This window comes from Lacrimispora sp. 38-1 (assembly GCF_049890855.1).
Taxonomy (GTDB): domain Bacteria; phylum Bacillota; class Clostridia; order Lachnospirales; family Lachnospiraceae; genus Lacrimispora.
Genome location: NZ_JBANEW010000013.1, coordinates 1 through 57,671, shown reverse-complemented (window position 1 = coordinate 57,671; position 57,671 = coordinate 1). Strand labels below are relative to the sequence as shown.

Sequence of the window (57,671 nt, the reverse complement as noted above, 5' to 3'; positions counted from 1 at the left end):
TGGAGGGCCGTCCAGATACCGGGATAACTGGCTTTGCATAGTGATTATCAGATAATTGCACATACTGTATAGATAGGAAGGCGGGGGGAGAACGGGGGTCGTCAGCTTATCTAAGTAGAGTTTTAAGCGGATCTGTATTCCGTCTCTGTCATCCTTTAATACAGCCTCCAGAAGATCATCTCCGGGCATAATCACGGCAGGCTGTCCGATATCAAGAACAGAAGAATCAATAACCGGACCGGTTTCGGGATAGATATGCCAGGTAATAATCTGCCTTGCCTCCTGGAAAGAGGAGGAAATTGTGCATAGAGAAGAAACAGGTTTGCCGATGGCAGCTGTGATGCAGACAAGTCCGTCTTTATTGATTTTCTTTATATGATACTCCAGCATCTTATGGAGCGAGTTCCACTGGTCTGACTGGAATGGAAGATTTACGATCAGTACAAGCCCGGCAGGAGGATAATCGGAAATCAGCGCGGGTAATCCGTTTATTTCTTCTTCCAGAGCTTCCAAAAGAGGGACAAGTGTGTTTGCCAGTTCAGCAGTTTCTTCCGCATACGGATACGTGGAAAATGCCTGGATCAAAACCGAGCAGCTTTCCTTATCCCGTATGGGCAGGTCATACTCTTCAATTACCTTATTAAGCTCCGGGGCGGAAAGCTCTCCTCTAAGAAGCTGGGGGATTAAGTTCTGTTTTCGCAGGGAAACCTGCGCTTTTCGCAGCTTTCTCAGTGTGGAAAGCTGATCGCTGTGATAATCCCGCCTGCTTAGAATTTCTTCTTTTAAATTTTGGATCAGTTCTGTTAAATCCCTGATGGAAATGGGCTTCAGCAAATATTCCCGCACTCCGTACCGGATGGCATTTCTCGCATATTCAAATTCATCATAACCGCTTAATATAACAAAAGAACAGTCAAACTGTTCCTCTCTGGCGCGCCGTACAAGCTCAAGTCCGCTCATCCCCGGCATCTGAATATCAGTTATTACAATATCCGGTTCATAATAGCGGATTTTATCCAGGGCTTCCGCGCCATTGGCAGCAGTCCCGATCAGTGTGATCGAATAATCTTCCCATGGTATAATGGACCGGAGACCGGAACGGATCTCCGCCTCATCGTCTACAATCAGCAAAGTAATAATGGATATTGGGCTCATAGCGGCATCCTTTCCTCAGTTCGTATTGAGAAGCAAGGCAATTATAGCATTGTGCATAATGAAAATCAAGGCGAAAGGCTTTGGGTGAAATAATTCGTAAAAAATGTTACATGTATAGTAGAAAAAGTGGTGTTTTCAAACGATAAAATGATTTATTATAAAGACACATCACCAACAAGAAGGTAAAAGTTGACAAAAGGAAGGGAGCAGAAACTATGAGAAAAACAAAACGACTGGCAGCAATGGGGCTTGCCTGCATGATGGCAGCATCAGCATTATCCGCATGTGGGGCAAAAGGTACGGAGCAGACGACTCCGGCAGCAACAGGAGGCGGCGAGGAGAAGACAACAGCCGCAGGGGGAGAAACAAAAAAGGATTCCGCTTCGTCAGATAAGGTGAAAATCACCATCTGGACGGATAACCGGCATGATCTGGAGTACATGAACAAAGTAGTTGATGAATTTAATAAAACCAATGATCATATTGTCCTGGACTACGTTGTGCAGACAGAAAACTACGAAAACTTATTGTCCATGGCTGCTAATTCAGGACAGTCACCGGATATATTTTCTCAGATCAACGGAGATGATTTCAGGAACTTCGTGGATAATGGAATTATCCAGCCTTTAAATGATTACCTGACTGATGACTTTAAAAAAGTAAATGAGGTGGATCAGCACTTATATGAAGGCTGTAACGTAGTAGGAGATAAGATATACTGGGTTCCATGCGGCAAAAGAAGCGGCTCCAGAATAATTTACAACAAAGATATCTTTGATAAGCTGGGACTTGAGGTGCCGAAGAAGGTCAGTGACCTTCCGGAAATAGCAAAGAAGATCACAGAGGCAGGCGCAGGAGATTATTACGGAATCATTTTCCCGGGAGCCAGCGGTCCTTTTGAAAGATGGCTGGAGCACTCTGCAGAAATGAGCGGAGTTACCCTGTATAACTACAAAGAAGGAAAATTTGATTTTACCGGATTTAAGCCATACCTTGAAACAGTACGCCAGATGTTCCAGGACGAAAGTGTATTTCCTGGCTCAGCATCCATAAAAATAGACCCGGCACGTGTACAGTTTGCAGAAGGTCATGCAGCAATCCATGGCAATGCATCCCAGGAAGCAACCGTTTTAACCGAGCAGTTCCCGGCTAAGATCCAGTGGGGCGTTGCACAGCTTCCCACTCTGGACGGCGAGATCAAAGGTGCTGAAGCCTGCTCACCCAATACCGGCTGGATGATGAGTGCATTTACAGAGCATCCGAAGGAAGCATGGGAAGTTATTGAATACTTTGGATCCGAAAACGTATTAAAAGGTTACCTGGAAGGCGGCTATTCCCTGCCAATATCCAAGTATATGGAAGATAAGATTGATAAGAGCAAAACCGGAAGAATGGCAGATTTTGCAGGTGCTGATTATGAAGCAGTGTACCCGGTTGTTCCATCCGTAACTCCTGACGGCGAAAATTACAGAGACGCACTCTGGAATGCATGTCTTCCGGAAGGACCGTCTATCGACGAAACCATTGCTAAATTAAATCAGACCTATAATGATGCTCTGGAAAAAGAAGTAAAAATGGGCAAGACAAAACGTGTGGTTATTAAGGATTTTGATCCTCTTCATCCAAGCGCAGGCACAGTGGAATATCTGGATAAGTAAAATGGTATTACGGCTGCTGCAAACAGAACTTGCTGTCTTGCAGCAGCCTTTCTTTCACCGGTGGGCAGGAGCGGACAGGCGATTTTAGAATAAAAAAAGGAGTGAAGGAAATGAATTCAAACAAATCTTTGGGACAACGGTTAAAAAAGAGCTGGGATCATGGAGATATCCCCATGTGGCTGATGCTGATTCCCACCATCTTTTTTATCCTGGTAATGTCGGTATATCCATTTACATGGCTGATCCGGTATGTTTTTTATGATTACAATGGTTTTAAGGCATATTTTGTAGGATTCGAAAACTTTAAACGAATTACCGGAGATGGGATATACTGGAAAAGCGTTCTTCACACCTTTGAATATGCCCTGTGTAAGCTTCTCTTTCTGCTTCCTCTTTCTCTGGTGACAGCGGTGCTTTTACAGAGAAAACGGTTTGGAAGCGGACTGATGCAGGGAATTTATTTCCTTCCAACTGTCATCAGTTCGGCGGTATACAGCCTGATCTGGTATTTTATCTTTGCCACTTATAACGGAGTTTTAAATGCGTTCCTGCAGGGCATAGGAGTGATACAACAGCCTGTAGACTGGCTGGGAAGCGGCAAAACTGCAATGGCAGCAGTGGTCATAGTGGCAGTCTGGGGAGGTTTTGGAAATTATATGATTCTGCTGATTTCCGGACTGGCTGGAATTCCCTCTGATGTATATGAAAGTGCACAGATAGACGGTGCGAACGGAATTCAGACCTTTTTTAAGATCACCCTTCCCATGCTGGGACCTGTATTAAAAGTAGTCATTATGCTGGCGATTACCACCGCATTTAAAGATTATGAGTCCATACTGGTATTAACGGCGGGCGGTCCCAACAACCGGACCCATGTGATGTTTTCCTACATTTTCCAGATGGTATTTGGCACTTCAAGAGCAAAGACCCCGCTTCAGATCGGATATGGCTCCGTTCTCAGCATAGTTTCAGCGCTCATAGTGGGAATTATCACGATTGCATATCTGAAGGCCAGCAAAAAAATGGATGACATTTCATAGGAGGGAGAAAACAATGGCAAAAGAAAGAGCAGGGCATTCCGTAGAATCCCGTAAAACCAAAATAATTAACGTTGTTATTTTTCTTCTTCTTGCAACACTGGCATTTTTTACTGTTTATCCGGTTATTTATATCCTGTTTGGTTCCTTTAAAACCAATAACGAACTTGTCCGGGGAGGCGTAAATCTGCTTCCGCAAAAATTCATTCTGGATAATTACATACAGGCATGGGAAATGGCGAATTTCTCCAGATACACTCTTAACAGTCTGATAATCAGCTTTGGAGTAATGGCAGTTTCCCTAACTGTAAGCAGTATGGCAGGCTATGTATTTTCCAGAAAAGAATTTAAGCTTAAAAGTCTCATCTATAATTCCATGGTAATGTTCATGTTTATTAATGTGGGAAGTGTTGCACTTCGTCCCCTGTTTGAACTGGCTGTAAAATTGCACATGAACCGGTCTCTGATTTCCATCGTGCTGATATCTGCCGGAAGCGGTCAGGCGACGTATGTGTTTCTGATCCATGGTTTTATGAACAGCATCCCAAAAGAGATGGATGAAGCCGCAAAGATAGACGGCTGCAGTTTTTTCGGAATCTACTACAGAGTCATACTTCCTGTTTTAAAGCCCGCTTTGGCAAGCGTTGCCCTATTATCATTCCGCGGCGGCTGGAATGAATATATCCTTCCCTTAATCTTTACCATGACCAATGAAAAGCTTCGCCCACTGACCGTAGGAGTCGTTGCTCTTCAGAATGCAGGTGACGGAGCAGCAGCATGGAATATTCTGTTTGCAGGTTCTGCCATCGCCATTGTTCCCATTATCCTTGTATATATGGTGGCAAGCAAGCAGTTCATGGGCGGAATGACAGCAGGTGCGGTCAAGGGTTAAGATTCCTTCTGGTAATCAAAATAAGACTATGCTACAATGTTAGAAAAGAGTCTGGGAAACACTGCCAGTATGTAGGGGGTCTTATTATGAAGCGAACCATCAGTTTTGTTATAGCCGGGGCGATACTTTGTATGGCGGCTGTTTCGGTGCGGTCAGATCATCCGGGGATTATTTTAAATGAGCAGCCGGTACCTTATGCTGCTACGCCGGAACGCGGCCTGTCAATTGTTTCGCTGGAGGAAACCAAAAAGGAAAGCAGAATAGAAAGTTCTTCAGCTGGAAGTGATATGACGGGTGATAAGGCTTTGCTTTTAGATCCTGCCGGTTCTACGCTGGAGAGCCGTTTCCTGGTTCCTGCCGGTTACAGGAGACTGGAAAAACCGGCAGGAAGCCTGCAGGGATATTTAAGACAGTATTCCATGAAACCGGACAAGAGTCCCGTACTTTTATATGACGGTAAGGAGAAAAAACGCCAGGATGTCCACGCTGCAGTATTTGCCATGCCTTTGACAGAAGGAGATCTACAGCAATGTGCTGACAGCGTCATACGAATGTACGGAGAATATTTATGGTCAGTGGGAGCCTATGATGCCATTGCATTTCATTTAACCAGCGGATTTTTAATGGATTATCCGTCCTGGAGAGCCGGAAAGCGTCTGCTGGTGGATAAAAATAATGTATCCTGGGTACAGAAGGCTGCTTATGATGACAGCAGAGAAAGCTTCCTAAAATATTTACGTCAGGTCATGGTATATGCGGGAACGCTTTCTCTTGAAAAAGAGTGCACCAGGACCGATCTAAGCCAGGTGCTGGCAGGCGATTTATTGATTCGGGGAGGAAGCCCCGGACACTGTGTTATGGTTGTGGATGTGGCCGAAGATGAATCCGGGAACCGGTGTTTTTTACTGGCACAGGGATATATGCCGGCCCAGGAGTTTCATGTACTGAATAACCCTCTTCATGACACAGATCCGTGGTATTACAGCAATGAGATTAAGGATACAGTTGTAACACCTGAATATTCGTTTTCCATAGACAGCCTGAAGCGTTGGAGAGAATTTAACAGATGAAGAACAGACAAAAAAGGTCCTGCCCGCTTAATGGGTTGGACCTTTTTAGGGTTATTGTTTTACATTGCGCCTCTCATTACCATAATTACCATAATACAGGTAACAAAAACTACTGCAGCAGTGAGCGTCATGCCAAGATTATAACTGCGTTTCTCTGATGCAGTATCAGTAAAGTTTAAGAGATTGGATTTTCTTAGTGTAGTAACTAACGGTTTATAGATCAACAATGTCAGTGCCGTATTAATTCCGCCTTTCAGCAGGTTAAAAGGTACAAATGCAGGAAGCAGAAGCTCAGCCACCGCTTCTCTGGGGTAACCCATGAAAATCGGGGTGATTAAATAGTTCCAAAGTACCATAACCAGTGTCATAAGAAGTGTTCCGGCAACCATACCAAGAAAGGCTCCCTTCATGGAGTGGTGTTTCTTATAGAGGTAGGCAGCAGGACAGACAAAGGCCACGGTTGAAAGGATGTTCATAATAAGTCCGATGATTCCGGTGCTGCTGATTGTAAACATTTCGATAAAAGAGACAATAATTGAGATCAGAGCTGCGGACATAGGACCAAATAGAAATCCTCCGGTCAGAATAATCACATCTTTGGGTTCATATTCCAAAAATGGAACGATAGGGATTAACGGGATCCGGATTGCCACCACGGCGACAAATGCCAATGCACACAGCATCGCCATTACAGTTAGTTTGTTTGCTTTTCTGCTCATATTCATGATACAGACCTCCTGAAAAATAAGTAACACCTGAAAGAGTGTCTTTCAGGTGTTAAAAATAGACAGGTGTATTATCATCATTTAACACATCTTCTTTCATCCAGACTTTACTGTCGGTATTGGAATTTAACCAATTCTGCGCTCTGAGCGCTCGCGGACTTTACCGCCGGTCGGGAATTTCACCCTGCCCTGAAGACATCTGTATGCAGTTGTTCTGAATGTATTATAACATTTTTTTTGTTAAATGCAATATCTAGTTGCAATTTTTTTTACTCTTTGCTATAATAGCCGTCATGGGGGTATAGCTCAGCTGGGAGCGCGAGATGTCCGGTAAACGACCCCTCAAAGAAGAAGTAGATCTAAAGAAGTAAAATGCTGGAAACCCGCATAGATAAAGGGTTTTCGACCATATGGGGGTATAGCTCAGCTGGGAGAGCGCTTGAATGGCATTCAAGAGGTCATGGGTTCGAATCCCACTATCTCCACTTAAACAATAAGCCGCAGGCATGAAAGCTTGTGGCTTAAATTATAATTTATAGGGACGGGACACTTGATGAATCAAGGGTAAAAAGGTACTTTTTCATTTTGAAAATGTGCCTTTTTTAATAGTTTATTTTACAGATTGAAATTGAATTAATGATTATATTAAAAAGTGATAGATACGTTTTTCTATATGAGGCATATCGAGTGCGTAATTCTGATGCACCCAGCTTATTTCAAATTGGAAATCGTTGGCGACACCCTTGCTATTAGCAATGCTTCTACATCATTTGATCTCGTGTCAAGACCCTCTGCTGTGATACACTGTCTACCTTTCATGCCGAACCATTCTCACTATAGTGTTAAGCAATGCCGGTTACGCTGGTTGCTTAACATTTTTAAAAATATATAGCTAATAATCCAAAAGTACTAATGCAATCATCAAGTAAAGACAATTTCGAGGATCATCTAAATCCATATTTATAAAAGTAGAGATTTTATTTAATCGTTCTAAGAGAGTAGTACGGTGGATAAACATTTTTTTTGCAGCATGTGTTGCATTGAATTTTTGATCAATATATGTTTTTAGAGTGAGGACATATTGAGTATTATGATTCTTATCATATTCTCGCATCTTGATCAGTCCATCTGGACAAAGAGATTCTGGTGTAAGGTTCTGGCAGGGACTATTTAATATATACTCAAGGCAATAGTCGTCAAATTTATAGCAATGCAAATTCGGATTTAAATGTTTGCCAAGTTCCAGTGCAGAAGAAGCCTGAATATAATAATTTCTTACATTATTAATATCGCTAAATTCTTTACTTTTACCTAATCTAAGGTTACTACTCTGAAGAAGTGAGTGTAATTTTGTTTCAGTTTTAATATCGCTCAATAAGGACAAGTTGATTACTGCACAGAGATTGTTGTGATATTCGAATACGATGGCAGAGTTATTAAAGATTTTTTTAATTTGGGAACATTGGGATTTAATCATATTGTAGCGGATATCCATTTCAGATAATTCAATAAAGCAGAAATAAAAGTTATGGTTTGCCTTCCAACTATGGGTTGTGAGCGCTTTTTCAAGGGTCTGTTCTGTAACTTGCTGTTTATTTAAATACTGTTTTAGAATATAATCCAACGAAGTATAGTGGTTTTGCTCATGAACTTGATTTTGCTCATAATTGAGCAGGGCATAATGAGCCATGTGTCGCAGCAGAATCGGGTCGCTCTCTCGGAAAGGTGTGCGCGCTTCCATAATCGAGATAAAAAGTACAAATCTGCCCTGAGATCGAACTACGATGGAAAGGTGCCGGTAATCGTGATCGGATAATGTTGGTATCCCATTGTTCCACATTCGCTCATAGTTTTCACTTTGCTTCAAATCAGTCAAGCATTTTTCTGGTATATAATTGTATTTAATATTTAGTGGGTTATTTTTTGACTCTGCAAGTATACGATAATCGGCATCACTGAAGTAAATAGGATTGCGGAATATAATGTCGGACACATCAATAATATCTTGTAAGTCTGTATTGTAATTGACACATTGTTGCAGACGTTGATCCCAGGTGTCATATTGATCAAATAATACTTGTACTTCATTGAAAAGAGCAAGGATGTTGATTTCATCCTTGACACAGATAATAGAAAGCTCCTTATTAAAAAAATCTTCTGGTGGCTTTCCCACACTGATTAAACAAGCACCGAGCTCTGTCTTGAGAGAAGCCGGTAATGATTGCTGAGAAGCAATATATATATGGTCACATAATAGTGCCTCCTGATTAATATAATGTTCTGGTCGATTCAAATGTAATTCATCGGAGTAGTTATCATTTTTTGAACAAAGGATAATATCTGATAATTGTTCCAGAAGAATAGAAACATTGAGATGCATAATTATACCTCCTTTATAAACACTACAAATTGTAGCTTATTTTCTTGGAAAAAGCAATAGTTTACGGCTATCTATTTCTGATATGCAGGAGTAGAATATAATCATGCTCAAATTAAACTACAATGTGTCGGTATAAAGAGTATGCTGTGTAAAATTAATTTTCAAGATAGGAGAAAGATAAGATGAACGAGACAATCAAAATCATATTAAACAGAAGAAGCATCCGCAAGTACAAAAATGAACAGATTAAAGATGAGGAGCTGCAAATGATACTGGAAGCCGGAAAATACGCTCCTTGTGGCTTGAATCAACAATCTACCTACTTTACTGTAGTACAAAATGAAAAGATGCTAAAAAAAATTAATGATGTGTGCAAGCAAGTCTACCTCAGTTCAGGCATTAAAGTTTTTGAGGATCGAGCAAAGGCTGATAATTTTTGTGTATATCATGGTGCTCCGACGTTTGTTATAGCATGTGGTGAAAAGGAGGTAGCCGCTTATCTCAATAACGGCAGTGTGGCACTAGAAAACATGTTGATTGCTGCTGAATCTATGGGAATTGGTTCATGTTGGGTTCATGCATTGACCATGATTTTCCAGACAGAGGAAGGACAAACATTGAAAAACGAATTAGGAATCCCAGATAATCATGTCTTTGTTGGCGCAGCAGCTTTTGGATATAAAGACATGCCACAGCCATCTCCGGCTCCAAGAAAGGAAGGAACAGTAAATATTATTCGTTAAATAATCTTTAGTAGATAAAGTAAATATTTACTGCTGGTTATAAGGCATAGATTATTGGAGGTACCTATGATTGCGAGAATTGTAAAAATAAAATGTATTACAGGAATGGAAGATCAATTAATCAGGGTAGGTAAGAATAAGTTGGTTTCACTAAATGTCAAAGCTGGCTGTATCGAAGTACATTTCCTAGAGCCTAACCATGAGGATGATAACCCGCATTTTGGTGTTATCAGTTTATGGAAAGATCAACAATCGCTTAATTCCCTAAGAAATAATAAAGAATACCGTTCGTTACAAAGTGAATTAGCACCACTGATTGATTTGATAACAGAAGAAATATATACCGTATCTGATTAAGGATAAGCGGATTAATCAGTTATCTGACAATACAAAAGTAATAAAGGAGATTATAAAAATGACACAGATTTATCCAAATCTTTATCAGTTCACGGATGTTGTTGAGCCAATTAAACTTTCTATGCACCAATACCTGTTTTTAACGGATGAGCCCATCCTAATTCAAACAGGCTCTGTAACACAAGCTCAAGCCATGTTACCTAAGATTAAGGAGTTACTAGGTGACTGCTCACTCAAATATATTTTAATTTCTCATTTTGAAGCGGATGAGTGCGGAGGTCTGTCACTGATTATAAAGGAGTATCCAAATGCAATTGCTGTTTGTTCGGAAGTGACTGCAAGGCAAATATTAGGGTTTGGAATTGCAGCAAATGTTGAAATTAAAAAACCGGGAGACTTCTTCACCGGAAGTAACTTTGACTTTGAAATAATTAGTTATCCCTCTGAGGTGCATATGTGGGAGGGCCTTCTGTTTATGGAAAAGGAAAACAGAATTTTTTTCAGCAGCGATTTGATGTTTGGAATGGGAGAAAACCATGGACAAGTTCTAGAAACCAGTTGGAACGATGCGGTGGGTGTCAGTGGCGCAGAGTCTCTTCCCACCCTTGATATGCAAAAAAAAATGATTGCTGATTTGAAAACACTTAGTCCTGTGTTTGTAGCTTCTGGACATGGACCTTGTATCAAGATTATGTAAGCATCAGAATAGTATAAGAGTCTTTCATGAAATATAGAATGTTTTAAGTTCAATAGCCCTTCTGAATCAAAGACGGCAAGACTCTGGGCAAACTTCATGAACCTAAAACGATAAGTTTGAAGATTTGACTCAGGCTCAATAAGTAGATTGGCGCACACTGTCACAGTTTATCAAACCTCTTGGACTTTTCTGCTGAATTTTAGTGGCTTCCAGTCAATATTTTCTAGTCGACAGCATTAAAACATGGTACACTAAAAACAGCTTAAGCAATTAGATGGATATAGGCATGACTGGTAGTCAGGTACTATATCCATAAATATATTGTAGTAAATAGCAGATAAAATAGGGGAAGGAACATAGATGAGGAAAATAACTTGGGGAATAATAGGACTTGGTAATATTGCCAATAAATTTGCTCAAACACTAAGGGAAATGAATGATGTTGAACTTAAAGGCGTCGCTTCAAGAAACAAGCAAAAATCAGAGAATTTTGGTAAAGAGTATGGAATTAACCCAAATAAATGTTATGGAAATTATGAAGATTTAACGAAGGACGAGGATATAGATGCTATATACATTGCAGTTCCTCATGTCTTTCATAAAGAAATATCTATTTTATGCTTGAAAAACGGCAAGTCAGTATTGTGTGAAAAGCCTGTTGCAATGAATGAAAATGAAATAAAAGAAGTCATTAGTGTTGCAAATGAGTATAAAACATTTTTTATGGAAGCTATGAAAACCCGTTTCCTACCAGTTAATCAAAAAATAAAACAATGGATTGATGAAGGAAGAATAGGAAAAGTAAGCCTATTACAGGCAGATTTTGGATTTAGAGCACAATTTGATCTACAGAACAGACTATTTAAGAAAGAATTAGGTGGCGGCTCCTTATTAGATGTAGGTGTATATAATATTTCTTATAGTTCTTTTATTTTTGGTAAAACTCCTACAAATATCTGTAGTAATATATTTATCGGAGAAACTGGAGTAGATGAAAGCGTTTCAGTTATTTTATCTTATAAAGATGGAGAGCAGGCATTACTTTATAGCGCTATAAACCTTGATACCATAAGATCTGCCAATATTCTTGGAACGAAAGGGAGGATATGTGTCCCCAAATTTTCAAATGCAGATACTGCTTATATTCTTACTAATGGAGTTGAAGAAAAAATACACATGCCTTTTGAAATAAACGGTATGGAGTATCAGGTTAGAGAAGTAGTAAAGTGCATGAATGAGGGGAAAATTCAAAGTGAAATTATGAGTTGGAACGATTCAATTGAAATAATGAAAATAATGGATAGTGTAAGAAGCCAAAAGAGATTCTCATAATTGTGGTATACGTATTATCACTGAAGAGGGCTGTCATGTGTTGCAGCAGGGCAGGGGTGTTGCCTTGGAAACGAGTTATAGCTTCCTAAATCGATATAAGTCCTGAGGCCTAAATACATTGGAAAAAAGGTACGTTTTGAAAATGTGCCTTTTTTGTCCTGATTGTAAATGACAGGGAGCATTATTAAGGTTATGTAAAAATGGGTGATTTATTATGTGTGAAAAGTAGATAACGAATAATAAATTACCATAATTTAGTTGAATTATTTTACAATTTGACATAAAATAAATAAAGTACTCAAGTTATAAAATGTAAGTATGTATTATAAAAATTTAAATTTAAAAATATTATATAAATATTTGCATTTGAAAGGTTTACAATGGTTATCAATAAATTTTAAATTTGAAAAATTTGGATTAAGGAAAATAAATTAAGCATGTTATAGCAATAATGGGAATAATTCAGTTGGTCATTTAGTTTATATGGATAAATAGCAATGAGAGATTGAAAATATAAATTCCAGAAATAAGAAATAGAGAGGCTTACTATGCAAAAAAAGGGGACAAATCATGGAACGAAATTTATTAGTCGGAAATGGTATTAATATTCAATTTGGTGGAGTCAATGTTTATTCTAATTCTGCCATATTGAATCGAGTCATTGAAAATATCAGAGCAGGAAAATACATAGCTCTAACTGAAAATAGCTTGTCAATAGATGAGCAACTTGGATTGTTAAAGGGGTTGGTTAGAGTAATTGATCAAATAAAAGCAGGTAAATATAGAAGTCAGGTTGATGGTTTATTCATGCTTATGGAAATGGAAAGGATTTAGAAAAAGTATTAGGGAGCGCAGACAACGTATATCATCTGCATGGAGAGTTCGAAAAACTAGCACCTGAATATGATGTTACAAGTTTGTATTATAATGCTTATGAATTAGCATGTAAAGAATTGATATCAAAGAAGATCCCTAATATGAATCACATATATAGTGATACAATTATGAGCTGGTCCTGGTTAGATAAGTATGGGGAATTAATTAAACCAGATACAAAACATAAGGAAGAACTCTTTAAAACAATCAGCGGTCAGCTGGAGATAATAGGATTGGCTCCAGCAAATGATGAGCATCTGTTTTTGCTGATTAATAATAATCCCCGAATTAATTCAGTTGTGTATTATTACCTTAAGGATGAGGATAGGACTGAATTAAAGCATCATATTAAAAAACCTGTGACCTATAAAAAAGTTGTAAATCTTTGGGCTTCTATGCAAAAAGTATAATAAACCACACAGCCAATAGTAATTAACAAAAGGGGGTATCGCTACGAAGATACATTTTACAAGAGATAGTGTTTGTATGGGTGATGATTGTTTTGATAACGGAAGAGATTTCTATTTTAGTGATGAAGCAACTTGGGAAGAGATAATGACGATTATTAAAGAAAAACGGTTTTTGGCATCAGTATCGGGAAATGATGTTGTATGGGTACTTGAAAATTATAAGAAAGAAGAAGTCTTATCATACTTTACGCTAAAGGATATTGTTGTACATTGCACTACAAAGACTTTACTTTCAGAAATTTGTAATGGAGTGAATGAACTTCGTTTTCGATATGTTGCTTCGCCAAAAAAGCGTGGAGAATATATTGAACAGATTAATAGTAACAGCCAGTATAACATATGGCATGAAGGATGGATAGAAGAGTATAAATTATGCAAATAGTGTAGTATTGACTTACATTGTAAGCTATAAACAGAGAGGCATAATCATGAAAGAGAATATATTATTTCAGCTAGATATGTGCTGGCAACTTTATCTTTATCATATGAACAATCTTGAGGAAGCAGAGACGCTGTGGGTATTCAATTTCTATGGGCGGTTCTTATATAAAACGTGTGCAAAATAGCTTTCATATATGATTTTAAGTCAGATTATAAGTCGGAAGTCAAACTTGATTCACATTATTTATTATTGGGAGGTGATATTTTGAATGAGTATTTACAATTTGCTTTGCGGGATGAATTTAGAAACTGGTTGAAAGATAATTGCTTGTCGAGCGGCGGTATTTGGGTGTTATTCGGCAAGTCAGGTGGGCCCAAAACTATAAAAGCAAGCGAGGCGCTTGAAGAAGCCCTTTGTTTTGGCTGGATTGACGGTCAAATGCAAAGTATTGACGATAAATCCTACATAAAATATTTCTCTATGCGAGGGAAAAACAGTAAATGGTCAGAAAAAAACAAGACGTTAGTAGAAACGCTTGAAAAACAAGGAATAATGACCGATTACGGCAGAGCGAAAATAGAGGAAGCCAAGAAAAACGGCCAATGGGACACGCCTAAACCTCCCGTAATTACGGATGAACAAATAGAGGTTATATCGGATTTATTGAAAGAACATGAACCAGCCTACACTAATTTTCTCGCAATGTCTCCATCTGTAAAAAAGACTTATACACGAGCATATTTTGATGCAAAAACTGATGCTGGACGCAATAAACGTCTCTCGTGGATGATTGAACGGTTAAATAAAAATCTTAAACCAATGTAAAGATTTTTCTAAGCAACAATTTAAATAAATAGCTCACCTTTGTTTCCGAAGGTATAGAAAGAATGTGGTTAGCTTCCCCTTTTGAGCAAACTGCGCAATTTATGTGACTTCCCATTATATTTATAAAGTATTGAACTGTGTATAGTAACATAGAAATTTGAATTTAGAGAGGTACTAATATGGATGTAATAGTTAGATTGGCATATAGGGAAAAAGATGAAATACTTCAATTGTTTAATGAATATACAGATAGTATTTTAGCAGACGATGAAGATGTTGCTGAGTGTTTGAAATCACAGAATTATGGTGATGAGAAAAATAAGCTTGAAGAAAAATATGGTTTGCCAGAAGGAAGATTATATATTGCAAGCATTGACAATAAGTTTGTAGGGTGTGTTGCGTTAAAAAAAGATGACGATGAGTATTGCGAAGTGAAACGCTTATATGTCAGACCGGGTAATCGAGGAAAGCATATAGGAAAGAAACTTATGGAACAGGTTATTTCTGATGCAAAAGAAATTGGCTATCAACATATAAGACTTGATACGTTTCCTTTTATGGAAAAAGCAATTAAAATGTATAAGTATTATGGATTTTATGATATCGAAAGATATAATGACAATCCAGCATCTTCAGCAATATTTATGCAATTAGATATACAATGACAAATCCCAATTTGCATGGGATTCTGAACTTCCCATTATATTTATTAAGCAAATGGATAATGTGACTGCGCGTCTGATGACTTAAAACGAACTTTCAAAGGGTGAGATTATGGATAGAGAAGAGTTATTAATTAATAGGTATGGGGTTTATCCAAAAGAAGAATACAGGGATGAGATCAGAAAATTATTAATTGAAGAAATTGATAATGAATTATTTTCAGAAAGCCATGAGTGCCTTAGGATACTATGCTTTTTATTGTTTTCAATTGGAAATGTAAAAGATTGTGAACTTATTTGGAAAGCCAAAATGTTGAATATGGATACTGGATGTATGGTTGATACTGTGTATTTATGTGGGGCTGGATATAATAAAACGCTGCTTTATTTAAATAATAAAGAAGGTTTAGAAAAGATGAAACAATATATAGTAAAAAATATAGGTCAAGAGTTCAGAAAAGATGAAGTTATTGAAGAATTTAAGAACTATTATGGGCTTGATTAAATGCTTTTTACAACTTCCCATTATATTAATGATGAACAGACGAGGAGAAATAGTTGTGAAGAGAAAGGTAGTAACATTATGTGGATCAGTAAGGTTTTGGAATAAAATACAAGAGATGTCTGAAAGATTAGAATTAGAGAATGAATATGCTGTAATAGGAATTATACCTCACGTTATGGATAGAGATTTAACAGAATATGAAAAAGATACATTAGGTGAATTACATAGAATAAAAATCGATTTGTCAGATGCAATTTTTGTTGTAAATGTTGATGGTTATATTGGAGAAAGTGTAAAAAAAGAAATAGAATATGCTAAACAAAAAGGAAAAGAAATATTTTATTTAGAAAGTGCTGATTAAACAAATTCAAATCTGGCTATGCTGTTGCTTCCCATTGGTATTAATCAGAAAAGGAGGTCATGAGCTATGAAAGAAATAGTTTTATGTGATGGATCTAAACCTGAAGAAGTATCAATGCTATGTAAAAAATATGGTATATCAGTAAATATTGATGCTTTTTCCGAAACTGATGTTTATGATGATTATTGTGAAGAGGTTAATAAAACTTTAATAGTGTATCATGATATTAATATTGTCTCAATGCATGGACCATACAAAGACTTGTGTTTGGGCAGCAAAGATAAACTAATAAGATCAGCTACTATGGAGCGATTTGAAAATGCTTACAATATTTCAAAATTATTGAAATGCCCTAATATTATTCTTCATCATGGGTATATACCTGGAACAAGTATACCGTCTAATTGGATAAAAAGAGCTGCATTATTTTTTGACGAATTTCTAAGGGAAAAAGATGAAAGCATTACAATTCATCTAGAAAATCAGTTTGAACATTCACCAGATATAGTTTCTGAAGTTATTTCAACGGTAAATGATAAGAGGTTAGGTATTTGTTTGGATGTGGGTCATGCCAACTGTAATTCTAGTACTCCTGTATTAAAATGGATAGAACACTTAAATAAAAAAATAAGTTTCGTACATTTACACAATAATAATGGACTTTCTGACCAACACTTAGATTTTTCAAGTGGAACTATAGACTTTATGGAGATATGTATGGCGTTGGAAAAACATTCTCAAAATAGTACATGGTTAATTGAAACAAATAGTTTAGAAGACACTGAGAAATCTATACAATGGTTGAAGAATAATAATTTTTTTTAAGTTAGTTATTATCATAATCTTGATTTATGAGTGTAGATAGACGAACTAGGTTTAAGGAGGGCAGTATGCGAGAACTTTTTGAACAGTACATTGATCGTAGAATTGCTAACATGACGTTCTCTTTTATAGAACTGACATCAGGTGACATTCATAGAGATGTCGGAGGATATCCCGGAAGAAATCACAAAATGGTAATCTGCTGTGATGTTATGTATAAACGGATGGCTGGTGATGATGAAGTCATCAGCGCACCACCAAGCGGCAAAGGTGCTACGGTCACAGTAAGATATTATAAGAAGAACCATCAAGGTGGAGCACTGGTTTGTCCGGTGAGCGTGAAGAAAACTGCGCCAAAGAAAACAGCTAGTGATATGAAGATGCAACCTAATGAAGTTCATCTGATGGTATGTGGGCACCGATTTGATTTTGTGCAAGAACTGATACCGGAGAATGTCGGTGGTAAAGCGGTAGCATTTTATCCGCAGCAGGATTACAACAATAAAAAGAACCTGCCTTTGCACCAATATGGCAGCGGTGCCTTTTGCAAGTTTCAGATAAAAGCTTCCGGCATCGCTGGTGTATATCTGTGGGTAATACAGGATGAGATAGTTTACATTGGTGAGACAGCAGACTTTGCACAGAGGTTTAATACGGGATATGGGAACATTTCACCAAGGAACTGCTTTGTAGGTGGACAGTGTACAAATTGTAAAATGAACAAGGTTGTGATGAAAGCTTATGATGCTGGAAATTCAGTAAAGCTTTATTTCTACGTAACCGATAATTATAAACAGGTAGAGCTGGAGCTATTATCACAATACAACACGATGTATAATGTGAAAGATAATTGACGGGGTTCACGTAAACCTAAAAATTGGTGGATATGTTTCCTAGTACGAGATAGTGTAAGTCCATTTCGGAAAGTCAGGCTATAGATAACAGTCAGGTGACAAAAATGTTGGAAGAGCTCTCAAAAACCGGAAAAAAGTTAATTGAATACATGAATATGGGTTAAATGTCTGTACTATGCTGATTAGGGATCAGATCGAATAGCTATGACCATATTGATATAGAATATGTTGAACGGATGGGAATCAGAGTAGTTGGGAATTTAAATTATATCACTGTCTGAAACCTAATTTTCGTATAAGGAAAAGCGGCATGCAGTAAAATGCATTGTGCCGCTTTCTCTTTTCACATTTGGATTTATATTAGGAAGAATTAGTAAATAGCTTTATTATAAATCAACGGGTTCAAATAGATCACCCAGAGTCTCAAGTGCGGGAAGAAGTTTTGTTACCCCGCAGGTAAAGAATATAATTCGGATTACTTCAAATATTTCATCAATCGTAGCTCCGTTCTTTATGGCCAGGTCAGCATGAACCTTTGTGGTTGTCTGGGTCCCGGTGGCCATTCCGATGGCCATAACAATGAGTTCCCGGTATTTTTTCGGTATGTTCACATCGTTTTTATTGCAGTTTAAATACTGCTGCAGGAAAGCATTTATTAAATTCGGGTCGTTTCCCATAACCTGATGAGATTCTAACAGGGAACCTCCCCGTGCCTCCTTTAATTCTCCCAGGATGTCCTGGGAACGCTTTAATTTTTCAGCATTTTTTTGCTTCACTTATTTTAGTTCCTTTCTGGTTAGCAATTCAAAGACCGTATTTTACCTTAAAAAAATCAGGCGCGTAATTAGGGAAGAGTGCATGAGTTAAAATGTCTTCTTCCGTACGTGCTAAACAGCTGGACTCTGCTTTAGCTTTTTCAAAGCCGGGCTCAAGTAAATCTGCCGGTTTTTTTGTGGAGGGTATCTCTTCTCCCAGTGCTTTTTCTAAAAGAACCGGATCTACAGGGCCAGGGGGCATACCGTACATTCCACGGCAATAATCCTTAATTTCCTTACTGACCATGGAATAACGGTTCCCGGTAAGAACATTGGTGGTAGCCTGTGCACCGCACATCTGGCTGGACGGGGTTGCCAGCGGAGGATATCCCATGTCAGCTCGGACTCGGGTAACTTCCTCTAAAACCTCCGGAAGGCGGTCATACAATTTCATAGCGAAAAGCTGGCTTTCCAGGTTTGATAACATGCCTCCAGGGATCTGATGTTCAAGACACCCCACATCCACGCCTATGAGTTTCGTCTCAAAATTTGAATATTTCTTTCTAATATCAATAAAGTCCTTGTTTATCGACTTGAATTGACCTACGTCAATTTTGGGATCCCGGCTGGTCCCCTTTAATGCCGAAACAAAACTTTCAATAGGAGGATGGGCAGGACCCATTGACATGGAAGATACGCATACGTCAAGTCCATCGACACCTGCCCGGATGGCTTCCCAATAGGCCATTTCAGCCATTCCGCCGGTACAGTGGCAGTGAAGATGAACCGGGATTTTTAATGCTTTCTTAAGAGCAGAGATTAGCTCATATGCAGCATTAGGAGTCATGAGACCCGCCATATCTTCCACATGCATCAGTGAGGCTCCCATGTGTTCCTGTTCCAACGCATTCTGAACAAATACTTCTGTGGTATGGAAAGGACTTATATTATACTGAACAGAACCTTCAATTTTTTTTCCGGCTTTTTTAACTGCGCGAAAAGCAGATTCACAGTTCCTTAAATCCTGAAGAGCATCGAAAATAAGAAAAATATCTATTCCAGCTTCAGCAGCTTTTTCAATAAATTTTTCCACGATATCATCAGGATAGGCTTTATAACCAACAAGATTCTGAGCGCGCAGAACCATCTTTAATGGAGTCTTTTTTACATATTTCTTAAATGTACGAACTCTTTCCCATGGGTCCTCTTTTAAAAAACGGATAGCCACATCAAAGGTCGCACCGCCCCACATCTCCATACTGTCGTAGCCGACTGCATCCATGCGAGAGAGCAGAGGAATCATATCTTCAGTTGTCATTCTGGTCGCAATCAGGGATTGCTGTCCATCCCGAAATTCCACACTGTTAAATTTAAGGGGACTTCCGGCCCCAGCAAAATCTGCCGCACCGATTCCGGTGGGTATCTGGTTCTTCCTGTTCCAGAACAAAGTATCACATCCTTTTCGCATATTTTGATCCCTATTTAGGTATTCAGGATTCATAGATAGGAAATTGCTAAAACGATAAACTAAAACGATAATCCAATCTTACACGACAATATTACCTTTGTCAAGTGTAAGAAAAAACAGCGCATCATATTTGTACGCTGTTTTTTGTAAATTTATAAATTAAAACTTTCTCGTAGAATTACCTTGGGAGTCACGGAAACATGAACCGGTATAAAATTCGATCGTTCCATAGAATGAATCAGAATATCGACTGCTTTTTTGCAGATCTCTTCATTTGGCATCTGAATAACACTTAAGGACGGGATTGAATAGTGCGTATTTTCCTGATCAAGCATGGCAATTGTAAGCAGCTCAAGATCTTCGGGAATTCGTATGCATCTTTTATGAAAAGTATAAAGAGCGCCCAGTGCCATGGAGTCCGATTCAAAAAATATGATTTTAGGAGGATTTTCCAGATTGCAGTAAAGCTCTGCTGCTTCCATGCCTCCGGCAAGGGTGCTGTTTCCTCGAAGTATATGTTTGGATTGGACATTGATTCCCAGTTGTGAACAGGCATAAAGAAATGCCTGAGTACGGGTCCCGGTAGCTACATAAGTATGGTCTGATGCAATAACAGTGGCTTCTTTATAACCCTTTTGGCGTAAGAGTAAGGCAGCCTGGAACCCAACTTCTTTGGAGTCGATATATACGGTTGAAAATTTATCTGAGTTTCTGTTAATGAGCACTATAGGTATTTGAGGGGATAAATATTCAAGGTATTTTACATCTTGCGAGGAAGTGGCTCCGATAATGATTCCATTGTAATTGTTTTTACTGATTACAGAGCCGTTCTTTTGCAAATTGTCATTCTCATACGTCTGAACAACAAGTTCACAGTCAAAGTTCATTACCTTAAGCTCTTTTTGAATTGAATTTAAAAATGAAGCCAAAATGTTAATTCGGTAATCGATAGGCCAGTAAAACGCAATAGTAGGTTTTTTTTCATCGCTGTAACGCAATCTTCTTGCACTCAAATTAGGTTGATAACCTAGCTGGTTCATTGCAGACAGGACCCGCTCTTTTGTGGTTTCAGATATTCTTCGTTCCAAGGTTTTTCCGTTGATTATGATAGAAACAGTAGTGACTGATACTCCAGCTAACTCTGCCACATCTTTGATAGTAGCTATTAGAATCACTTCCAATCTTTTTTATTTAGTAACGCTTACTAATTATAATCATACGTTTCCATATTTGAAAAGTCAAGTGAAAATCTGGACACATATAAAAATGCACAAAAAAATAAAATAAATATATGAATAATATATAAAAATAAACAAATGACAGATAATCAGTTGACAATGATAAAACGATAAACTATTATTTGGTTATAGGAATAACGATAAACTAAAACGATAAACTTGTAATATATTAATAATGAACTTGCCTCTCTAACAGGGGAGACAGATATAAAAGAAAGGCAGGAGTAAAAATGGGTTCAGTGATGAGAACTATGGATGGGAATGAAGCAGCGGCCTATGCGTCTTATGCATTTACAGAGGTGGCAGCGATATATCCGATTACCCCATCCTCGCCGATGGCAGAGTTGGTTGACAAATGGTCTGCAAACGGTATGAAGAATATTTTCGGTCAACAGGTGAGACTGGTTGAGATGCAGTCAGAATGCGGGGCTGTATCTGCCATGCACGGAGCCTTGGATGGAGGAGTTCTGGCAACTTCCTATACGGCTTCCCAAGGACTTATGCTGATGATCCCTACCATGTACCGGATTGCAGGACAGCTAAAACCGGGAGTGATCCATGTGGCTTCCAGAAATGTGGCGGCACATGCCATTTCCATTTCTGCGGAGCAGTCCGATGTAATGGCATGCAGGCAGACCGGTTTTGCCCTGATGGCTTCTTCCAGCGTTCAGGAAGCCATGGATCTGGGTGTGATTTCCCATCTGGCTTCTATAAAGGGGCATGTACCATTCTTACATTTTTTTGATGGATTCCGCACTTCCCATGAGATTCAGAAGGTGGATTGTCTGGATTATGAGGAGCTTTCAAAACTGGTGGATTGGGAGGAACTGGAGAAATTCAGAAAGAATGCTTTAAATCCTGAGCATCCCGTACTACGTACTACCGGACAATATTCCGATACCTATTTCCAGAGCCGTGAGGCCTGCAACCAATATTACGATCAACTTCCGGATATTGTTGCGGAATATATGAATAATATCAATGAACTGACCGGACGTGACTACAGGCCATTCAATTATTATGGCGCAGAGGATGCAGAAGTTGTAATTGTAGGGATGGGCTCCGCCACAGGCTGTGTACAGGAAACTGTGGATTATTTAATTAAGAAGGGTGAAAAGGTCGGCTACATGGAGGTGCATTTATACCGTCCCTTCTCAGCAAAATATTTCTTAAGCCAGCTTCCGGAAACCGTTAAGGGAATTACGGTCGGTGACAGGACAAAAGAACCGGGGGCCGTAGGAGAGCCTTTATATGAAGATGTGTGCTCCGTTATTCTGGAATCCGGAAGAAACGTTTCTGTCTATGCCTGCCGTTATGGTCTTGCTGGAAAGGATTTCACCCCGGCTCAGGTGATTGCCATGTTTGAAAATATGAAGGTGGAAGAGCCGAAAAACCATTATACAATCGGTATCAACGATGATGTGACCAATCTTTCCCTGCCCTATGGAGAAGAAGTCAGTACAGTTCCGGAAGGAACCGTAAGCTGTAAGTTCTGGGGACTTGGCTCAGACGGAACCGTAGGCGCCAATAAAAATACCATTAAGATAATCGGTGACCATACGGACCTGAATGTTCAGGCATATTTTGAATACGACGGTAAGAAATCAGGCGGTGTTACAAGATCTCATCTACGTTTCGGAAAACAACCCATCCGTTCCACTTATCTGGTTAGGAATGCGGATTTTGTAGCCTGCCATAATAAATCCTATCTGGATAAGTACGATATCCTGACCGATGTAAGAGAGGGCGGAAACGTGCTTATTGCCTGTGACTGGAAGGAAGAGGAACTCGATTCCCATCTGACCACGTCGTTTAAGAAGACGGCGGCAAAGAAAAAGATCCGCCTTTATACCATTGACTCCACGGGCATTGCTCAGGAACTGGGACTGGGCAGCAGGACCAATACCATTTTACAGGCAGCATTCTTTAAGATCACTGGAATCATTCCCATTGAGGAAGCAGCGGATTATATGAAGAAGGCCATTTTAAAGTCCTATGGCAAAAAAGGCGAGAAGGTCATTAACATGAACTACGCCGCTGTTGATAAGGGAATAGAGATGGTAAAGGAGGTGACGGTTTCACCGGATTGGGCAAACCTTCCGGTTGAAAAAGAAACAGTGGATGAATCCCTTCCGAAATGGATCAAGAACATACAGATTCCGGTCAACAAAATGATCGGTGATTTTATTCCGGTCAGCGAGTTTAGAGATGCGGCGGATGGAACCATGCCTCAGGGAACTTCCAAATATGAAAAACGCGGGATTGCGGTAAACGTTCCCATCTGGGACAGCAGTAAATGCATCCAGTGCAACCAGTGTTCCTATGTGTGCCCACATGCCACGATCCGTCCTTTCCTTATGAATGAGGAAGAGGCTGCAAATGCTCCGGAAGGCTTCGGAATGATCAAGGCAAACGGGAAAGGCATGGATAGCTATCAGTTCCGTATTCAGACCGCAGTATTAGACTGTACCGGCTGCGGAAGCTGTGCAGATGTCTGTCCGGCTAAGGAAAAGGCCCTTAACATGCAGCCCCTTGATGAGCACAGGAACGAAGAGAAAAATTGGGAATACGCAGTTGCTTTATCAGATAAGGAAAATCCTCTGGGCGTGAATACGGTAAAAGGAAGCCAGTTTGAACAGCCTCTGCTGGAATTCCCAGGTGCGTGTCCAGGCTGCGGTGAAACACCATATGCCAAATTAATCACTCAGCTTTTTGGTGACAGAATGTATGTGGCAACAGCTACAGGCTGCTCCCAGGTTTGGGCAACCAGTTTCCCATCTTTCCCATATACGACCAACAAAAAAGGTCAGGGTCCTGCTGTAGGCGGTTCTCTTTTTGAGAATAATGCGGAATACGGTATGGGCATCTGGCTGTCCGTAGAGCAGCAGCGAGAAAAGCTTAAGATGCATGTAACGGAACTGGTGGAAAAGACCGGAGATGAAAGGCTTAAGGCGGCAGCCGGGAAATGGCTGGAAAACTTCGATAAGACCGCAGCTTCCAAAGAGTCTGGTGAAAACTTAAAGGCAGCCCTGGATTCTTATGCTCCGGCAGAGACAGAACGGGAGCTGATGGCTGAAATCAAAGCGAATACGGAGCATCTGACTAAGAAATCCGTCTGGATGTTCGGCGGTGACGGCTGGGCTTATGACATAGGTTACGGCGGACTGGATCATGTAATTGCTTCCGGGGCCAATGTGAACATCCTGGTGTTTGATACGGAAATTTACTCCAATACAGGAGGGCAGGCTTCCAAGGCGACTCCTACAGGTGCCGTGGCTCAGTTTGCGGCAGCAGGAAAGCAGAGAAAGAAAAAGGATTTAGGAATGATGGCCATGAGCTATGGTGATGTTTATGTGGCACAGGTAGCCATGGGAGCCAGCCAGTCCCAGTTCTTAAAGGCAGTTCTGGAAGCGGAAAGCTACGACGGTCCTTCCATTATTATTGCTTATGCTCCGTGCATCAGCCATGGACTGCGCTGCGGTATGAGTAAAGTGCAGAGCGAAATCAAAAAAGCCGTGGAGGTCGGATACTGGCAGCTTTACCGTTATAACCCGGTTCTTTTAGAAGAAGGAAAAAATCCGTTTATTCTGGATTCCAGGGAACCTGCAGGCGACTTTAGGGAGTTCCTCCGGGGAGAGGTACGGTTCTCTTCATTAGAGAGGACTTTTCCGGAAGAGGCAGAAAACCTGTTTGCAAGGACTGAAAGTGAGGCGAAGGCCAGATATGCCAAATATAAGGCACTGGCACAGTGAGGAGATTGGTATGAGTACGTTTGTTGAAAAAATCATGGGGAAACCGGCAGGAGCCGTCGTTACGGTTACACCGGATTATCTGGTAATCAATGACGGTGTTTCACATGCCGCAGTGGATCGGATATCCACTGTGGCAAATCAGGACAAGGTTTGGGTCATTTATGATCATGATGTTCCAACCGGCAGTCCGGAAGCAGCCGCCGTTTTAAGGAAAAATCTGAAGTTTGCGCTTAAGAACGGCTGCCACTATGTGCAGGCTGAGGGAGTTGGATACCAGTATATGTTTGATAAAGTTGTAAAACCCGGCCAGATTGTGTTGGGAGGCGGTTCCCATGAGGGCATATTTGGTGCGAAGGGCACGCTTGGTATCAGTGTAAGCATTCCGGAACTGGCCCGCGCGGTGGAAACCGGACGCTACAGCGTCATTGTTCCCGAGACTGTCTTTGTCTCTGTTACAGGAAAATTAAAGGATGGCGTAAGCATCCTGGATGGAGCGCTTGCTTTTCTGAAGGAGAATGCCGGGATTGCAGGAAAGGCCATTGAATTTTACTGCCCTTCTCTGGAGGACCATGAAAAAGCGGTTCTCTGCTCCGCGGCATGTATATCCGGTGCTTATACGGTATCTGTCACAGAGGAACAGCCGGAGAACAGCCGGATCCTTTGCCTTGACCAGGTGAATTCCATGGTAATGATGCCTTGTGAAAGCCGGGGCAAACAGGGGGAAGCAGAAATCAGAGAGAGAGCTTCCCTGGAAGGCATGGAGCTTCAAGCAGGACAGATCGGGGGATACACAGGCGGTACCATTGAGGAGTTAAGGAAAGCAGCAGCCCTGATTGAAGGCAGAAAGCTGACCCTGGGCTTCCGCCTGACTGTATGCCCGGCCACAAGCCAGGATTATTTAAAGGCTATGGAAGAAGGGATTATTACGAAGTTTATCGACTATGGCGCACAAATTAGTGCAGCCGGTGATCACAGCGTCGTACCTCAGGGAGCTGGTGCAATGGGTCATGGTGAAAAGCTGCTGACAACTGGTTTGTATACGTTTTCTGGTGCAATGGGCTGTGAAGATGCAGAGATTTATACCGCTTCTGTTGAATCTGTTATAGCAGCTTCCACCACAAAGAAGATTTAAGGAGGCTGTTACATGGATAAGAAATTCAGCGGGAAAATATGGAAGTTTGGGAATGATATTGATACCGATACCATTATTCCCGGAAAGCGCGGAACCATTCCGACCATAGAAGAGATGAAAAAATATGCGTTCGAGCTGTTAAAGCCAGAGTTCGGATCCACGGTCCGGGCTGGAGATATTCTCGTGGCAGGCACCAACTTCGGCTGCGGTTCCAGCAGGGAGCAGGCGGCTACGGTCTTGTCCCATAATGGAGTGCGATGCATCATAGCAAAGAGCTTTGCCAGAATCTTTTTCAGAAATGCTTTTAACAGCGGAATCCTACTCTTACAGTGTGACGGGATCCAGGAGGTGTGCGAAGGCGGAGATATCGTAACGGTGGATGTGGATGGCCGTACGGTAAGCGTTAACGGCCATACCTTTTCCGTAGGAGAAGTGCCGGAAAACCTATTCAACATCGTTTCCAACGGAGGCTTGATCGAAGATACCAAAAAGCGTTTGAAAGAAGGAGTTAAAAAGCTTAATATAACGCCTCTTTCCAGGGAACAGTGCAATAAAAGCGGATACACCATGGTGGAGAAGCTTTTAAAAAAGAATGCAGGGAAAGAGCATGTGAAACCTGGAGATATTGTGATCACGAAACCGGATATGTTCATGATCCACGATATTTACACGCCTTATCTGCTGGATACGCTTAATAAGATGGGAGCGGAATCCATCGACGATCCGGATAAGGTTACCATTGTATGGGACCACTGTATGCCGACTGCGGTAGCTAAAAATGATTCCGAACATTATGATGCAGGACTTTCACTGGCTGAAAAATATGGGATTAAAAAGCTCCATATCGGCGAAGGCATTTGCCATAGTATCATGCACGAAGAGCGTTATGCAAAGCCGGGGGAAATCGCTACGGCTACCGACAGCCATACAACTACCTACGGAGGAGCCGGGAATTTCTGCAGCGGAATCGGTACTGCAGAGATGGCAGCAGCACTGATCACCGGGGAGCTGTGGTTCAAGGTCCCAAGCGCCATCAAAATTGTACTGAATGGTCATTTGCCGGAAGGCGTGCTTTCCAAGGATGTTATTTTAAAAATTCTTGGAGACATCAAAGCAGACGGAGGTCAGTATAAGTCTCTTGAATTTACCGGACCGGCGGCTAGTGAAATGAGCATGATGTCCCGTTTTACCGTAGCTAACATGGCTCTTGAGGCAGGGGCGAAGTGTGGTCTGTTTGAAGCAGATGAAAAGACTGCAGAATATTACGACATGCCTCTTTCTAAAATCGACTGGATCCGGGTGGATGAAGATGCCATTTATGAAAAGGTCCTCACTTATGATGTTGAGGAACTGGAGCCGCAGCTGTCCTGCCCTCAGGGCGTGGATAATGTCCATCCGTTGCACGAAGTGCTGGGTACGAAAATTGATGAAGTGTATCTGGGAAGCTGTACCAACGGAAGCATAGAAGATATGGCCATTGCGGCGAAAATAATGGAAGGAAAGAAAGTTGCTCCAGGGCTCCGTTTTGTGGTAGTGCCTGCAACAAATAAGGTCTTTAAAGAAGCAATTGATCTGGGGTATATCAAGACTTTTATCGAAGCAGGAGCGGTAATTTCCCATCCCTGTTGCGGTCTGTGCTGCGGAATGCCTTATGGCCTGATGACCGATGATGAAAGAATACTTTCGACGGCAAACAGGAATTTCATCGGACGCCAGGGAACGAAAAAAACTTTGAGCTACTTGAGCAGCCCTACGGTGGCGGCAGCCACGGCAATTGCCGGAGTTATATCAGATCCTAGAAGTATTTTATAGGAAAGAGGAAAAAAATGATTAAGGATTTTGAACATTTAAAAGAGCAGCTTAAGGCAATGCCTGAAAAAAGAAGAGTTGCTATTACCCCTGCACAGGATTTACATACTCTGGAAGCAGTTGTTCATGCAGCTGGAGATGGTCTGATAACTCCGGTGTTAATTGGAAATGAGCCGGAAATCAGAGATATTCTGGAGGGGCTGGGAACGACAGGAGAAGGTATAGAAATTATCCATATGGAAGATGCCTCCGCCTGTGTCCAGAAAGCAGCAGATATGGCCAGAGCAGGAGACGTGGACTGTATCATGAAGGGAAAGATAGAAACAGGCGCACTCATGAAGGTTCTGGTCAATAAGGATCATGGGATCCGGTGTAACGATACCATGAGTCTGGTGGCATTTATGGAAAGTCCCAACTATCATAAAGTTTTTGCCATTACTGATGTAGGCCTGCTTACCTATCCTACAAAAGAGCAGAAAAAAGCCGCGATTCAGAATGCGGTTTCAGCATTTCATGCTCTGGGGGTGAAGGAGCCAAAGGTAGCTGTCCTGGCGGCGGTTGAAAAGGTGAATCCGAAGATGAAGGAAACCGTTGAAGCGGCTGAGATCAAGGCAGAGGGAGTAGAGGGCTGTCTGATTGAAGGCCCCATAAGCCTGGATCTGGCCATGGACCCGGAATCAGCACATATTAAGGGATATAACAGCCCTGTTGCCGGAGATGCGGATCTTTTAGTAGTACCTGATATTGTAAGCGGAAACATTGCGGCTAAGACCCTTACTGTTATCGGGGGAGGGCGGACTGGGGGAGTCGTGTTGGGAGCGAAGGTTCCTGTGCTTCTTGTGTCAAGAGCTGCAAAAGCAGATGATAAATATATGTCAATCGTATTAGCTGCGCTGATAGGAAAAAACAATTAGGGGGATACACTCATGGGAGAAAAATTAAAGTTTAATGTATGCGGCCTGCCCGCAAAGTATTTTATACCGTTTTTTGTTGTTGTAATGGCAAGCGTTTATTTTGGCTTTATGCCAACTGTTAAGATTTACTCCAATGATGCAGGAACTTATATGGCAACCAGCTTCATTATGACAATCGCTTTCTTAATGGCTATAGGCGGACTGTTCTTCTGGCTCGGAAACACCATTCCCATTGTAAATAATTATCTGGGAGGTGCATGCCTTCTGCCTCTGCTGGGAGCCTCTTTCATCAATTTTTTGGGACTGGTTCCTAAAGAGCTGGTAAATGGTACTAAGGTGCTGATGGGTGGCGGTTTCCAGGATGCCTATATCGCAATGCTGCTGGTAGGCTCCATTCTTGTAATGGACAGGAAAGTGCTTCTGGGGGCCACCGCAAGATATTTGCCTACTATTCTGGGAAGCCAGGTATTTGCGCTGGGATTCTGTATGTTAGGAGGATTAATAACAGGATATGGCGTATCGGATGCGCTCTTTTTCATCGGGGCTCCCTGTATGTCCGGCGGGTCCGGCGGAGCTATGACTACGCTTCCGGCTCTTTACAGCAGTTTATCAGGGACTGATATGACGCCTATGGCCGGTAAATTTCTGTGTTATGCTTCCATTGCAAATGTTCTGGCAGTCGTTCTGGCAGCGGTTGGCGGTGCTGTTACTTCTAAAATGAAAGGACTGAACGGCAACGGAGATATTTTGAGAAAGACAGGTGCTTCTGTTGTTACGGAAGGTGAAAAGCGTCCGGCCACATCTGCAGATTACGCGGCCCTGGGTTCCGGTATTTTCATGAGTTTCTGTCTCTATCTGTTAGGAAATATCCTAGGAAGCCTGCCAGGTTTAAGTGTAATTCCGGGTCTTGCATGGACGATCATATTGGGCATCATCATTAAATGTACCGGAATTCTTCCGGATAAAATTGCAGATAACTGCGTGTATTCCATGAATTTTGCATTAAGAGCACTGCTCCCGATGTTAATTGCCGGTATCGGTGTCAATTCCTTAAAGTTTGAGACATTGGCAGAGTTCTTCAGCATCGGTGCGTTTGTAGTCATCTTTTTGGGAGTGCTCGGTGCACTGATCGGAGCTATGATTTTTGGACGTCTGGCAGGCCTCTGGTCCTATGAGGCCGGCGTCACAGCAGGACTTTGCTGCTGCAACATCGGAGGTTCCGGCGACCTGGCTGTGTTATCAGCTGCAAACCGCATGAACCTTCTGGCTTTTGCATCCATTTCAACGCGTATCGGAGGCGCTTTGATGGTAATCTGGATCGGCCTTCTGTATCCGTTATTTCATTAAGATTTAATTATTATAATCAATTTCTTGCCAAAGAATATAAGAGGGCATGGCAGTCAAATTTTACTGCCATGCCTATTTTAAAAAGAAAGGAACGAAAAGATATGAATTTATATAAAGTATTTACCATCAATCCAGGTTCTACATCAACGAAAATCGCCATGTTTGAAGGAGAAAAGGCAGTGTTTTCTAAAAATGTATCCCATGATGCCGTGAAGCTTTCTGAGTTTAAAGAAATCAGCGACCAGTTTGATTACCGGAAGGAAATGATTTTAAAAGAACTTGAAGAGGCGGGACAGACGTTAGAAGGAGTAGCGGCCTTTTCTGCAAGAGGCGGTGGCCTGGTAAATATAGAAGGCGGTGTTTATGAAATAGGTGAAAAACTTCTTGAACACGCCAGAATCGGTTATACGGTAAAGCACCCGGCCACTCTGGGAGCTCAGCTTGCGGATGCTTTTGCCGGAGAATACGGAGGGAAGGCCTTTGTGGTAAATCCGCCGGATGTAGACGAATTCACAGATGTGGCCAGGGTAACCGGATTAAAGGGCATCTACCGGGAAAGCCGGATTCATGCCTTAAACCAGAAAGAAATCGGAATCCGTTTTGGTAAGAAGAGGGGGAAACGCTATGAGGATCTGAATCTGATCATTTGTCACATTGGAGGAGGTATTTCCGTGACGGCTCATGAAAAGGGCAGAATGGTGGACTCCAATGATATCGCAAACGGTGACGGCCCTATGGCTCCTACCCGCTGTGGGCAGCTTCCTGTAAAAGATGTAATCGGCATGTGCTTTTCTGGTAAGTATACAGAAAAAGAAATGCGGGACAAGGTTACGAAGACCGGAGGGCTTGTTGATCATTTACATACCTCGGATGCCAGAGCGGTGGAGGAGATGATGAAAAAAGGCGATCATTATGCTAAGCTGATTTATGATGCCATGATATACCAGATCGGTAAAACCGCAGGGGCCATGGCTGCGGTACTCCATGGAAAAGTGGATGCAGTCATCCTTACCGGCGGGATCTCCTATGATCCATACGTCGTAGGCTCTTTAAAGGAGATGCTGTCATTCCTGGCTCCCATAGAGGAGATGGCAGGGGAGTTTGAAATGGAAGCTCTGGCAGCGGGAGCCATCCGGGTACTGGAAGGAAAGGAGGCGGCAAAGACATATACCGGTGAGCCGGTATGGAATGGCTTTCCGCCAGCATGAGGGGAAAGATGCATAAGAAAAATTTAAAATCTATAAAAAGGGTGCTGATCTATGGAGCGGGGCTTATGAGCCTTGCTCTTGGTGTGGCGTTTTCTGTTAATTCCGGCCTTGGAGTGTCCCCTGTTAATTCTCTTCCCTTTGTGATCAGTCTGGTCACCGGAGCGGATATGGGAAACTGTGTAACCGCTGTCTTTTCAATGTACATTCTGGTGCAGATTCTTATTCTGCGAAAGGAGTTCCGCCTGATTAATCTGACGCAGCTTTTATTCACTGGCCTTTTTGGCTATTTTGTAGACATGGCTAAGTGGTTAGTAGGCGATTTTACTATACAAACCTATTTTGGAAAATTGCTTATGCTGGCGGTTAGCATTCTGTTCGTCTCTGCAGGAGTATGCCTGTATATGAATGCAAAGCTGGTGTACATGCCGATGGAGGGAATGACTCATGCCATAGCTGAAAAGATGTTTAAGGACAAGCCGTTTCATGATGTAAAAGTACTGATGGATTGTCTGGTCGTGTTTCTGGGTATTGTATTGTCTTTAATATTTCTTGACGGTGTGGAAGGTATACGGGAAGGGACGGTGATCTGTGCGGTTCTGGTGGGCAGGGTCATGAGGCCCATGCAGAAGATCCTGATTCCTTTGATTAACCGAAGCTGTTTTTAGAAGAAAGGGTTTTATATGATAGTCACGAAGATGTCGAGGGCTGTTATGCCCTCCATGGATAATGGAAACGGTATTTTGTTCGGAGGGAAGCTTTTTAGCTGGATGGACGAGATCGCAGGAATTGCTGCGGCCCGCTATGATGGAGGCAAGGTGGTTACGGTAGCCATGGAGGAGGCGGCATTCAGGACACCGATTCCAGTGGGAAAGTACATAGATATTGTGGGAGAGGTGATCTCTGTGGGGAATACCTCTCTGCGCGTCAGAATCAGGGTACTGATTGACAGACAGGAAGATATTGCGGCCGAAGCGGTCTTTGTCTTTGTTGCTGTGGACGAAGAAGGCAGACCGAGAAAGGTGAATGATGAGAAATGAATCTGGATGTTGCGGTAATTAAAGGTGATGGCGTGGGACCTGAAATGATGAAACCGGCCCTGGAAGCTTTAAAAGAGGTTTGCAGCCTTTATGGTCACAAACTGAATCTACAACAGGTTGTGGCCTCGGGAGAGGCAATAGAGGCATTCTATAACCCGTTGCCGGAGAATTCCCTGTCTGCCTGCCGGAAGGCATCTGCTGTTCTGTTCGGAAATACGGGACTCTCCAAATACCGTAATCTGCCTTTGGAAAAAAGGCCGGAATATGCACTCATGCGCCTTCGGAAAGAGCTTGATGTGACGACCAATATCAGGCCGGTACGTCTTTATAAAGATCTTTCTGAATTGTCCCCGTTAAAAGAGCGGATTACTAGCCGGGGGCTGGATTTCGTCTTTGTGCGGGACATTGCAGGCGGCGTATTATGTTCCGAAAAAGTCACGTCACTGGGATTACATGGGCGTGAAGCATATGAATATGAATACTATAACGAACTAATCGTAAGGAATACGGCAAAAATTGCCTTTGACCTGGCTCAAAAAAGGAAAAAAGCCGTAGTGAGCCTAGATAAATCCAATGTACTGGAAAGTTCCAGGCTCTGGAGAAAGACCATTCAGGATACCGGAAACAGGTATCAGCAGATTTCCCTAAGCCATTGCTATATCGATACTGCGGCCATGAAAATTATGGAATCACCGTGGAGCTTTGATGTGATCGTTACCTCGAACTTGTTTGGAGATATCATATCAGATGAAGGTACTCAGATGACAGGGACGCCCTGTCTTTACGCTTCGGCCGAGTTGGCAAAGGATGGCAGGGGAATTTACACCCCCAATCAGCTTCATCATCCAGATGAATCTATCATTGGAAAGCAGATTGTTAATCCGATCGGAATGATAGGAGCGGCAGCCCTGATGCTTCGTTTTACCTTTGGGCTTGAGGAGGAAGCCTGTACTCTGGAAAAAGCGGTAGAAAAGGCTCTTTCAGACGGATGCTCTACAAAAGACATCTGGCTTTCCGGTAGAATTCTGGTCAGTACGGACGAGATGGGAAAAGAAGTAGTGAAGAATATAAAGGAGGTTTCATAAAATGATTCAGATGTTTCGTTCAGGTATTTCATTGCGGTGGATCAACAATGCAGGATTTGAACTCATCCTGCCGGGAGGAGCTCATCTTTTAGTGGATCCATGGTTGGATAGCGCTCAAATTTATCCGTTAGAAGTTCAGTCTCTTGAACGGGTGGATTATGTATTATTGACCCATATACATTTTGACCATGGGCACAGCATTGGAGAGATACAAAGAAGGTTTCCGGATGCCCGGATTCTTGTGGGGGATCTGTCTGCGGAACCCCTCTGCCGGCTAAAGCATCTGAATGTGGAAAAACTTTACCGGGTGAGGGGCGGTGAGACCTATGAATTCGACGATGTGAAAATTGAGGCAATATCCGGCCGCCATACGGAATCTAAGCGAGGAAGCTATTATATGGAGGGCGGAAACCTGACCCATGACGGAGTACAGGATGATGCCATGTGGTATGGCTCCCTGGAAATGCTGAATTATAAAATCACCGCGTCCGATGGTACTACCGTTGCCGTATGGGGCGGTATGACCACGGATGAACAAGTGCACCGTATGGAACATTATAAAAATAATGATATTGCCATCATGCATGTAAGCCCGAAACAGAATCAGCAGTTGTTTGCAGCACTTGTAAAAGCCATAAATCCTAAAGTAGTAATTCCGCACCATTATGATTTATGGGATGTTATGTTTAAAAATAATCCGGAAATGTTAAAGGATGCCCCTTTGCCGCCAGAAAAAATGAATGAGTCTTATATATTGGGACAAATAAAAGAATCCCTGGAGAAAAATTGCCCGAACAGCTCTTTCTTGATTTTGCAGCACCAAAAATGGGTTCGGTTTGGTTTGGGAATGGCACTAATGTAGCTGGTACAGGTTTCAGACATCCTTCGCTCAGCATTTCCTTTTCTTTTTCCGGATTCCTTAGAAATGGGACATGTGAAACAGACAGTACTGTTTGCTGCTGAGTTATGTCGCAATCTGCCACATACCAAAGGTAAGATTTTATTGCTGCAAGCCTTTGATTAAAGGAACACTTTCCATAGTCTTCCTTTAATCAAAAGGTTTTCAAAAAAACTAAAATTTGTATTGACAATTACCTGCGATGTAATTATAATAGTTACAACTGGAGGCAATGGCTAATTAGTGCTAATTGTCGATCTGTAAGTAGCGTAGAAAGTGAATTTTTTTTACTTATTGATGTAACAATAAAGATTACAATTGCTATTAATAAAAATGGATTGAAGTCACAAAATTAATTCATCCGAATATTATTCTTTAAGAATATGCGTATGATACTTGATAAAGGGCTTTGTGTAATTACAATTGTTACAAATGTAATTAAGAGGGCAAAATGAGAATAAATACAAAATTTCCAGTTGCAATACATATTTTGGCAGTTGTTGGATTAGCGCCACTATTATATAATGAAAAGCCTACTTCTGCAGCAATTGCATTAAGCGTTAACACGAATCCTGTTGTAATTAGAAGAATAAACGCTCTGCTTAAAACAGCAGGACTGATAAACGTCCGTGCGGGTGTAGGTGGTGTTGAGTTGCTAAAATCACCGGAAGACATATCATTAAGAGTAATATTTGATGCTGTACAATCTGATGAAGCATTTTTTGATCTGCATCATAAGGTTAATCCGAAATGCAAAATCGGTTCGGTCATTAATCTTGCGTTGGTCGCCCCATTGCATTCAGTTCAACTTGAAATGGAGTTAGAGTTAGAGAAATATACACTATTTGATATAATGAAGGACATTGCAACTAGGAATGGGATGGAACTCTAATTGTTCATAGCTTTTGATACCAAAACTCAAGCAATTGATTTGATAATTTTTTTTACAATTAGATGTAACAATAATGGTTACAACGGATGATGATATTAATCTTTAAAAGTAGTAAAGGATATTTGAAAAGACTATTTTATTACCCATAGAAATGATCTAACGCTGACCTATACAGTACTTGGTTTGGCATGAATAAAGGCTGAGGGTGATTATTAATTGATTAACAAGATGCTATGATGTAAAAAAATCAAACTAATTGATAATTCATAAAAAAGGAGGAAGAAAAATGAAAGCATTTGAAGAAATGAAAGTATTTAAGGAAATAAAATTTAAAAATCTAACGATTAAAAACAGAATTGTAAGATCAGCGACACATAGCCATTTAGGGAACCTTGATGGTACGATTAGCGATGAAGAACTGGATATGTTTGAAGAACTGGCGAGTAATGATATTGGACTAATCATCGCGGGACAAATTTTTGTATCCAAAAAAGGGATTGTAAGACCCGGTTCTAATGAACTTGCTGAAGATTATCAAATCGAACGAGCAAGTAAAATCATTTCAAGAGTTCGACCATACGGTACTAAAGTGATTGCACAACTCAATCATGCAGGCGCCAAAGCCTATCCGGATGATAATAAAGTTGGACCATCAGTTATTGAACTTGAGGAAGGTAAACAAGCTCGAGAGATGAGTGTGAATGAAATTGAGTCTGTGATTGAGGATTTCATAGATGCTGCTTATCGTGCAAAATTATCAGGGATGGATGGTGTTGAAATTCATTGTGCTCACGACTACCTTCTATGTGAGTTTTTAACACCATCATTTAACAAGAGAACCGATAAATTTGGTGAAACCTATGAAGGCAGATTCTTAATTGTCAAAAAGATAATCCAAGGGATCAAAAACAAATGTGGAGCTGATTATCCGGTTTTTGTCAAGGTGAATTCAAATGCCGCTGAAGAAAATGAACAATATACGAGTGACTTGAAGAAAATGATGCCTGAGTTTAAGAGATTGGGTGTCGAAGCTGTTGAATTTAGCGGGTCTAATATCATACATATGAAATACTCGGATCACAATTATTTTGTTGAAAGCGCAATGAATATCAAAGGGAATACGGACATCCCTGTAATAGTAGTTGGTGGTATACGAAATTTCGAGGATATGGAGGCAGTGTTGGAAGCTGGTGTCGATATGATCTCTATGAGCAGACCACTTATATGCGAACCTGATTTGATTACCAGACTAAAAAAAGGTCAGGAAAAAGCAAGATGTGCAGGTTGCAATAAGTGCTTTATGGTTGGGAAAAAGAGATGTATTCTTAAATAAAATGAAACGATTAGTTTATGAATAATAGATTGGGGCTATTTCGTTCACGTACGAAATAAAATAGAGGTATAATACGAAAATAAGAAAATAAAAAGAAAGAACAATAAAGGTAATATGAAAGAAGAATTACAATAAAGTTCAAATAAAGGAAAAAGAACTACAAACTATAATTGAATTTAGATAGCATTATAAGAGTTTTCTATCCTAGATAAATTAAAGGTATTTTCTAACTTGAGCTAAGGAGAAACGGGGATAAATTTTATGTTCAAATCTATAAGAAAAAACTTGATTTTTAATTTTGTAGTGATGGCTACAATTGTTTTAATAATTAGTACTACTTTTTCAACTTATCAAATGGTAGTAGGATTGCAAAATCAAATGAAATATGATGGTGGTAATATAGCAAATATTATAAAGATAAGCATAGAGAATGCAGGAACTGATAATATGAGTAAAATACAATCTATAGTTGATAACACTTATGATAACTCAAATGGAAATTTATTTTATATAGGGGTACTTTCACCTGATAGAACGCTTTTAGCAGGGACTTCAAAGGATTCCATTGGACAAAAAATAGAGTTAAAAGAATTAGATGAGGTTTTGAAAGGAAAGACTCAAGCCTTTATGTCAGAGTGGAAAGGTACTCCTGCATATAATGTAACAGTACCTATAAAACAAGGAGAAAAGGTAGTGTTGACCGTTTCAGTAGGCATATCTGTGAATAATATGGAGAATGCGATAAGAAGTGGTATAGTAAAAGCTATTATTGTTAGTATTATTATTTTAATGCTGGTTATTGTTGCTGGAATAATAATAGGAAAAAGAATAGCTGAGCCAATAGAAAGCATAGAACGTACTATGGGAGAAGTAGGTAAAGGAGATTTAACTGCAGAATATACAGTTAAAGGGAAGGATGAAATTGGCAGGCTTGCTTATACAAGTAGTGAAACTACAAAAAGTATTAGAGAACTTATAAAGAAAATTAAATCTATTTCTTTAAGTTTAAATAATATATCACAAGACATTTCAAATGGTGGTGAAGAAGTAGCATCAGCCAGTAAAGAAATTGCAACAGCTGTTACACACGTATCACAGAAGGGGATAAAGCAAACTGAAGCTTTATCAGATGCACTTGAAATTTTAGAAAATTTTTCATCAGACTTAAACAATGTAAGCGGTAAATTAATTAAACTAGCTCAAAATGGAGAAGAAATAAAGGAGGAATCAACTAAAGGTGCAGAAAATATTAATAGTTTATCAAGTACTATAGAAGATATGCAAAAATCATTTCACATTGTAAGAAATAAAGTGGAAAATTTAGATGAAGCTATATCACAAATCAATTCTATAGTGGATTTTATAAACAGTGTGGCTAAGCAAACAAATCTTTTGGCATTAAATGCATCTATAGAAGCAGCAAGAGCTGGAGAATCAGGAAAAGGTTTTTCAGCAGTAGCTAAAGAAATAAAAAAACTAGCGGAAGAAGTTCTAAACTCAGCTAAAAATATAACAGGTTTAGTTAATAAGGTTATGGAAGAAACAAGGGATGTTTCAGAAACTACTGATTTTGTAACTAATATAGTAGAGAAAAGTAAAGAAAAAATAGAAGAGTCAGTAAGTGTGTTCAAGGAAGTTATTAATAAAGTGAATAGCATTCCAGTAAAAATAAATGAAGTTAATGAAGTACTTCAAAGAACTATGAAAGGCAAAGATAAAATTTTATCTACAGTGGAGAGTATAGCATCTAATTCAAAGAAAATCTCATCACTTTCAGTAGAAGTTACAGCATCAACAGAAGAACAAGCTGCTATAACTAATGGAATAGCTATTACAGCTAACAAATTACTTAATATGGCAAATGATTTAGAAAAGAATTCTTCAAGTTTTAAAGTATAATTCAAATGGTTTTATAATTGAATATTCTTGTGCGGTGGACCGCTGTTCCGGATGAACGGAAACCGGGTGTCCGGAACATGGAAACCACTTTACTCGTTTAAGCAAATGTCAAGTTCTGAAAAAGAAGGTGTGTTTGCTCAAAATGCAATGCAGGTTGCAGAGAATAGCTTATGCCGTCCTCTTATTAGTGAACCTGAATTGCCAAATATTTGGGGCTCAGGCAACAGAAGAAAATCAAAGTGTATATCTTGTAATAAATGTTATGATTTTAAAAGTGGATTTGGGTGTAAGGTTTTTAAATAATAATAAAATAAATTATGACTGATGTCTTTTGCTCACAGAGTGAATATTGGGTTGTAATTTTTTTTAAATATAGTTGTAACTAAAAAAGTTACAAAATAATAAGGAGGATTTTATAATGAAAACAATTTTTGAGAAAACGAATGTGGGAGCAATAACCTTAAAAAACCGTATCATTCGTAGTGCAACAGTGGAGGGAGCTGCTGATCAAGATGGGCATATTAACGAGAAGTTAATTTCTATCTACGAAAAGCTTGCGGCAGGAGGCGTAGGCGCAGCAATTACCGGATTGGTTGGGGTTGATGAAAACTCAAGGTTATTTCCCAATATTGTAAAGGCGTACGATGATGATTTTGTTCCCGGATTAAGTAAGATAGTTAATAAAGCTCATGCCCAGGATTGCAAAATTATTGTACAGATAGGACATTTTGGGTTAGAAGCAAATCCCGATAATGGAAATAAACCGCTTGCTCCATCTGATTTTATGAATTCTGAAGGTAAATCAGCCAAAAGTATGACTAAAGAAGAAATACAAAGTGTTATTCATAGTTTTGCTCTAGCTGCTGAGAGGTGCAAAGAAGCAGGTGCTGACGGCGTTCAGATACAAGGTTCACACGGTAAATTGCTCAGCCAATTTCTTAGCCCGTTTTTTAATAAACGAAATGATGAATATGGAGGAGATATTTCTAATCGTGCGAAAATCGTATTTGAAGTATATGCTGCCATTAGAGAAAAGGTTGGAGAGGATTATCCTATCTGGATTAAAATTAATGGAGAGGATTATGTAGACGGAGGATTTAGTCTTGAAGAATGTTTATGGGTATGTTGTGAGCTAGATAAGTTAGGCATAAATGGAATTGAATTAGGCGGTGGTATAGACATTCCTGGTTACTCAAGGAGAATGTCGAGTTCTGACAAAGAAGGTGTGTTTGCTCAAAATGCATTGCAGATAGCAGAGAAAGTGAATGCATCCGTAATAAGTGTCGGATGTTACCGCACGCCAGATATGATCGAAGAATGGTTAAATAAAGGGAAAATCGAAGCAATAAGCTTATGCCGTCCTCTTATTTGCGAACCTGAATTGCCAAGTATTTGGGAAGCAGGTAACAGAAGAAAATCAAAATGTATATCGTGTAATAAATGTTATGATTTAGGAAGTGGATTTGGGTGTAAGGTTTTTAAATAGAAGCCTTTTACTCACAGAGTGAATATTGAGATATAATTACGGATACATCCGTATTATAAAGCCTAGCCACCTCGAACTTTGACATATTCTGTTCTGTAATCATATGAACAACTTTGATTCGTTCTTCGTCTGAAAATTTTCTTTTACCAGACATAAAAATGCACCTCCAAGCATTATTGATATGTACCCCCTTTACTGGTGTCCAGTAAAGGGGGTACATATCACATTCTTCCAATGTTTGGGGTGCATTTCATTATACCGGCGGTACTGATTTGGGGGCATTTAGGAATTACGATACAGTCATATTCTTGTAGTCCTCAAGCAGTTGTTGCAGCGTAACAGTTTTCATTGTCTCACGCATAGCATCTTTAATCTCGTTATATGGTTTTTCAAGCAGAGAATAGATGTTTTTACCCACAGTACATTTAGGCGAAGGACTTGGATGCAGGCCAATTAAATAGTCAAATGAATTTGAATCGACTGCTTGATAGACCATCCAGACTGTAATAGCTGCCGGGTCTTTTGTTAAAACTGATCCACCGCTGCCGCGCTGCGTCGCAACCAAACCGGCTTCTTTCAATTTGCCAAGCAGATTGCGTATCATTACTGGATTACACCCCACGCTATTAGCTATTTGTTCACTCGTTAGTTTTTGGTCAGCGAATACTCCAAGTAAAATAAGGACGTGAAGCGCCATAGAACATTTATTACTTATCCGCATTTTCATCCCTCCAAATTCTTTTTTCTAATTATACAATGTAACTATTGAAATTACAAGATGGATGTGCTATACTCCTGTTGTAAATGTAATAATTACAACGGGAGGCTTTGCCATTAAATCACTGTTTGACGGAATTACATTGGGTAAAATTAGGGTAAAAAACCGCTTAGTCCGCAGTGCCACATTTGATTATGGAGGCGATGATAGCGGACGCTGCCGCCAAAATATGTATGATGTTTATGAAGGTCTGGCTAAGGGCGGGGTCGGACTGATTATTATCCGAATGGTCGGCATTGATGAAAATTCCAGAGCCAGTCCATACATGGTCAAGACCTACGATGACACCTTTGCAGTTGGCTTAACCATATGTTGTTTTATTTTACATTTAAGCTTTATTATTTGTAATTCTATTAAAATTTATTGGAGGTTTGGAAATGAACGAGACCATGTATACGTTACTACACCGCAGGAGCGTGCGAAAGTACAAGCAGGATGAGATCGACCGGGAAACAGTGGAACAAATTTTACAGGCGGGGCTCTACGCGGCAAACGGCGGTAATAATCAAGTCCCACGCTTTATTGCCTTGATAGGACAGGAACAGGTGGAAACGTTTGCACATCTGGTGTGTTCGGAAATGGGCAAGCTTGACGAAGCAGAGTATCCATACCAGAAAAATCACATTCGTAATGCCAAGCAAAACCCATCTTACGATTGCTGCTATGGCGCTCCGGTTTTGATATTGGTTGTTGCGCCGATTGACCACGGCAACAGTATGGCCGACTGTGCGTGCGCAACACAGAACATGTTAAACGCCGCGTATTCCTTGGGACTGGGCTCCTGTTACATGAACCAACCCCATTGGGTTACTGATAAGGAAGCAATTCGCCAAGCAATGATTGGGTTCGGTATGCATGAAGATGAACAAATATATTGTGGATTAATTGTTGGTTATGCGATGTCAACTATAGATGCCATGCCTGCTCGAAAAGAGGGGCGTGTTTGTATTTTGCAGAACTGAATGAATAGTTCTGTGACTAACTGATAGCGTGCTTCCGATAAATCAATTCTAGTGATTTGGAGAAAAAATTATACGATGTAACTATTGAAATTACAAGAGAGATGTGCTATACTCCTTGCTGTAAGTATAATAATTACAACGAGGAGGCTTTCACATGAAATCACTGTTTGACGAAATTACATTGGGTAAAATTAAAGTAAAAAATCGTTTAGTCCGTAGTGCCACATTTGAATATGGAGGCGATGATAGCGGACGCTACCGCCAAAATATGTATGATGTTTATGAAGGTCTGGCTAAGGGCGGAGTTGGACTGATTATTACCGGAATGGTCGGTATTGATGAAAATTCCAGAGTCAGTCCATATATGGTCAAGACCTACGATGACAGCTTTTCAGATGGCTTAAAAAAACTTACTGAAATAGTCCACGATTATGGGTGTAAAATAGTTGTCCAAATCGCGCATAATGGCGCGAAAGTACCAAAGACCGATACGGGGTTGCCGCCTATGGCTCCGTCAAAACTCGCGGACAAGAATTACCGGGAGATGTCTAGTGAAGATATTCAATCTCTCATAGGCAGCTTCACGACTGCGGCGATTCGCTGCAAAGAGGCCGGAGCGGATGGCGTTCAGATCCACGCTGCTCATGGGTATTTGATAAGCCAGTTTTTAAGTCCCATTTTTAATCATCGAGCGGATGAATATGGCGGAGCCATTGAGAAACGGGCGAAAATCCTGTTTGATATTTATAATGCCATACGCGCCGCAGTTGGAAATGACTATCCCATCTGGATCAAACTCAATTCCAGTGATTTGGAGGAAAGCGGCCTTACTTTTGAAGAATGTCAATGGGTATGTGACCAGTTGACAGATATGGGAATTGACGCGATTGAGGTCAGCGGCGGCATATCCATTACACCACGCAGCGCGTCAGCACAACCAGTACGAAACAGACAGGAGGAAGGACATTTTTATCAAGAAGCGAATCGAATTGCTGAAAACAGCAAAGTTGATATTATCAGCGTTGGCGGCCACCGAACACCCGAATTGCTTGAAGAAAAGCTCAACCAAAGCAACGTTAAGGCGATTAGCTTATGCAGACCCTTTATCTGTGAGCCTGACCTTGTAAACAGGTGGCAGTCGGGCAATTTGGAAAAAGCAAAATGCGTTTCATGTAATAAGTGTTTTGCTCCCGGTGAGTTAAGCTGTAAAGTATTTCCACGATAACGGTTCGCTCAATCAAATCCACCGAAATGCCTGTAAAAAAAGCCGGAGTGTGAACACAACACGCCCGGCTTTTTTCGCGGAGCGGCTTACCACGCCGCCCGAAGGAATACCGTACCTGCAATAGAACAAAACAATCCTCAATTTTCATAGCCTAATTCATGGACTTTTCCTCAATATGTGCTGTTATTTGTCTTCTGCCTCCCACTTTTTAAAAAGGAGAGAAGCGTTATGACCACCAAAGCCGAATCCGTTTGAAATTGCAAAATTAAGTGTGTGCCTGATAGCAACATTGGGCACATAGTCGAGGTCGCATTCGTCATCTGCATTTGTCAAATTGATTGTTGGCGGTATCACACCATGCCGAAGAGCCTTTAATGTGATAATAGCTTCTATACCACCCGCGGCCCCAAACAAATGACCTGTCATGGATTTTGTTGCACTAATCTTGATTTTTGGGGCATATTCCTTGAATAGAGCTTTAATTGCCTTTGTTTCTGATTTATCCCCCTCTTTTGTACCTGTGGCATGAGCGTTGATATAATCCACCTGTGAGGGCAAAATATTTGCCATTTGTAATGCCAGTGCCATCGCCCGTTCAGCACCATGATAATCTGGTGTGGTGATATGGTAGGCATCGGTGGTTGAGCCATATCCAATGATTTCTCCTAATATGTCTGCTCCACGGTTTTGGGCGTGTTCCAGTTCTTCCAAAAATAAAATTGCCGAACCCTCGGACATGACAAAACCATCTCTTAATTTGTCAAAGGGACGACTGGCTTCCGCGGGGTGATCATTATTTGTGGACATTGCGTTCATGTTCGCAAAGCCTGAAAATGCGAGTGTGTTGATGGGGGCTTCTGCTCCCCCTGCAATGATTGCATCTGTGTGACCATATCGAATACTTAAAAATGCTTCTCCAATCGCCTGATTGGCGGTAGCACACGCTGAAACAGGAGCAAAACTCGGCCCCTTAAATCCGGTTTTAATTGCAATAAAACCAGATGCCATATTACTTATCATCATCGGAATCATAAAAGGGGATACCCGGCGTGTCCCTTTGCTTAAATAAGATTCGTGATTCTGCAATAGAGTGCCGACTCCACCAATGCCAGAGCCCACATAAACGCCAACCCTGTTCTTATCAAAACTTTCATCGTGTACCTGTGCCATATCAATTGCTTGCTTTGCTGCGGCATATGCATATTGCGCATACAAATCATACTGCCTTGCTTCCTTTTTTTCCAAATAATTTTCAGGAACGAAATTGTCTATATACCCGGCAAGGCGAGAGGAGATATTAGAAAAGGAAGGGTCTTCTATTTTCTTTATTCCAGACCTTCCATTAACAACATTATCCCACAGCGTATCTACCGTATTGCCAGATGACGAAATAATACCGTAACCTGTAATAACCACTCTTCTCATGTTAGTTTCCTCCTTGCGTACTTAACGCTTTGCTGAATTGAGCTTGAATTGATGACATCATATTTTCGAAGGAACTATCATTTAGAACTCGTCTGTATTGAAGAGCGCCTTTAACACTCAAAAGTATAGTTCTTGCAATGTCATCATTATCCAGGTCTGGGTTATACTGTCTTACCAGAGCAGCCCACAGCTCAATTTCATTTTTACTGATTTTTTCCAAGATCGTTTTCATACTCTCTGGTAAGTCTTCATAGTCGCTTTGCAAACTTGAGATAGGGCATATTTCATTGGGCATAATCTTATCAATTCTATTTTTTATAAACGACCAGGGCTTCTCCTGATTATGGATCATCTGCTCTAAACTATGTTCATAGCTTTCCAATAAGCCAGTTTGTATTCTCTCACAAACCGCGATACCCAGATCTTCTTTCTTCTCAAAGTAATAATGCACCGCAGCCTTTGTGATGCCCAGGTCCTTAGAAATATCATCATAGCTCAAAGACAAAAATCCTTTTGTTTTAATGAGCCGCATGGCCAAAGATACAATATCATCTTTTTTACCAGCCATAACTAATTCACACTCCTTTCTATACAGCTTACCTACTAGTAAGTAAATATACAATATCATATATTACCACTTCTGTCAATTTCCTCAATTAGACCGCAGGAAGGACGCCATCTTTTGAAGCACTTACGGTTTTTTCATGGCAAAATATAGCTTTGAATTCAAGAAAAAAATAGTTGAAGTTTACCTGGCTGGCAAAGGAGGAACTAGATATCTGGCGTATAAATATAATGTCCCTGCGCTAAGCAATGTTCAAAAATGGATTAATAATTATCAAGCTTTTGGTGATGAAGGATTAATGCGTTCTAGAAAACAAATAAAATATTCTTTCGAATACAAACTTCATGTGGTAGAGTTATATTTAACAAATGGGGTTTCGTATCAGGAATTAAGATAGTCAAATGGGTAAATAATTTTAGAATCGCTGGATCTGATGCTTTGAGACCTAAGAAGAAAGGTCGTACGAAGTCTTAAGGGGTACCTCATTTTGAGAATGTGCCTTTTTTGCCCTAATTGTAAATGACAAGGTGCTCATAGATTATTTTAAAATTGTAGTGAGCAATGATATGAGGAGTGAATCGTAAAAGCATAATATCGTGTAGGAGAAAGTAGAAATGAAAGAAAAAATGGACCTGAGGAAAGCAGATTGCAATATAGGAATGGAAGAAAGCAGTAGAAATATTAATACAAAGCAATTTCAGATATTAACAGACATTAATTTAATATGGGATTTCATGGTGGAAATCTATGGGCGCAATTTCAGCAATGGTGTGGCGGCTCCTTTTTATGAATATGCCATCACATCAACATGGATGGACATTTCGTATCAATACTTGAATCGAATTTGGTTTGATGGAGACAAAGTTGTAGCATTTGTTTTCACAGAATCACCTGTTACTAATATATTTTTTAATCTTCGTCCGGGATATGAAGAATTAGTGGAGGAATTATTAGATTACGCTGAAGAATATATGCCGAATTTTGATAAGCAGAGACAATTCATTTTATTTAAAGGGCAGGATTTTCTGATTGATGCAGTGGCAAAGAGAGGATATAGTAAGGTGTATGAAGAACACGACTTCATTTTCGATTTTCAAAATGAACTTACCTATAAATTGCCGGAAGGTTTTCACTTCGTAAAGGAGAGTGAGGTTGATCCCATAAAACTGGCCAGGTGCTGCTGGAAGGGATTCGATCATGAGCAGGATAAAGGTTCATTTGAAAAATGGGATGAGGCAGATTGCGGAATGAGCTGGAATCCACAAAAGGGATATAACGGTGTGAGGAAAGGTTTGATGTGTCCGGCTCCTCATGCAACTCCCCAACTTGATATAGTCATTGCAAACGATGAAGAAGAGTATGTTTGTTACTCCGGAATGTGGTGGGTTAAGGAAAACAATTTAGCTTATATGGAGCCCTTATGCACAATACCAGAATATAGAAACAGAGGATTGGCAGCGGCTGCATTATCGAAACATTACGAACGAATGAAGAAGCTTGGTGCAACTCATATGACTGGCGGAGGGAACAAATTTTATAAGAAAATTGGTTACTCTGACGGGATTGTATGGACGCATTGGAAGAAGAACTGATTGGGATTGTTTGATATACGAGCGAATAAGAATTTTGAATAGTATGTAAACGAGGAGGTTTACGATGATGAAACGAATTAACGACTCGGTGCAGTTTTAAAACTGACAGCAGATTGTATCGAGGTTAAATGCTGAAGTTTGACTTATGTTGTCAGAAACTGCACCAATCAAAACATATTTAATTTTGAAAGGAAGCAGAAAAGATGAATGTTGAAGAATTAAAAGTAATTTGGAAAAAAGAAGAGGACATAGCACAGATACATGGCTGGGACTTCTCACATATTTATGGTAGATATGAGGAAGAAAACAACTTACCATGGGATTACGAAAAAATAGTTAGACAGTATCTAAATAGTAATGCAGATATCTTAGATTATGATACTGGGGGCGGTGAGTTTTTACTTTCATTAAATCATCCATATAGTAAAACATCAGCAACGGAAGGTTATAAACCAAATGTAGACTTGTGCAGAGAAAAATTACTCCCTCTTGGAATAAACTTTAAGGAGTGTAATAAACCATCTGAAATACCTTATGGCGATGAAACCTTTGATGTGATTATAAATCGCCATGGCGATTTCGACGCTATAGAATTATATAGACTTCTAAAAAAACATGGCGTATTTATAACAGAGCAAGTCGGTGGTGAAAATGAGAGAGAATTAATAGAAATGGTTTTGCCGGGAATTAAGAAACCATTTCCACATCTGAATCTTAAAGAACAAAGCAAAGTATTCGATAATGCAAAATTTCAAATCATTCGTGCTGAAGAAGCATATAGACCTATCCAGTTTTATGATGTTGGTGCATTTGTATGGTTTGCACACATTATAGAATGGGAGTTTCCGAATTTTTCAGTGGAAAAGTGTTTCTTACAGTTATTAGAAATGCAAAGGATGATTGATGAAACTGGTAAAATTGAGGGAACTATACATCGATACTTAATTGTTGCGATAAAATAAGTTTATTTTTATGCTGGAATATTAACTGACACACATATTTTTAATTTATAACATAGAGTTATAAAAGGCACGGGAGTTTCCGTGCCTTTAGTCTGTTTGTAAAAAGCACAGTTCAGATTCGTATGCCGTGAATTTGCACTACCTACTCTGACTCCTTATTTATAAAAGGGGAGAAACCCCGCCCTTCCATGAGAACTGCGGACTTCGCCACGTCCATGTAGGAAAGAATGAAAAGGCAACGAATAATAAAATAAAGCATAAGCTTAAATTTCACATTTTTGATTCTGAAAAATGTTGTAGGTTGAACCATTGAGATACCTGGTGATATCATATGGATAGAATTTTAAGAAAGTGGTGAATCCAATGGTAAAATAGTTAAATAATTCTCTAAATACTCTAAGCATATGATATGACAAAATTATATATAAAAAGGAGGTTCCAAAATGTGTACAAGTTTTGCAGTATACAGTCAAAAAAAAGCTGTTTATGGTATGAATTTCGATACTGATGATATTGATTTAAAACTAAAAGTCAATAGTTATAATGATATGAACTTATTTTACTTTACAGCCTTAGCAGATAACAAATACAGGGATATCGCTGGTTTTAATAGTGAGGGTCTTTTTATCTGTACTCAAGCAGTAAAATATAGTCCAGGCTTTAAAGCAAGTTGTGACGAAAATGATTGGTTTGCTTTTGATATTTTTGATGAGGCGCTAAAGAAAACAAGAAAAACATCTGAATTTTTTGAAATTCTTAATAAAAGAGTGATCTCGTATCCTAGAAATCCATTATACCCAGATTTAGGGCTGCATACTATTATCGCTGATAAAACTGGTGATGCATTTATTCTGGAAGAAGGAAATGGTATAAATATAGTTAGTCCTATTCTTAATGATTTTATTATTATGACTAATTTCCCAAATGGGGATTTTAAGGAATCAAATTATGATAAAGTATATGGTATAGGTGCTGATAGATATATTTGTGCTCATGAATATATTCATAATAATATTCATAGCTTTGGAATAAATGAAGCCTTTGAAGTTTTAAGTAAAACCAGTCAGGATAATACTCTGTGTTCAATAGTATATGAACCACTAAAAAATGAAATATATATTAGTTTTAAAAAAGATTTAAGCAAAAAATGGAAAATTTCTATTATCGATAAAACAATCCAATCAATGGATGGATTTTTAAGCAATAATAAAATTCAATTTACAAATGAAGAAATATTTGTGAAGGATCTTATTAGCTTATATAAGTGAAAACCAAGACAGACTAACCGTCTCACCGGGCGTACGCTGCAAAAGGGAAAGGCAGCCTTTATTGTGCTGCCAGTGCCCCTCGTATTATAGCCTTTTCCAGTACCAATGCTGCAGCTGTACCTACCTGTGTAACAACTGCATCTCTAGACATGTTGCTGGTATGAGATCCCAGGGACAGGCAGTAAATCGTATCTCCGTCCCATTGCGTATGATTAGGAGATATGGCCCTGGCCATACCATCATCGGCGAGTTGAGCCACTCGATTGGCTTCTGCTTTTGATAGTCGTTCTGTTGTAGCCACTACTGCAATTGTGGTGCTGTTATAATAAAGTGGTGATGGCACTCCCTCCATCATCAACTGGGTTTGATTAACAAATGTGCCGTTACAATTCAAGGCTCCCGCAATTATATGTCCCTGGTTCCATATATCTCCCAAGGCATTGACTATTGCAAGAGCTGCAACTATGGGACCACCTGGAATTTGTATGGAAGCAGTACCAAGTCCTCCCTTCATTGGAATACCATATATTTTTCCAATTGTAGCGCCTGCTCCAGCCCCTACATTTCCTTCTGGTATGGGACCTGGGGTTGCGGATTGACAGGCGTCATAAGCCATGGCGGCATCAGGCGGAGGGGAGCCCTTGGCGTAGAGAAGGTCAAATATCACTGCAGCAGGTACAAGTGGCACATCATCAATTTTGTGATCAACGAGCCATTGCATCACTCCGCCGGACGCCGGAAGTCCGAAGAAACTGCCGCCTGTAAGAAGGACTCCGTACACGGGATACTCTGAAGTACCTGGACGAATGATATCCGTATTCTGAGTACCGGGGCTGCCTCCGCTTACAACAATACCGGGAACGGCCCCCTTTGGGCATAGAATCACCGTACATCCGGTACGGCCGCTTTTATCTTCGGCGTTCCCCACCAGAATTCCGGGAACATCGGTGAGCCCTCCCCAAGATTTTTCTTCCCGATTTTTATTATCACTCATATCATAACCTCGCATAGTAAAATAAAAAGTTGTACTTTATTGTATGAATTAAATTCTAAAATTGATATAAGGATAATTCTTTACTTTATTCTACGATTATGTTTTTGAGTTATAGCCATTTCTGCTATTATCTGTTTTATTATCCAGGAAGTCGTACATCGAGTAATCCAGTGCCCCTCCATTTCGCCATAAAATAAAATCTCCAAACTGAATTTTGCCTTATTCAATTTGGCTGCAGTAGATTTTCTGGGCGTTTTTAGCAGCTTCTTTCGGTGTCATTTTTTTGTTAATCACATTTCTCACAGCGACACCTATTATATTTTCATACTGCCGTATCGACAGATTTCCAACTGGCAGTTCCTTATCACCTCTGATACCAATTTTTAAACTTTCACGAGAAGCGGAAAGCCATGGGAAGAGCACATGGTTCTCAAAATCATTGTAAACGTTTGTTAGGGAGGAAGTACCCCCCAGGCGAACTACGGCAGAAGCGATGTCATTTGTATAATACCACTGGAAAAATTGGCGGCAAGCTTCCTCTTGCCTGGTGTATCGGCTGGCGCCGATAACTCCTCCACCTAAAAGGGGATGTCCGCCGGGGATGATTGCAGCACCGGTCTTTCCTACAACATTGGAGCGTTTGCTGTTAATTAGATAGGCAGCGTGGTTTGAAAAAGTAGTGGCAGTGGCGGTATCACCGTCTGCGAAGCCTCGAATGGAGTCTTGCCACCAAAGGGACTGCTGTTTGTTGGAGTATTGAAAGAGTTCTGCATATTTTTTTAGGGCGTCTTCCAGTTTTGCTGTATCAAAAACTGCTTTTTCCTGATGATTCCCAAGTTCTGCAAGATAAAAAGGCATAAAATCACAGGAGGCAGTAATTGCCATGCCGCAGGTTGAAGTGGCTCCGTAAATAGTTGGAGAATCCGGATTGTATTTTCTTGTAAAAAATTCTGCTACACGGAGATATTGCTCTGTGTTTTTTGGGATGGTCAGTGATTCCCGGTACCGTTCGTAATAGGCCCGGCATATGGTTGCATCGGAGAACAAGTCGGTCCGGTACAGAAATAATTGGACACTGGGATCAAATGGAAAGCTATAAACATTGTCTGGTAAAGCAGGCTGGCCATTTCCCATGACTGAAAACAGTACCTTTGGAAAACTGTCTGTATCCAACCCAAGATCCTTTATCGGCTTATAGATCAAAGGCCCCATGCTGTCAAGCCATGCAAGGTCAATTCGAATTAAATCATAATAAAAATCATTGTTAAGCAGCTGAATGTGTTCATATAAGTCGTCGTAAGTCATACTGGTTATTTTTAGTGATATGTCTGTAAGCTGTTCAAATTGATGAACCAGTTTTTCAAGTGCACTGACAGCAGGTGAACCCAGTGTAAGCATGGTCAGGGGTTGTGGCTTGCTTTTGCTGATAAAAGGAAAACTGAATGAAAAGCCTTTGCAGGGTAATGTGCTTCGTTCAGGTATTCCAGCGTTTTTATTTAAATGAGTGCTTACGGTGTCTGCGATGCGTGCGCCCATTTGGCTGTAGTCCAACTCAAAGGTCTTGTAGTGGGGATTTGAAAATGGACGGAAGGAATCAATGGTAATGATCTCAGGTTTTTGCTTATCATCAGAAAACTGCAGGGCAGTGGATAACATGTTTGCCCGCTCTGAAGAGGTTGTTATAACCGCTTCTAGATTTTGGTTCTCGTGAATAATGTCAAATGCCATATTTAAGATAAGATTGGTATCGGATGTAAACTTTTGTACATAAACTGAAGTGTTGCTGAGTGCATCGCTGAATCCTTCAAATATTCTGTTGATATTTTCAAAATAGCTGGGAGCTGAGAAGAAAGCGACGGATTTCCATTCACGATCCAGGACATATTTTCCCAGAGAATATCCGGCGGCTTGTAAGTCAAATGTAAAGAACGATATATTATCCCGCTTTATTCCCAATTCACGATCTATGAAGACAATGGGAAATGAGAATTCGTTATAAATCAGGGCGGACTCGTTTCTGAGGCAGGAAACCGCAACCAGGGCGGCGATCCGAGACAGAGGGAGTCCTTTTATAAGCTTTTCTTCGGTACCGGCGATATCACCGGTAATATAAAGAGCCGTTTCATAACCGTAGGATTGGAACGAGTGCTGCAAAGCGGTATAAAGATCCAGATAAACTGAGTCCCTCAAATTTGGCAGTACAATTGCAACCAGATCTGGAACTCCCTGGCGTAAAAGCTGAGCCTGGGAATTTGGAACATACCCTAATTTTTTGGCCGCCTCTTCTACGAGGAGGATTTTTTCAATACTGACTTTTCCGGTTTTATTAAGGACGTTGGAAACCGTTCCATGGGATACACCTGCAGCGCGGGCGATGTCTTTTATCGTAGGCATATTTTCATCTCCTGAATTGGAAGCTTCAAATTTATTAATATTACAATATCAAAATTTGATGATGAAAGCAACCAATTTATATAATATTTTTGCTGTTTTAATGTTTATTCTAATGGTTTGCAAGGAGTAAAGTGCGAATTGGCGTGGATTATAAGTTGTTAAATGGCATTTATAGGCATTATAATCGTGTGAATGTAAATATACAGATAAATGTTTGTAAAATGAAATGGATTATATTGACACGTACCAATTATACAGGTATATTCAAAATGTAAGAGAAACATAAACATCAAATATAAGGAGGAATTACTCATGAAAAAGACCCTTGCACTGTTGCTGACCCTGGTTCTGGCATCTGGCCTTACAGCCTGCAGCAGCCCGGCAGGTAATGGCAAAACAGCAACCGGAGATGGAAAAACCACGGAAACAACCGCAGCTGGCGCTGCTGGTACGGATGCGCCAAGTACTTCTGAAACTGATAAAACCGGAGGCAATGATCTTGTAAAAGGAACTGGAGTCAACTTAACCATTTATTCAAATTCTGTTTCTGACGGACGTGGCGACTGGCTTGTAGAACGTGCCTCTAAGGACGGTTTTTCCATTCAGTATGTAGATGCCGGCGGTGCAGATGTATACAGCCGTCTTGTGGCTGAGAAAAATGCACCAGTCGCGGATGTGAGCTTCGGACTCTATTCCATGCTTTGGGAATCGCTGAAGGAACAAAATCTTTTGGTTTCCTATAAACCGACCTGGGCGGATAAAATCAGTGCGGGTTTAAATGATCCGAACGATTATTATCATGCTATTGTAAAGCAGGCAATTTTAATGGCTTATGACAAGAAACAGATTTCTGAAGCAGATGCTCCTAAGGATTGGCCGGATCTATGGACGAAAGAGCAGTATTCCGGTACATACGAGTTTTCATCATCTCTTGGCGGTGCAACCGTCAGACACGTCATAGCAGGCATTCTTACAAGATATGCAGATCCTGCCGGGGACTTGGGAATCTCTGATGAAGGCTGGGAGCAGATTGCTCTTTACTATAAGAATGGTGTACCTTCTCAGGAGGGCGTGGATTTATATGCACATATCAGCAATCCGTCCGACCCGATTCTTTATGGACAGATCTGGTCCAGCGGCATTGCGGCCCGTGATAAGCAGTATGGTACAGATACCGGTATCGTTGTTCCGGAGGCAGGTGTCCCGTTTGTAGTTGAAAGCATTGGTATTATCAATGGAACTAAGAATTTAGAGGAATCACAGCGTTTTGTTGACTGGTTTGGCAGTGCTCAAATACAGGGAGAATGGGCACAACAGTTTTCTACCCTGCCTGCGAATAATGATGCACTATCTGGTTTGAATGATTTCAACAAAATGATTTCTTCATTGCCGGCTCAGAATATTGACTGGTCTCTGGCTGCTAAAAATATTGACGCATGGTGTGAAAAAATTGAACTTCAATATTTGCCATAAGATTAAGAAGATACGAAACAAAATGAAATCGTTTAGCGGGAGATAATGCAATGATTAAATTAAAAGGTATAGAAGTCAAATTTGGCAGCTTCACAGCACTGCACGATATTAATATTGACATAAAGGAAGGGGAGTTCTTTACTTTCCTGGGACCGTCCGGCTGTGGAAAAACCACCACATTGCGAACTATTACCGGTTTTCTTAATCCTGCAAAAGGAAGCGTCAGTGTACGAGGAACAGACATCACAAATCAACCGGTGGAAAAACGTAATATTGGCATGGTGTTTCAAAGCTATGCCCTGTTTCCAACGATGAGTGTTTATGATAACATAGCATTTGGTCTTAAGGTTAAAAAACTTACAAAAGAAGAAATCAAAAGCAGAGTACTGGCAATGGCAGCTAAAGTGGACTTGACGGATGATCAGCTTTCCAAAAAGGTCTCAGAACTTTCGGGAGGACAGCAGCAGCGTGTGGCAATTGCCCGCGCTCTGGTTACCTCACCGGATATTATCTGCCTTGATGAACCGCTGTCCAATTTAGATGCCAGGCTGCGCATACAGCTGCGCAACGAACTTAAGGATCTTCAACAGCGGTTTGGCATCACCACAATTTATGTTACACACGATCAGGAAGAGGCGCTGACGCTGTCAGACCGTATTGCAGTCTTTAACAAAGGCGTGATCGAACAAATCGGAGAACCTCCAGAGATTTATAACCATTCTGCAACGGAATTTGTTTGTAATTTCATTGGGGATATAAACCGTCTTCCAAAAGAGATTCTTGTGCTGGCGGGAGCGGACAGATGTGGTGGGGTGGATATTGAAAAGCACTGCTACATACGTCTGGAACATATGCATGTCAATGAAAAAACAGCAGATCATGACCTGTCGGTGCAGGCCGTGGTAAAGGGTTATGACTACTATGGACTTTATATTAAATATAAGCTGGAACTTGGGGGGCATACATTTAAGGTGGTCGAAAAAAACAGCGGCAATTCGCTGTATGAAAAAGGCAGTACTGTGACACTCAGCTTTCAACCGTCAAATATAATGCAGTATTGAGGTGATTTTCATGATAAAAAATAAACTGGGAGCTACACTTACTTTTTTGTTTTTGGCCTGGCTGGTATTCGCATGTCTTGTGATTCCAAACTTGAATACTATATATTCGGTTTTTGTGCAGCAGGGGCATATTACACTGGAACCTTTTCATAAACTTCTGGAGTCCCAACGGGCCATGCGTAGTTTGCGTAACAGCTTTATTCTGGCGCCCACGCTGTCTTTTACCGTAGGATTTATTGGAATCAGTCTTGTACTCATCACCGAATATTTCGATATAAAGGGCGCTAAAATCCTGCGGCTGGGATATATGACTACATTGGTTTACGGTGGAATTATTCTTGTGTCAGGATATAAATTTATTTATGGACAAAATGGTTACCTTACCAATATTCTTGCTCAGATATTTCCGGAGTTTCCTACGGATTGGTTTTCCGGTTACTGGGCAGTGCTGTTCGTTATGACGTTTGCCTGCACTTCCAACCATATGATATTTCTGCGAAATGCCATGAGTTCTGTGGATTTCCAGACTGTGGAAGCTGCACAGAATCTGGGGGCATCGCCAATGAAAATCCTGTGGAAGGTAGTACTTCCGGTACTGACGCCTTCTTTGATTGCGGTGACAATTTTAACTTTTATAACAGGGCTTAGCGCCACATCTGCCCCTTTACTGGTGGGAGGGACCCAGTTCCAGACCATTACCCCGATGATTTTATCCTTTTCCAAAAGTATTGAAACCTATGATCTAGCGTCTTTGCTTGCACTTTTTTTAGGTCTATCCACCATTTTGCTTCTTATGGTGATGATGGGAATTGAACGGCGGGGGCACTATATGTCTGTTTCAAAGGTTAAGACCAGTGTGATGAAACAGAAAATCAGAAATCCATTTTTAAATGTTCTGGCACATGTTTATGCGTATGCACTATTCCTTATATATACGGTTCCGGTGGTATTTATTGTATTGTTTTCCTTTACGAATGCGTCCACCATTGCCAAGCGGAAACTCAGTTTTTCCAGTTTCACCATAGATAATTATCTGAACGTTTTTTTCAGACAGGCTTCTTATAAGCCGTTTTTGGTAAGCATTGTATATTCTGCAATTGCTTCTTTACTGGCTGCGGTCGTGATACTGTTTACCTGTCGGATCCTTCAGAAACATGGGAAAAAGCTATGGGCTCAGGTACTGGAATACAGCTTGATGATTCCCTGGCTTTTGCCAACCACCCTTATTGCCATTGGTCTTATTACGACCTATAATACTCCCCGGATCTTCATGTTTAACCGGGTTCTCACCGGTACGCCGTTTATTCTGCTGCTGGGATACTTTATTATCAAGATTCCTTTTACCCAAAGGATGACAAAGGCTGCATTCTTTGCGCTGGATGATTCTTTGGAGGAGGCTGCCAGAAATCTTGGGGCAAAAACAGTTTATATCTTTTTTCGGGTCATGCTGCCGATTTTGCTGCCCACGGTACTGGGGATCTTTGCATTGAATTTCAACAGTCTTCTGGGGGATTATGATGTATCGGTCTTTTTGTATCACCCGGTTAATCAGCCTCTTGGTGTCTATATCAAAACGCTGACCGATTCCCAGGCAAATGCGGATAATTCAGCTTTGACCTTTGTATACGCAGTGCTCATGATGATTATTTCCGCAGTAGTCCTTACCCTTGTTTACGGACGTGGAAGCAATAAGAAATTAGATAATTCATACTAATAGAAAAGAGGAAACAATATGTTTGGTCAGAAAAAATTTTCAGACGTGAATGAGGTTTTAAATCGGCGTTTGGAAGAGAAGAAGGCGTTGGTAGCCGTACATCGAGGCGCCTGGGGTGGAAATATTGTGGAGAATACGATTCCATCCTTTCACCTATCTCTGGAGATGGGAGGAGATATCTTTGAATGTGATCTATCCAGTTCTACGGATGGAATTCTCTATGTGTTTCATGATGGAGGAGAACCCTTGCTTTTAGGCTGTCCTGACAATATAAAAACCATGTCCAGTCAGAAGATTGAGCAGATGGAGTACAAAAACAGCCTTGGAGAGCCCAGCGGAGTTAAAGTAGAGCGTTATGAAAACGTTGCAGCTCATTTTACTGGTGATGTGCTATATAACATAGACCGGGCATGGGACTGCCTGCCTCAGATGGTCAAAGTCTTGAGAAAATATCCTCATACGCTCCGGCAGGTGATTATTAAGACTCCGGTCACAGAGGAGTATCTGGAATTTTTCAGCAGCTGCCCGGAAAAGTATATGTATATGCCGATTGTATACAACATGGAAGAGGTAAATAAAGTACTTTCTTATTCCAATATTAATACGGTTGGAATGGAAGTTATTGCAAAAACCAATGACAGTGAGCTGTTTATGCAGGAAAATCTGGACTATATCAGGAGTCACGATTTGTATGTATGGGCAAATGTAATTACCCTGGCTGGCCATGGCCGTCTCAGGCTATTCGGGGACCTTGATGATGATATGGCACTGCTTGAAAGCCGGGACCGATCATGGGGAGAGGTTTTGAGAAAGGGAATTGATATCCTGCAGACAGACTGGCCCCTGCAGCTTTGCAAATTCAGAGATGCCTATTTTAAGTGATCGGAGAGGGCCATGGATTATCATAAGATAGCACTTTTCAGTGATTTGGATGGAACACTTTTTAATTCCCATACAGCTATTTCCCCGGAAACGATAGCTGCAGTGTCAAAGTCCCTCGTATTTAAGTCTTTTCCAGTACCAATGCAGTAGCTGTTCCTACCTGAGTAACAACATAGGGACGGGACACTTGGTATAAATCAAGGACAGATAAGGCATGTTTTCAATTATGAAAATGTGCCTTTTTTGAGTGTGCCAAGCATGGCACTAATCTAGTCAGTGAAAGTCTGACCACGGGTATTTACCGCCAAGTGTAGCGGAGC

General features: G+C 40.5%; 55 protein-coding genes, 1 tRNA gene and 1 riboswitch (1 of these 57 running past the window's edge). Of the genes, 44 read left to right on the top strand and 12 right to left on the bottom strand.

Going from position 1 to position 57,671, the window contains the following annotated elements:
- A protein-coding gene (locus tag V7D18_RS03530; RefSeq protein WP_426151499.1) for a response regulator crosses the window boundary here: on the bottom strand, positions 1 to 1,155 show its 5' portion. The gene continues 468 nt to the left of window position 1, outside the view; 1,155 of the gene's 1,623 nt are visible here — the first part of the coding sequence; the start codon lies at positions 1,153 to 1,155; its stop codon lies beyond the left edge, outside the window.
- A gap of 215 nt (positions 1,156 to 1,370) precedes the next feature.
- On the opposite strand from V7D18_RS03530, the gene V7D18_RS03525 reads away from it, so the two are divergent.
- The 4 genes from V7D18_RS03525 (at position 1,371) to V7D18_RS03510 (ending at position 5,812) form a co-directional block, all read left to right on the top strand.
- Positions 1,371 to 2,813: an ABC transporter substrate-binding protein gene (locus V7D18_RS03525; RefSeq protein ID WP_426151497.1), complete on the top strand. Its 1,443-nt coding sequence runs from the start codon at positions 1,371 to 1,373 to the stop codon at positions 2,811 to 2,813.
- 110 nt (positions 2,814 to 2,923) lie between these two features.
- Positions 2,924 to 3,853 (top strand): carbohydrate ABC transporter permease, encoded by a 930-nt coding sequence (locus tag V7D18_RS03520; protein ID WP_426151495.1) that lies wholly within the window; start codon positions 2,924 to 2,926, stop codon positions 3,851 to 3,853.
- A gap of 13 nt (positions 3,854 to 3,866) precedes the next feature.
- Positions 3,867 to 4,742, top strand: coding sequence for a carbohydrate ABC transporter permease (locus V7D18_RS03515; RefSeq protein WP_426151493.1), 876 nt, complete (start codon positions 3,867 to 3,869; stop codon positions 4,740 to 4,742).
- 86 nt (positions 4,743 to 4,828) lie between these two features.
- Positions 4,829 to 5,812, top strand: a complete 984-nt coding sequence (locus tag V7D18_RS03510; protein WP_426151491.1) for a DUF4846 domain-containing protein — start codon at positions 4,829 to 4,831, stop codon at positions 5,810 to 5,812.
- Between the two features lie 59 nt (positions 5,813 to 5,871).
- Here V7D18_RS03510 and V7D18_RS03505 read toward each other — a convergent pair whose 3' ends face one another.
- Positions 5,872 to 6,537 carry an ECF transporter S component gene (locus V7D18_RS03505; protein WP_426151489.1) on the bottom strand — a complete coding sequence of 222 codons (666 nt, stop codon included), beginning with the start codon at positions 6,535 to 6,537 and terminating at the stop codon, positions 5,872 to 5,874.
- A gap of 84 nt (positions 6,538 to 6,621) precedes the next feature.
- Positions 6,622 to 6,738: riboswitch (FMN riboswitch) on the bottom strand.
- A gap of 211 nt (positions 6,739 to 6,949) precedes the next feature.
- Here V7D18_RS03505 and V7D18_RS03500 point away from each other — a divergent pair.
- Positions 6,950 to 7,022 (top strand) — tRNA-Ala (locus V7D18_RS03500).
- Between the two features lie 407 nt (positions 7,023 to 7,429).
- Here the strand turns inward: V7D18_RS03500 and V7D18_RS03495 are convergent.
- Positions 7,430 to 8,917, bottom strand: coding sequence for a PucR family transcriptional regulator (locus V7D18_RS03495; RefSeq protein ID WP_426151487.1), 1,488 nt, complete (start codon positions 8,915 to 8,917; stop codon positions 7,430 to 7,432).
- Positions 8,918 to 9,099: 182 nt separating this feature from the next.
- On the opposite strand from V7D18_RS03495, the gene V7D18_RS03490 reads away from it, so the two are divergent.
- The 13 genes from V7D18_RS03490 to V7D18_RS03430 all read left to right on the top strand — a co-directional run bounded on the left by V7D18_RS03490 (position 9,100) and on the right by V7D18_RS03430 (position 17,803).
- Positions 9,100 to 9,660 (top strand): nitroreductase family protein, encoded by a 561-nt coding sequence (locus V7D18_RS03490; RefSeq protein ID WP_426151485.1) that lies wholly within the window; start codon positions 9,100 to 9,102, stop codon positions 9,658 to 9,660.
- Between the two features lie 66 nt (positions 9,661 to 9,726).
- On the top strand, positions 9,727 to 10,017 hold the full coding sequence (locus V7D18_RS03485) for an antibiotic biosynthesis monooxygenase family protein (RefSeq protein WP_426151483.1): 291 nt from the start codon (positions 9,727 to 9,729) through the stop codon (positions 10,015 to 10,017).
- Positions 10,018 to 10,075: 58 nt separating this feature from the next.
- A complete protein-coding gene (locus V7D18_RS03480) occupies positions 10,076 to 10,714 on the top strand; it encodes a hypothetical protein (RefSeq protein ID WP_426151481.1) in 639 nt (212 codons plus the stop codon).
- A gap of 360 nt (positions 10,715 to 11,074) precedes the next feature.
- Positions 11,075 to 12,046: a Gfo/Idh/MocA family protein gene (locus V7D18_RS03475; RefSeq protein ID WP_426151479.1), complete on the top strand. Its 972-nt coding sequence runs from the start codon at positions 11,075 to 11,077 to the stop codon at positions 12,044 to 12,046.
- 570 nt (positions 12,047 to 12,616) lie between these two features.
- Positions 12,617 to 12,880 carry a hypothetical protein gene (locus V7D18_RS03470; RefSeq protein ID WP_426151477.1) on the top strand — a complete coding sequence of 88 codons (264 nt, stop codon included), beginning with the start codon at positions 12,617 to 12,619 and terminating at the stop codon, positions 12,878 to 12,880.
- 143 nt (positions 12,881 to 13,023) lie between these two features.
- Positions 13,024 to 13,332, top strand: a complete 309-nt coding sequence (locus tag V7D18_RS03465) for a hypothetical protein (protein WP_426151475.1) — start codon at positions 13,024 to 13,026, stop codon at positions 13,330 to 13,332.
- Between the two features lie 76 nt (positions 13,333 to 13,408).
- Positions 13,409 to 13,774, top strand: a complete 366-nt coding sequence (locus tag V7D18_RS03460) for a hypothetical protein (protein WP_426151473.1) — start codon at positions 13,409 to 13,411, stop codon at positions 13,772 to 13,774.
- Positions 13,775 to 14,038: 264 nt separating this feature from the next.
- Positions 14,039 to 14,599 carry a YdeI/OmpD-associated family protein gene (locus tag V7D18_RS03455; protein ID WP_426151471.1) on the top strand — a complete coding sequence of 187 codons (561 nt, stop codon included), beginning with the start codon at positions 14,039 to 14,041 and terminating at the stop codon, positions 14,597 to 14,599.
- Between the two features lie 179 nt (positions 14,600 to 14,778).
- Positions 14,779 to 15,264 (top strand): GNAT family N-acetyltransferase, encoded by a 486-nt coding sequence (locus V7D18_RS03450; RefSeq protein ID WP_426151469.1) that lies wholly within the window; start codon positions 14,779 to 14,781, stop codon positions 15,262 to 15,264.
- Between the two features lie 109 nt (positions 15,265 to 15,373).
- Positions 15,374 to 15,766, top strand: coding sequence for a hypothetical protein (locus tag V7D18_RS03445; protein WP_426151467.1), 393 nt, complete (start codon positions 15,374 to 15,376; stop codon positions 15,764 to 15,766).
- A gap of 55 nt (positions 15,767 to 15,821) precedes the next feature.
- Entirely contained in the window at positions 15,822 to 16,127 is a 306-nt protein-coding gene (locus V7D18_RS03440) for a hypothetical protein (protein ID WP_346064951.1), read from the top strand.
- 66 nt (positions 16,128 to 16,193) lie between these two features.
- Positions 16,194 to 16,952 (top strand): sugar phosphate isomerase/epimerase family protein, encoded by a 759-nt coding sequence (locus tag V7D18_RS03435; protein ID WP_426151465.1) that lies wholly within the window; start codon positions 16,194 to 16,196, stop codon positions 16,950 to 16,952.
- Positions 16,953 to 17,017: 65 nt separating this feature from the next.
- On the top strand, positions 17,018 to 17,803 hold the full coding sequence (locus tag V7D18_RS03430) for a GIY-YIG nuclease family protein (protein ID WP_426151463.1): 786 nt from the start codon (positions 17,018 to 17,020) through the stop codon (positions 17,801 to 17,803).
- 386 nt (positions 17,804 to 18,189) lie between these two features.
- Here V7D18_RS03430 and V7D18_RS03425 read toward each other — a convergent pair whose 3' ends face one another.
- The 3 genes from V7D18_RS03425 to V7D18_RS03415 form a co-directional block, all read right to left on the bottom strand.
- The gene (locus V7D18_RS03425; protein ID WP_426151461.1) at positions 18,190 to 18,579 is read right to left on the bottom strand and encodes a carboxymuconolactone decarboxylase family protein; all 390 of its coding nucleotides are present in this window, start codon (positions 18,577 to 18,579) and stop codon (positions 18,190 to 18,192) included.
- Between the two features lie 28 nt (positions 18,580 to 18,607).
- Positions 18,608 to 20,026, bottom strand: a complete 1,419-nt coding sequence (locus V7D18_RS03420; protein ID WP_426151459.1) for a pyruvate carboxylase subunit B — start codon at positions 20,024 to 20,026, stop codon at positions 18,608 to 18,610.
- Positions 20,027 to 20,178: 152 nt separating this feature from the next.
- Positions 20,179 to 21,201 (bottom strand): LacI family DNA-binding transcriptional regulator, encoded by a 1,023-nt coding sequence (locus V7D18_RS03415; protein WP_426151457.1) that lies wholly within the window; start codon positions 21,199 to 21,201, stop codon positions 20,179 to 20,181.
- Between the two features lie 293 nt (positions 21,202 to 21,494).
- Between V7D18_RS03415 and nifJ the strand changes: the two genes are divergently transcribed.
- From nifJ to V7D18_RS03345, 14 genes are all read left to right on the top strand, one after another.
- Entirely contained in the window at positions 21,495 to 25,016 is a 3,522-nt protein-coding gene (gene nifJ, locus V7D18_RS03410; RefSeq protein ID WP_426151455.1) for a pyruvate:ferredoxin (flavodoxin) oxidoreductase, read from the top strand.
- Between the two features lie 10 nt (positions 25,017 to 25,026).
- Entirely contained in the window at positions 25,027 to 26,148 is a 1,122-nt protein-coding gene (locus V7D18_RS03405; RefSeq protein ID WP_426151453.1) for an aconitase family protein, read from the top strand.
- A 12-nt stretch (positions 26,149 to 26,160) separates the two neighbouring features.
- Positions 26,161 to 27,960 (top strand): aconitase/3-isopropylmalate dehydratase large subunit family protein, encoded by a 1,800-nt coding sequence (locus tag V7D18_RS03400; RefSeq protein WP_426151451.1) that lies wholly within the window; start codon positions 26,161 to 26,163, stop codon positions 27,958 to 27,960.
- A 14-nt stretch (positions 27,961 to 27,974) separates the two neighbouring features.
- Positions 27,975 to 28,871, top strand: a complete 897-nt coding sequence (locus V7D18_RS03395) for a phosphate acyltransferase (RefSeq protein WP_426151449.1) — start codon at positions 27,975 to 27,977, stop codon at positions 28,869 to 28,871.
- Positions 28,872 to 28,883: 12 nt separating this feature from the next.
- On the top strand, positions 28,884 to 30,218 hold the full coding sequence (locus tag V7D18_RS03390) for a 2-hydroxycarboxylate transporter family protein (RefSeq protein ID WP_426151447.1): 1,335 nt from the start codon (positions 28,884 to 28,886) through the stop codon (positions 30,216 to 30,218).
- 101 nt (positions 30,219 to 30,319) lie between these two features.
- Positions 30,320 to 31,426, top strand: a complete 1,107-nt coding sequence (gene buk / locus V7D18_RS03385; protein ID WP_426151445.1) for a butyrate kinase — start codon at positions 30,320 to 30,322, stop codon at positions 31,424 to 31,426.
- An 8-nt stretch (positions 31,427 to 31,434) separates the two neighbouring features.
- Positions 31,435 to 32,091, top strand: a complete 657-nt coding sequence (locus V7D18_RS03380; protein WP_426151443.1) for a YczE/YyaS/YitT family protein — start codon at positions 31,435 to 31,437, stop codon at positions 32,089 to 32,091.
- A gap of 15 nt (positions 32,092 to 32,106) precedes the next feature.
- Positions 32,107 to 32,463 carry an acyl-CoA thioesterase gene (locus V7D18_RS03375; protein ID WP_426151441.1) on the top strand — a complete coding sequence of 119 codons (357 nt, stop codon included), beginning with the start codon at positions 32,107 to 32,109 and terminating at the stop codon, positions 32,461 to 32,463.
- Positions 32,460 to 33,548 (top strand): isocitrate/isopropylmalate family dehydrogenase, encoded by a 1,089-nt coding sequence (locus V7D18_RS03370; RefSeq protein WP_426151439.1) that lies wholly within the window; start codon positions 32,460 to 32,462, stop codon positions 33,546 to 33,548. The genes V7D18_RS03375 and V7D18_RS03370 overlap by 4 nt, the downstream gene beginning before the upstream one ends.
- Position 33,549: 1 nt before the next feature.
- Positions 33,550 to 34,410, top strand: a complete 861-nt coding sequence (locus V7D18_RS03365) for an MBL fold metallo-hydrolase (protein ID WP_426151437.1) — start codon at positions 33,550 to 33,552, stop codon at positions 34,408 to 34,410.
- A gap of 487 nt (positions 34,411 to 34,897) precedes the next feature.
- On the top strand, positions 34,898 to 35,338 hold the full coding sequence (locus tag V7D18_RS03360; protein WP_426151435.1) for an Rrf2 family transcriptional regulator: 441 nt from the start codon (positions 34,898 to 34,900) through the stop codon (positions 35,336 to 35,338).
- Positions 35,339 to 35,624: 286 nt separating this feature from the next.
- Positions 35,625 to 36,671: an NADH:flavin oxidoreductase gene (locus V7D18_RS03355; protein ID WP_426151433.1), complete on the top strand. Its 1,047-nt coding sequence runs from the start codon at positions 35,625 to 35,627 to the stop codon at positions 36,669 to 36,671.
- Positions 36,672 to 36,932: 261 nt separating this feature from the next.
- Positions 36,933 to 38,570, top strand: coding sequence for a methyl-accepting chemotaxis protein (locus V7D18_RS03350; protein WP_426151431.1), 1,638 nt, complete (start codon positions 36,933 to 36,935; stop codon positions 38,568 to 38,570).
- 418 nt (positions 38,571 to 38,988) lie between these two features.
- Positions 38,989 to 40,056 carry an NADH:flavin oxidoreductase gene (locus V7D18_RS03345; RefSeq protein ID WP_426151429.1) on the top strand — a complete coding sequence of 356 codons (1,068 nt, stop codon included), beginning with the start codon at positions 38,989 to 38,991 and terminating at the stop codon, positions 40,054 to 40,056.
- Between the two features lie 7 nt (positions 40,057 to 40,063).
- On the opposite strand, the gene V7D18_RS03340 is transcribed toward V7D18_RS03345, so the two are convergent.
- Together V7D18_RS03340 and V7D18_RS03335 are read right to left on the bottom strand one after the other, a co-directional pair.
- Positions 40,064 to 40,210 (bottom strand): hypothetical protein, encoded by a 147-nt coding sequence (locus V7D18_RS03340; protein ID WP_426151427.1) that lies wholly within the window; start codon positions 40,208 to 40,210, stop codon positions 40,064 to 40,066.
- 135 nt (positions 40,211 to 40,345) lie between these two features.
- Positions 40,346 to 40,777: an Rrf2 family transcriptional regulator gene (locus tag V7D18_RS03335; protein ID WP_426151425.1), complete on the bottom strand. Its 432-nt coding sequence runs from the start codon at positions 40,775 to 40,777 to the stop codon at positions 40,346 to 40,348.
- Between the two features lie 139 nt (positions 40,778 to 40,916).
- On the opposite strand from V7D18_RS03335, the gene V7D18_RS03330 reads away from it, so the two are divergent.
- From V7D18_RS03330 to V7D18_RS03320, 3 genes are all read left to right on the top strand, one after another.
- A complete protein-coding gene (locus V7D18_RS03330; RefSeq protein ID WP_426151423.1) occupies positions 40,917 to 41,273 on the top strand; it encodes a hypothetical protein in 357 nt (118 codons plus the stop codon).
- Positions 41,212 to 41,796, top strand: a complete 585-nt coding sequence (locus V7D18_RS03325) for a nitroreductase family protein (RefSeq protein ID WP_426151422.1) — start codon at positions 41,212 to 41,214, stop codon at positions 41,794 to 41,796. The genes V7D18_RS03330 and V7D18_RS03325 overlap by 62 nt, the downstream gene beginning before the upstream one ends.
- A 154-nt stretch (positions 41,797 to 41,950) precedes the next feature.
- Positions 41,951 to 43,021: an NADH:flavin oxidoreductase gene (locus V7D18_RS03320; protein WP_426151420.1), complete on the top strand. Its 1,071-nt coding sequence runs from the start codon at positions 41,951 to 41,953 to the stop codon at positions 43,019 to 43,021.
- A gap of 183 nt (positions 43,022 to 43,204) precedes the next feature.
- On the opposite strand, the gene fabF is transcribed toward V7D18_RS03320, so the two are convergent.
- The gene (fabF, locus tag V7D18_RS03315) at positions 43,205 to 44,446 is read right to left on the bottom strand and encodes a beta-ketoacyl-ACP synthase II (RefSeq protein ID WP_426151418.1); all 1,242 of its coding nucleotides are present in this window, start codon (positions 44,444 to 44,446) and stop codon (positions 43,205 to 43,207) included.
- A gap of 1 nt (position 44,447) precedes the next feature.
- Positions 44,448 to 45,014, bottom strand: a complete 567-nt coding sequence (locus V7D18_RS03310; RefSeq protein ID WP_426151417.1) for a TetR/AcrR family transcriptional regulator — start codon at positions 45,012 to 45,014, stop codon at positions 44,448 to 44,450.
- A 136-nt stretch (positions 45,015 to 45,150) separates the two neighbouring features.
- On the opposite strand from V7D18_RS03310, the gene V7D18_RS03305 reads away from it, so the two are divergent.
- The 4 genes from V7D18_RS03305 (at position 45,151) to V7D18_RS03290 (ending at position 48,833) form a co-directional block, all read left to right on the top strand.
- A complete protein-coding gene (locus tag V7D18_RS03305; protein ID WP_426151416.1) occupies positions 45,151 to 45,408 on the top strand; it encodes a hypothetical protein in 258 nt (85 codons plus the stop codon).
- Between the two features lie 217 nt (positions 45,409 to 45,625).
- Positions 45,626 to 46,603, top strand: coding sequence for a GNAT family N-acetyltransferase (locus V7D18_RS03300; RefSeq protein ID WP_426151414.1), 978 nt, complete (start codon positions 45,626 to 45,628; stop codon positions 46,601 to 46,603).
- 203 nt (positions 46,604 to 46,806) lie between these two features.
- On the top strand, positions 46,807 to 47,565 hold the full coding sequence (locus V7D18_RS03295; RefSeq protein WP_426151412.1) for a class I SAM-dependent methyltransferase: 759 nt from the start codon (positions 46,807 to 46,809) through the stop codon (positions 47,563 to 47,565).
- Positions 47,566 to 48,008: 443 nt separating this feature from the next.
- Positions 48,009 to 48,833 (top strand): choloylglycine hydrolase, encoded by an 825-nt coding sequence (locus tag V7D18_RS03290; RefSeq protein ID WP_426151410.1) that lies wholly within the window; start codon positions 48,009 to 48,011, stop codon positions 48,831 to 48,833.
- 58 nt (positions 48,834 to 48,891) lie between these two features.
- Here the strand turns inward: V7D18_RS03290 and V7D18_RS03285 are convergent, their stop codons facing one another.
- The gene (locus tag V7D18_RS03285; RefSeq protein WP_426151408.1) at positions 48,892 to 49,827 is read right to left on the bottom strand and encodes a P1 family peptidase; all 936 of its coding nucleotides are present in this window, start codon (positions 49,825 to 49,827) and stop codon (positions 48,892 to 48,894) included.
- 219 nt (positions 49,828 to 50,046) lie between these two features.
- A complete protein-coding gene (locus V7D18_RS03280; protein WP_426151406.1) occupies positions 50,047 to 52,221 on the bottom strand; it encodes an extracellular solute-binding protein in 2,175 nt (724 codons plus the stop codon).
- 312 nt (positions 52,222 to 52,533) lie between these two features.
- On the opposite strand from V7D18_RS03280, the gene V7D18_RS03275 reads away from it, so the two are divergent.
- The 5 genes from V7D18_RS03275 to V7D18_RS03255 are packed head-to-tail and all read left to right on the top strand — an operon-like array spanning position 52,534 to position 57,501.
- Positions 52,534 to 53,694, top strand: coding sequence for an extracellular solute-binding protein (locus V7D18_RS03275; RefSeq protein WP_426151404.1), 1,161 nt, complete (start codon positions 52,534 to 52,536; stop codon positions 53,692 to 53,694).
- Positions 53,695 to 53,744: 50 nt separating this feature from the next.
- Positions 53,745 to 54,755: an ABC transporter ATP-binding protein gene (locus V7D18_RS03270; protein ID WP_426151402.1), complete on the top strand. Its 1,011-nt coding sequence runs from the start codon at positions 53,745 to 53,747 to the stop codon at positions 54,753 to 54,755.
- 10 nt (positions 54,756 to 54,765) lie between these two features.
- Positions 54,766 to 56,469 carry an ABC transporter permease gene (locus tag V7D18_RS03265; RefSeq protein ID WP_426151400.1) on the top strand — a complete coding sequence of 568 codons (1,704 nt, stop codon included), beginning with the start codon at positions 54,766 to 54,768 and terminating at the stop codon, positions 56,467 to 56,469.
- Positions 56,470 to 56,487: 18 nt separating this feature from the next.
- Entirely contained in the window at positions 56,488 to 57,351 is an 864-nt protein-coding gene (locus V7D18_RS03260) for a glycerophosphodiester phosphodiesterase family protein (protein WP_426151398.1), read from the top strand.
- Positions 57,352 to 57,363: 12 nt separating this feature from the next.
- Entirely contained in the window at positions 57,364 to 57,501 is a 138-nt protein-coding gene (locus V7D18_RS03255; RefSeq protein WP_426151396.1) for an HAD hydrolase family protein, read from the top strand.
- Positions 57,502 to 57,671 lie beyond the last annotated feature (170 nt).

Coding starts and splice junctions, on each gene's coding strand:
- V7D18_RS03355 (WP_426151433.1), top strand. CDS start 35,625: ATGAAAGCATTTGAAGAAATGAAAGTATTTAAGGAAATAAAATTTAAA.
- V7D18_RS03275 (WP_426151404.1), top strand. CDS start 52,534: ATGAAAAAGACCCTTGCACTGTTGCTGACCCTGGTTCTGGCATCTGGC.
- V7D18_RS03280 (WP_426151406.1), bottom strand. CDS start 52,221: ATGCCTACGATAAAAGACATCGCCCGCGCTGCAGGTGTATCCCATGGA.
- V7D18_RS03375 (WP_426151441.1), top strand. CDS start 32,107: ATGATAGTCACGAAGATGTCGAGGGCTGTTATGCCCTCCATGGATAAT.
- nifJ (WP_426151455.1), top strand. CDS start 21,495: ATGGGTTCAGTGATGAGAACTATGGATGGGAATGAAGCAGCGGCCTAT.
- V7D18_RS03395 (WP_426151449.1), top strand. CDS start 27,975: ATGATTAAGGATTTTGAACATTTAAAAGAGCAGCTTAAGGCAATGCCT.
- V7D18_RS03360 (WP_426151435.1), top strand. CDS start 34,898: ATGAGAATAAATACAAAATTTCCAGTTGCAATACATATTTTGGCAGTT.
- V7D18_RS03300 (WP_426151414.1), top strand. CDS start 45,626: ATGAAAGAAAAAATGGACCTGAGGAAAGCAGATTGCAATATAGGAATG.
- V7D18_RS03285 (WP_426151408.1), bottom strand. CDS start 49,827: ATGAGTGATAATAAAAATCGGGAAGAAAAATCTTGGGGAGGGCTCACC.
- V7D18_RS03420 (WP_426151459.1), bottom strand. CDS start 20,026: ATGCGAAAAGGATGTGATACTTTGTTCTGGAACAGGAAGAACCAGATA.
- V7D18_RS03505 (WP_426151489.1), bottom strand. CDS start 6,537: ATGAATATGAGCAGAAAAGCAAACAAACTAACTGTAATGGCGATGCTG.
- V7D18_RS03485 (WP_426151483.1), top strand. CDS start 9,727: ATGATTGCGAGAATTGTAAAAATAAAATGTATTACAGGAATGGAAGAT.
- V7D18_RS03270 (WP_426151402.1), top strand. CDS start 53,745: ATGATTAAATTAAAAGGTATAGAAGTCAAATTTGGCAGCTTCACAGCA.
- V7D18_RS03405 (WP_426151453.1), top strand. CDS start 25,027: ATGAGTACGTTTGTTGAAAAAATCATGGGGAAACCGGCAGGAGCCGTC.
- V7D18_RS03380 (WP_426151443.1), top strand. CDS start 31,435: ATGCATAAGAAAAATTTAAAATCTATAAAAAGGGTGCTGATCTATGGA.
- buk (WP_426151445.1), top strand. CDS start 30,320: ATGAATTTATATAAAGTATTTACCATCAATCCAGGTTCTACATCAACG.
- V7D18_RS03450 (WP_426151469.1), top strand. CDS start 14,779: ATGGATGTAATAGTTAGATTGGCATATAGGGAAAAAGATGAAATACTT.
- V7D18_RS03390 (WP_426151447.1), top strand. CDS start 28,884: ATGGGAGAAAAATTAAAGTTTAATGTATGCGGCCTGCCCGCAAAGTAT.
- V7D18_RS03495 (WP_426151487.1), bottom strand. CDS start 8,917: ATGCATCTCAATGTTTCTATTCTTCTGGAACAATTATCAGATATTATC.
- V7D18_RS03325 (WP_426151422.1), top strand. CDS start 41,212: ATGAACGAGACCATGTATACGTTACTACACCGCAGGAGCGTGCGAAAG.
- V7D18_RS03445 (WP_426151467.1), top strand. CDS start 15,374: ATGGATAGAGAAGAGTTATTAATTAATAGGTATGGGGTTTATCCAAAA.
- V7D18_RS03525 (WP_426151497.1), top strand. CDS start 1,371: ATGAGAAAAACAAAACGACTGGCAGCAATGGGGCTTGCCTGCATGATG.
- V7D18_RS03520 (WP_426151495.1), top strand. CDS start 2,924: ATGAATTCAAACAAATCTTTGGGACAACGGTTAAAAAAGAGCTGGGAT.
- V7D18_RS03515 (WP_426151493.1), top strand. CDS start 3,867: ATGGCAAAAGAAAGAGCAGGGCATTCCGTAGAATCCCGTAAAACCAAA.
- V7D18_RS03255 (WP_426151396.1), top strand. CDS start 57,364: ATGGATTATCATAAGATAGCACTTTTCAGTGATTTGGATGGAACACTT.
- V7D18_RS03260 (WP_426151398.1), top strand. CDS start 56,488: ATGTTTGGTCAGAAAAAATTTTCAGACGTGAATGAGGTTTTAAATCGG.
- V7D18_RS03465 (WP_426151475.1), top strand. CDS start 13,024: ATGAATCACATATATAGTGATACAATTATGAGCTGGTCCTGGTTAGAT.
- V7D18_RS03335 (WP_426151425.1), bottom strand. CDS start 40,777: ATGCGGATAAGTAATAAATGTTCTATGGCGCTTCACGTCCTTATTTTA.
- V7D18_RS03435 (WP_426151465.1), top strand. CDS start 16,194: ATGAAAGAAATAGTTTTATGTGATGGATCTAAACCTGAAGAAGTATCA.
- V7D18_RS03480 (WP_426151481.1), top strand. CDS start 10,076: ATGACACAGATTTATCCAAATCTTTATCAGTTCACGGATGTTGTTGAG.
- V7D18_RS03305 (WP_426151416.1), top strand. CDS start 45,151: ATGGCAAAATATAGCTTTGAATTCAAGAAAAAAATAGTTGAAGTTTAC.
- V7D18_RS03490 (WP_426151485.1), top strand. CDS start 9,100: ATGAACGAGACAATCAAAATCATATTAAACAGAAGAAGCATCCGCAAG.
- V7D18_RS03510 (WP_426151491.1), top strand. CDS start 4,829: ATGAAGCGAACCATCAGTTTTGTTATAGCCGGGGCGATACTTTGTATG.
- fabF (WP_426151418.1), bottom strand. CDS start 44,446: ATGAGAAGAGTGGTTATTACAGGTTACGGTATTATTTCGTCATCTGGC.
- V7D18_RS03320 (WP_426151420.1), top strand. CDS start 41,951: ATGAAATCACTGTTTGACGAAATTACATTGGGTAAAATTAAAGTAAAA.
- V7D18_RS03400 (WP_426151451.1), top strand. CDS start 26,161: ATGGATAAGAAATTCAGCGGGAAAATATGGAAGTTTGGGAATGATATT.
- V7D18_RS03475 (WP_426151479.1), top strand. CDS start 11,075: ATGAGGAAAATAACTTGGGGAATAATAGGACTTGGTAATATTGCCAAT.
- V7D18_RS03460 (WP_426151473.1), top strand. CDS start 13,409: ATGGGTGATGATTGTTTTGATAACGGAAGAGATTTCTATTTTAGTGAT.
- V7D18_RS03340 (WP_426151427.1), bottom strand. CDS start 40,210: ATGTCTGGTAAAAGAAAATTTTCAGACGAAGAACGAATCAAAGTTGTT.
- V7D18_RS03290 (WP_426151410.1), top strand. CDS start 48,009: ATGTGTACAAGTTTTGCAGTATACAGTCAAAAAAAAGCTGTTTATGGT.
- V7D18_RS03350 (WP_426151431.1), top strand. CDS start 36,933: ATGTTCAAATCTATAAGAAAAAACTTGATTTTTAATTTTGTAGTGATG.
- V7D18_RS03370 (WP_426151439.1), top strand. CDS start 32,460: ATGAATCTGGATGTTGCGGTAATTAAAGGTGATGGCGTGGGACCTGAA.
- V7D18_RS03295 (WP_426151412.1), top strand. CDS start 46,807: ATGAATGTTGAAGAATTAAAAGTAATTTGGAAAAAAGAAGAGGACATA.
- V7D18_RS03345 (WP_426151429.1), top strand. CDS start 38,989: ATGAAAACAATTTTTGAGAAAACGAATGTGGGAGCAATAACCTTAAAA.
- V7D18_RS03470 (WP_426151477.1), top strand. CDS start 12,617: ATGGAACGAAATTTATTAGTCGGAAATGGTATTAATATTCAATTTGGT.
- V7D18_RS03310 (WP_426151417.1), bottom strand. CDS start 45,014: ATGGCTGGTAAAAAAGATGATATTGTATCTTTGGCCATGCGGCTCATT.
- V7D18_RS03265 (WP_426151400.1), top strand. CDS start 54,766: ATGATAAAAAATAAACTGGGAGCTACACTTACTTTTTTGTTTTTGGCC.
- V7D18_RS03365 (WP_426151437.1), top strand. CDS start 33,550: ATGATTCAGATGTTTCGTTCAGGTATTTCATTGCGGTGGATCAACAAT.
- V7D18_RS03430 (WP_426151463.1), top strand. CDS start 17,018: ATGCGAGAACTTTTTGAACAGTACATTGATCGTAGAATTGCTAACATG.